Raw genomic sequence first — 43,794 nt, 5'->3', positions numbered from 1 at the left:
TCTGCCTGTTTCAATATGGCGATAATCTGGCTATCACTGAATCTCGATGTCTTCATGTAAAACTTCCTCAAAATCTCTATTAAGAAAATTCTACTTTTAAATGCGATTAATTTCTGGGAGGATTACCCAACCAATTTTAGCCAAAAAACGAGTGCTTGATTCACATCATATCCGTCGTCTGCACTTTTTCTTCTCCGATCGCGCTGAAGTACCAATGTTTCAAGTCCACGCACAATACGTCGTGCTGTCAAATATTCTCCAAAACTTTTATGGGTAAAAATAAATACTGCATCTTCACCAACATTCTCGCCATTTCTTCGAAAGAAAAACGCAGCAAGTAATTTTGTAACTCCAGCAGATGCACCTTCTGTAAAACTAGTCAACAGTTCAGTTAAACCACTTTGATTGCAATGATCCATAATATTTTTTACGGATGTTGATCGCCCATCACTGCCATGCCAAGCAGCCAAGCCAATTTCTTCAAGCACACGTACAAACTCTGCTTTAGTTAAATGTTTTATGGGTAGATATGTTCTAGAATTTTCGTAAGACCTTTCATGAACAGCTATGACCAAATCTTGGTATACACTATTTAAATTCAATTTTTCAGAAAATTCGAGATTACCACGTCGAAAACTTAATGCGACAAGATAATTCAAAAGCGGTTGAGCGGTTATTTCATCGATTTCCGGAAGCCTTAGGCTACTCGGTAGTCCGGTGTAATTCGTACCTACTAATTCTCCATACGTTCGCCACCAAAATTCTCGCAAATCAATTTTGAGAAGCCCCTTAGCATCAATATATATTTCCAAGTCATCCCTAACATAATATGGAAGTATTGTAAGTATCTGCTTTGGCTTTCTAAATTCCGTCTCATTTTGCTGAATAATCAGTTCTCTTCCGCTCAAAAGAACAAAAATCGGATGGCGCCCAAGATTTCGGCGCTCAATCATTTTCTCGACAGCTAGTACAAAATCCTTCACAACTTGATTGGCAGATTTTCCCATGCTAGCCAATTCGTCAAGACCATCGAAAACCAATAGTAAGCCTTCACCACATAATTCTGTATCAAGAGGGTTAAAGCCAAGCAATCCTTCATCTTTTATGAATTTCTCTACTTCAGTTGCAACATCTTTGGTCGGGTCAATCAAATGAAGAGGAATATAAATGGGTTTTGCTAAGCCGCTATTTGCAAGGTCACAGCAGAACATTTTAGTAAATGAAGATTTACCACTCCCCGGTCCTCCACTAATTACTCTAATAGCATCCGCTTTATCTTTATTTCGCAACCAAAATTTAAGCTCTTCTGCTAAATCCACACATACTCTTATATCGCCTTTTTTTAGATCTATGTGTTTCCCTTTTGTTTTCTCTCTGGCTTCAGTGAAATAGGCATTTAAAGGAATGTATATTTGTTTAAGTGAGAACGGTTCGTCAAAAACAGCTTCAGAAACCCTCTTTTCCAAAAACGAAAAATACAATCTCCAGCCAATAATATTTTCTTCAGCATTCTTAAATGGACTATTTTTATATTCCGCGAGTAGCTTGTAAGAAGCACTGTTTTTTCGCCACTCATTTGAAATGGCAAAAGTAAAATATTCGGGAAATCGGACTGAAATAGAACTAGCTTCTCTCGGCGACATGCCAACGTCACACAACCACTGATTAAAGATTTCTTGCATTTCAGCAACGAATGCATGTTGACCTGGCTTATTAAAAAAATCACCTGAAATTTCAATTTCTACATTGTCTAAACACTTTTCAACCGCATAAGAAAATCGCGTTGCAATATCATCTGTTTGAGGTAAATGAGATAAGTTATCGCGAGTTAGATCAAGCAACGCGCCATATATTCCTTGAGTTAACAACCCCCTTAAAAGCTCTTCGATGGGCGTATCAATACCTAAACTGCTTGCAAATTCAGTTAAGTCATTTCCCAGTTCCTCTGTTTTACCCGTAAGTGTGTGTGTTAGCCCCTTGGCAATTGACTTAATTAATGGTTTTACATCAAGAATTACTTCGCGGCTCCATATTGATTTTTTTTTTGAAGTAGTAACGGCAAGTGGTCCAGAAATACTACCTGTAGTTTTAGTTGTATTCATATGCGTACCGATGTCCTAAAAATTTTTTGATGCAAAAATAATATCTCATTATATTCGTTACAAGTAGTTACAAGCAATCCATAATGCATATTAATAAAACATTCAATTTTTTAATCGGCTATTTTTTAAATAATTACCAAACGCGAATTGCTATATCTGCCTGTTACGACATATTGCCTCTCAACAAGAGGCTGATTAAGAGAGTCTGCGTCGGTGAGAATAATCCAGTGGATTCGCGCGCATGATTTTAGGTGGTTATTGTTTTTTTCAATCTCGGCGTGCGACCACGTTTCACTAATATCACCTACGTCGGCTGATGGGGAACGGGTCAAGGGGTCAAGTCTAACATTCATACATTTTTCAATCCGACATGCGATTACGAGATTGCTAATCACCCCTTGCGCTAAATACCCCTGAAAAAAATAGCTTTCCTTGATACAGTTGCGATCCAGTACTTATCAAATGGCTGTAACAAGTCCAGGCGATTGAGCTTCTACATTTCAACCAGATTTTGCAGGGAGTGCCATGTCAGCAGTTTTAAACACCATTCTGATTTATGCGAAAAACCCGTCGGCCACGGCTGAGTTTTATCGCAAGTTCTTTGACTTTGAAACCACCGGCGAAATAGTTGAGGGTTTGATTGAGCTTAATTCTCCCGCCTCTGGTGCCAGTATCCTGATTCATCAAGCTGCCAGGACCGTTAAGCTTGGTCAAGTTGGTGTGAAGCTGATGTTTAGCGTCAAGGATGTAGATGGTTTTAAAGAACAATGCGCGCAACGTGGCCTGGTCTTTGGCAGCACGCATCAGGCCAACGGGTATTCTTTTGCGAATGTCAAAGACCCCGATGGGAATTCGGTGGCGATATCAAGTCGTGCTTATCGTGCTGCGGTCTGAGCGATCAGGGACGCGTGTTTGGCTGGGGATTAAGATGGTACCGGCCCCGTGTAGGTGCGAATAGATAACATTAATTTTTTTAATGGACTTTATGAACGATATTGACGGAAATATAGTTGAAGTCGGCGATTTAGTAAAAGTCTTGTCAATTGATCGTGGCTTCCTGCATTGCCTTGATGAGGATGAGCGGAATCATCATCTTGCAATGTTAAATTCCAACTTTTGTATAGATGAGATCGTTGAGAACGGAACAAAGGCCAGCGTGTCCATCCAATGGGGAAGCGACGACGGAATTTTGACTGGAGGGTTGTATATGCTCCCGAACGAATTCCGATTAGTCGAAAAGAGTCCGGGTAGGTGCGAATAGCCCGCGTATTCGCACGCATGACCTTGCAGTGACTAATAATTTTTTTCTGACTCTATGAGCGTGTGACTACGTTACAACTAATCGCACGCGCGCTGGATCAAGCTTGCGAGCTGCTACTGCACCCGTGTGGGCTGAGGGTCGTCATAGCCCTCAATCACAATGAGGTCAATCGTGCATACATCCTTCCGGAAAGAGATGGCGTGTTGGTAGCCTGGTGAATTCCAGCAGTCCAACGCGGCCTGATAGCTTGGAAATTCGATCACCGCATTGCGTGACCGGCTCATACCTTCCATGGCTTCAAAGGTGCCACCGCGCACAAGAAACCGTCCGCCGTAAAACGCCAGCGGTTCCGCGTTGGCGGCGATGTACTGTTGGTACTGTGCCGCGTTGCTGATATCGACACGGACAATCCAATAAGCTTTTGGCATAACGACTCCTGTTGTACTGACATGAATGAAAAGTAACTGTGGTGATCAATCTGGCTAATGCTGTCCGCAGTGTAGGTTTTCAGTATGTTTTCATAAAGTGAATTATTATGAACATTTAATTCTTGAAATGAGATCATGGATTTGATCGATTTGCGCTGCTTTCAGGCGGTTGTGCAGTACGGTGGCATTACACGGGCGGCCGAAGCTCTGCACCGGGTTCCCTCCAATATCTCTACCCGTATTCGCATGTTGGAAGAGAGCCTGCAGGCCAAGCTATTTGTGCGCGAAGGCAAGCGCATGCAACTTTCCCCGCAGGGCAAGGTATTGCTGGACTATGCCAACCGTCTGCTGCAATTGGCGCAAGAAGCGCGGGGCGCACTGCACGACGGTGCGCCTCGCGGCATCTTGCGATTGGGTGCAATGGAAAGCACAGCGGCTATTCGCCTACCGACTCTGCTGGCGCGTATGCACCGACAGTTTCCGGCACTCTCTGTCGAACTGAGCACGGGTGCTCCTCGACCATTGACGGCACGCGTGATCGCCGGCGAACTGGATGCGGCCCTTGTGTCAGAGCCCGTCTCCGACCCGCGCCTGTCTACTCAGTTAGCCTATGTGGAGGATCTGGTGATGATCGCCCCTTCAGGCCACCCAGCCGTGCGCAGCGCCCGCGATGTGCGATTAGACGCACTGCTGGTATTCGATCCGGACTGCCCCCACCGGCAACGCCTGGAGGCATGGTGTGCCAAGGGAAAAATTGCCCCGCATAGAGTGATCGAACTGGGCTCCTACCACGCCATACTGGGTTGTTGCGTCGCGGGCATGGGCGTTGCGCTGATTCCTGCGGCAGTGCTGGATACCTATACCGAGCGAAAACACCTCTCGGTATACCCGCTCACAGGTAACGCCCGCACGATGAAGATCATGCTCATATGGCGCAAAGACGTACCACAGCCAAAAATCCGTGCGCTGGCCCAACTGCTTGCAGATAAACCATGTCAGTCCACGTAGATGCGAATAACCCACGTATTCGCACACATGACCTTGCAATGACTAATAATATTTTTACAGACGCTATATCCGGATGATGAAGGCCCGCAGGACGTTGGAGAGTTAAAGCTGACGCCAGCTTTGCATCAACTTGTTACGTTTAACGTTTCGGCTCATTGATTGCGTCCACCGGCTTGGCCACGGCGGGACGAACATTACTGACGATGGGGATGGGAATAGTCGTGACAATCGAATTTGCTTTATTTTCCATTTCAACTGCCTTTTCTTGCTGGCCGGTCTTGCGGTAGAGGCGAGCGGAGTAGGTAAAAAGGTTCTGGTAATAAGTGCCCACCGTATTGGGGGCAAATTGGCTTATTCTGATCGCGCGCTCCAGAACTTTCGATGCCTGCTCCGTCTTGTCTTGTGCGAGGAAAGCTGCGCCCAATTCTCCAAGCGGCCCGACAAATTCCTGTGTGTTAGAGCTTAATTCACGCTCGACTACTGCGAGCGCCTGTGCTGCTAGTGTTTCGGCTTGCGCAGGATCACCTGCCAGGGTCAAAATTTCCGCAAGATGCGTCAAGCTAAACGCTCTGAATCGCGCGTCAGCTGAGGGTAATACCATGACAATATCGACGACTCGGCGAGAATATTTTTGTGCCACATCGAACTGGTTCAATTGTTGATACGCAAACCCCAACTGCGTGAGAATTCGCGCGAGCTTAAGCTGCGGAAAATCCGGATCGTGTTCAGCGAGCGTTAATGCGCGCTCGGCGAGTTCCCTTGCTTTGTCGTATTGTTTCGTTCCAGATGCTACACTGGCCTGAAAGACAAGCTGATCAATTGTGGAAGTTTCTGCCCCCGATACTTCATTAAAAACGAGTAGCAAGGCAATAAAGAAAGGAAGCGTTTTGTTCAGCATAATATGCAGCACTAATTAAAAGGAGGAATTTAACTCTTCACATGCAGAACGATGGACTGCGATTTTAAAGTTTATCATAGGTGCAGGTGCTGGGGTCAGCCCGCTTAGGTGCGAATAGCCCACGTAGGTGCGAATAGCCCGCGTATTCGCACGCATGACCTTGCAACGACTAATAATTTTTTTACAGAATCTACGTGCGTGCGACTACGTTACAATCCATCGCACGCAAGCTGATCAGCGTACAATTACGCTGCATCAGATCGAGGCTGCGCAGCCAGCATCGGTGCCCATAATGTTGCAGCAAAGCGTATTTTTAGCCTTATTGGAGTGTTTTCATGAACAGCAGTAGCCGCCAGATTGTCTTTATCGATGGCGTTGGCGGCAAACGCTACATGCGCGGCAAGTTTGTCCGCTATTTTGAACAGCGAGGGTACTCGGTTTCATGTTTTGATTATCGTGCATCATCTCTACCCCTTGATGAAATAAAAAAGAATCTGACCGAATTTTTATCCACGGTAGCGCGTGCGGGCGAGTACCATGCGGTAGCTTACTCTTTTGGTGGTGTACTGCTCAGAAGTGTCAGCACACAATTGAGCATGCGCCAGTCACAGCCCAAACGTGTCGTCCTGCTCGCGTCGCCAATACGCGCCATGAGACTTGCCCGCAGATTGCGAGAATGGAAAATCTACCGTGCACTGACAGGCGAATGCGGCCAGTTTGCCGCTGACGACGACCTGATGAACAGCATCCCCTTGCCAGATATGCCAACCGCGTACATCTATGGAATATGGCCGTGGCTGGGCGCTTTCGGTTTCTTCTTTGGAGTTGGTTTTCCGCACGACGGCATGGTCGCAGCGGATGAAGCAATACCATCGTCACAGACGCAAGCGACGCCAGTTCCGGCAAGCCATGCATTCATTCCATCGAATGATGATGCATTACGGGCCATAGAGCAGTGGTTCAGTGCAGTTAATTAGCCCGCGTAGGTGCGAATAGCCACGCGTATTCGCACGCATGATTTTTAGGTGGTTATTGATATTTACAGTCTCGGCGTGCGTGCGATTACGTTGCACTAATCGCACCTACACGGGCTGCATAAATCCTAATTAATCTCCCTACAAACAAAGACCGCCAGCACAGGCTGGCTGTCTTTGCTTTTGGCTTTGCATTGACTACTGTACATACCGCCAAAACTTAATTTGTTGCCGTGCTCGCATTGTGTTTTTTGATGCGGATTTTTCTGCTGGCACGGTTTTCTTCTTTTTCCAGCTTGGCGCGTTCTGCTCCGGTGACTACGCCGTCGGCTTTGGCGGCTTGTTTGTCGGCTTCAATTTTGGTTTCGCGCTTTTCCAGGTTGGTCGCTTCTTTTGCGGTCAGGGCGCCGCTTTCGATGCCTTTGGCAACGCGTTTTTGTTGCACTTCCTGGCGTTTATCGATATTCGGGGTATTGGTTTGTGCGAAGACAGAACCGGCGATCAGTGTGGTGAGCAGTGCGGCGGCGACTTGGATGGATTTCATGGTCTTTTCCCTTTGAAAAATTTCAGCGATTAGTTTTATTGTGGATGAGCAGGCTGCCCATGTGCCAATAACGATGCTGCGATTTTTTCTGATGACAAGGAAAATGTAATCAGTGTAAGCACTCGTAACCACACCATTTCCATCAGGTAATTTTAAAAGTCTGCCGGTATCAAATCTATTCTGTCGGTGCAAAACGCATCCACACCCCAGTGCAGGATTTCTGTTGCCCGTTCTGGCGTATTGACGGTATAGCAAAACACGCCGTAACCGGCATCCTTGATTTCTTTGGTTGTGTCTGGCGTCAGGTATTTATGGTTGGTGTGCAGGGCGCGGGCGGCCAGTTCTTGCAGCTTGGCTTTCCAGTCTGGGGTGACTTTATCCATCAAGAAACCACGCGGGATGGTGGGGGTGGCGTTTTTGGCGGCCATCAAAGCACTGAAAGAAAATGAAGAGAACAGCGGCAAATGTACCGCATCGATAACGGCCACATCGGCGAACAGGGCTTGTGTCTGTTCTGCCACGACTTTGCCAGTTTCTTCTTCTGCGCCTGGGGACGGTTTGATTTCGACATTCATCCAGATACCGTGCTGGCGGCAAAAGCGCACGACATCTGCATACAGGGGCACGGGTTCGCCTTTGTAGCTGTCGGCGAACCATTTGCCAGCATCCATAGTCTGTAAATCGGCAGCCGTTGTATCGGCCACGCGGCCAATGCCGGGCACGGTTCGACCAAATTCAGGGTCATGCATCAGCACAGGGACGCCATCCTTTGATAACATGACATCAAATTCCACGGCGGCAAAACCGTGTTCCCATCCGCAACGCATCGCTGCCAGGGTATTTTCTGGTGCAAGGATTCCGCCCCCACGGTGGGCGATGACTTTAGGATAGGGCCACATGATGCGCTCCAAATAAGCTGATAATTAAGCTGATAATTAAGCTGACAAATTAAGCTGACAAATTAAGCTAACAAATAATGTTAATAGGATAATCGAAGATGTCTACTTCGTCGCTACAAAAAACTGCCCTTGGCCATATCCGCGTGCTGGATTTAACGCGGGTGCTGGCTGGCCCCTGGTGTGCGCAGAACCTGGCTGACCTGGGGGCGGAAGTCATCAAGGTAGAAAAACCCGGCAGTGGCGACGATACCCGTAGCTGGGGGCCGCCTTACCTGCGCGATGCGGAAGGCAATAACACCACCGAGGCCGCCTACTACCTGGCGGCGAATCGTGGCAAACAGGCCATCACGGTGGATATAGCTACGCCTGAAGGCCAGCAAATTATTCGCGAATTGGCAGCCAAATCCGATGTGGTGCTGGAAAATTACAAGGTCGGCCAGTTGAAGAAATATGGCCTCGATTATGAATCACTGAAACTGATCAAGCCGGATCTGGTGTATTGCTCCATCACCGGCTTTGGCCAGGATGGCCCGTATGCCCACCGTGCTGGCTATGATTTTATCGTGCAAGGTATGGGCGGCTTCATGTCATTGACGGGCGAACGCGATGACTTGCCCGGCGGTGGCCCGCAAAAAGCGGGGGTGGCGATTGCCGACCTGATGACGGGCATGTATTCCATCATCGCTGTCATGGCGGCACTGACGCACAGGGATAGAACCGGTGAAGGCCAATACATAGACATGGCCTTGCTGGATGTGCAGGTTGCGATGCTGGCGAATATGAACATGAATTACCTGGCCAGCGGCAATGCACCCAAACGCTGGGGCAATGCCCACCCGAATATTGTGCCTTACCAGACCTTTGCCACGGCCGATGGCCATATCATTGTCGCAGCGGGGAATGATGGGCAGTATAAAAAGTTTGTGCAGGCTGGTGGTCAGCCCGAACTGGCAGATGACCCGCGCTTCAGCACCAACCCCAGCCGTGTCGCACACCGTGATGTACTGGTGCCTATGCTGGCAGAGATGGTCAGACGCAAGACCAAGCAGGAATGGATCAGCCTGCTGGAAGCAGCAGGCGTGCCTTGCGGCCCCATCAATACCCTGGATGAAGTGTTTGAAAACCCGCAGGTACTTGCACGCGAGATGCAATTCAATCTGCCCCACCCCACCGCTGGCGAAGTCAGGCTGGTGGCCAGCCCGATGAAATTGTCGGCAACGCCGGTCACTTACCCATCGGCACCGCCTTTGCTGGGGCAACATACCCAGACAATACTGACTGATCTGCTGGGCTATGACGAGCAACAACTGGCAGCACTTAAAACCAAAAACATTATATAAATGCAATTAGCATGTCACTGGCGCGTGTTTATTCGCGCCAGTTTGGCTGGCCTTTACGACAAAAAACACAGGCTTTGTCCTGTTTGCCTGTTGCGCAGGTGACAGGCAGGTTAAGCTGCAAGCACGAAGATACCCGGCACAAAATGAAATGAACAACCAATTTTTGCACCAGACCCAGACTTATTTGCAGTCAAAATTAAAGCCTGATCATTACCAAAGCCTGGTAGGTGTTATCGGCGACATGCCACGCCTGATGGCCATCAACCTGGCTTGCGGTTTTGCGGTTACCTTTGTCTTGCGTGGTGGCGGCAGTCTTCTTCAAAACATCCTGTTTTCGATGTTCATAGGCTGCTCTGCCTATGTCCTGATCAAATTGTTCAAGCGGCTTTTTTGGGGAGCAGGCACGCCGAACACCATCGTTTTTTATCTGATGTGTGTACTGGTGGCACCGCTTGCATTGATTGTTGGCATGTTTATCGCAGCCCTTACATTTAATTATCCTCTGCCGGATATCAGCAAATTCAGATGGTCTTATATGGGCAGTTTTGTGACGCTGACATGTATCGTCAGTCTGATCGCTGCATGGTCATTCTGGAACCGTAGCAAAATGGCCGACTTATTGGCTTCTGCCGAGACAGAAAAAGCCAAGAATGCCGCCATCGAAAAGCAGGCCGTGCAAGCCCAGTTGCAAATGTTGCAGGCACAGATAGAACCTCACATGCTGTTCAATACCCTGGCGAATCTGCAAGGGCTGATCGCTATTGACCCGCCACGCGCCCAGCACATGCTGGCACAACTGATAGTCTATCTGCGCAATACCCTGAGTTCATCCCGGGCAGAACAAACCACGCTGAAGCAGGAATTCACGCTGATGCAAGCCTATTTGGAATTACTGGCCATACGCATGGGCAAGCGCCTGCATTACACCCTCGATCTGCCAGATGATTTGCAACAGATCACCATCGCCCCCATGCTATTGCAGCCCCTGGTGGAAAACGCCATCAAGCATGGGCTGGAACCCAAGATGGAAGGTGGCAGCATCCACGTCATCGCCGAAAAACTGGGCACACAGCTGCATCTGAAAATCATCGATACCGGCCTGGGCCTGCCTTTTAATTATGATGACAACAAGAACGTCAGCAGCACAGACCAGCATGTCGGCAATGCCAATATCCGTGAGCGCCTACTAGCGCTGTATGGGCCACAAGCCAGCCTGAGCCTGCAAGCCAACCAACCAGAGGGGGCAATTGCCCATCTCACCATTCCTCTTTAACTGAATTAACTGATTTAACTGATTGAATGTGAGTACCTACCAATGACCACAACAGCCAAACGCGCCCTGATTGCCGAAGACGAACCGATACTGTCATTGACCCTGCAAAAGATGCTGGAAAAACTTTGGCCAGAGCTACAGCTATGTGCCGTGGTTGAAAACGGTGTACATGCAGTGCAGGAAGCCCTGGACAAACAGCCTGACATCCTGTTTCTGGATATTAAAATGCCAGGCAAGACTGGCCTGGAAGTAGCGCAAGAACTGGCAGAAGAATGGCCGGATGACAAGGCCTTCCCCCTGATCGTCTACGTCACTGCCTATGATGAATATGCGATCGAAGCGTTTGAACATTCAGCATCCGATTACGTGCTGAAACCGGCCAGTGAAGAACGTCTGGCAAAGACGGTACAAAGATTGCAGGCCAGGCTGGACGATGGGGCGCAAAGGCCAAATGAACTGGACCGCGTACTGGAGCAATTGCGCCATCTGGTACCAGGCCAGGCGCTGTCAGTTGGTACTAACACTGGCAACCAGGCAACACCAGAACGCCTGCGCATTATCCGCGCGGCAGTCGGTAACCAGATACGCATGATACCGGTCGATGAAGTACTGTATTTTGAAGCGACGGACAAATACATCAATGTCGTCACCAAGGAACATTCATCGCTGATACGCAGCAGCCTGCGTGAACTGTTGCCGCAACTGGACAGCAGCATCTTCTGGCAAATCCACCGCAGCACCGTGGTCAATACCTTGCACATACAGATCGCCAACAAGGATGAGACGGGCAAGATCAGTATAAAACTCAAAGGCAGCGAAGACAAATTACAGGTGAGCAGGGTCTATGCACATCTGTTCCGTCAGATGTAAGCTAGTGGCTTTTAAAGCAAACCAGACAAAATATTGATGAATACGATTAAAAACTTAAACGATTTACAATGGCAATGCGTCAGCTTTGCAGAATTAAGCAATCTACAATTGCATGCCATTTACCAGGCCCGTGCTGCCGTGTTTATCATTGAACAAAACTGCGTCTATCAGGATGTGGATGGCAAAGATCCGCTGTCGCATCACCTTACTGCCTGGACGCCAGAAGACGAAGTGGCTGCTTACCTGCGTATCGTACCCGCCGGCATCAGCTTTACCGAAGCCTCGCTGGGCCGCGTCATCAGTACCAAAGACTGGCGCGGCACCGGCGTTGGCAAAGCTTTAATTGCGAATGGCATCAAGGCCCTGCATACGCTCTACCCTGCTGCCGATATCCGCATAGGTGCCCAGGCTTACCTGGAAAAATTCTATGGCAGCTTTGGTTTTGAGACGGTTTCTGACATCTATCTGGAAGATGATATTCCCCATATCGAGATGCTGTGGACCGCAAAAGCCTGATTAAATCGCTTATAATGCTGCCAAATCAATGACTTACTGAATTTCATCATGCCCGCTGTAATACAAACACCCGATAAACCCTACGTCAATATTTCTGCCTACAAGTTCATCACTTTCAATGACACCGCTGAAAAACGCCAGGTGTTTCTGGATAAATGCAAGGAACTCAATCTGAAAGGCACGGTACTGCTGACGCCGGAAGGCATCAATATGTTTCTGGCCGGCTTGCGCCATGAAATTGATGCGTATATGAACTGGCTGCACCAGGACCCGCGCTTTGCAGACGTAGTTGCCAAGGAAAGTTTTTCTGACCATCAGCCGTTTACCAAGATACTGGTCAAGCTGAAGGCAGAAATCATCACCATGCGCATGCCGCTGATCAAGCCCGAAGAAGGCCGCGCCCCCGCAGTGGATGCTCACACACTGAAGCGCTGGCTGGACCAGGGCCATGATGACAATGGCAAACCCGTGGTCATGGTCGATACCCGCAATGATTTTGAAGTCGATGTTGGCAGCTTTGACAATACCATCGATTACCGCATTGCCAAGTTTACCGAATTCCCGGCTGTTATCGAAGCTAACCGCGATGCTTTGAATGACAAGACCGTGGTGACTTTCTGCACCGGCGGCATACGCTGCGAAAAAGCCGCTATCCATATGCAGAACGTTGGCTTTGACAGCGTCTATCAGCTCGAAGGCGGTATCCTCAAGTATTTTGAAGAAGTTGGCGGCGATCATTATCATGGCGACTGTTTTGTGTTTGACTACCGCACAGCGCTGAATCCACAACTGGAAGCCACCGACACCAAACAGTGCTTTGCCTGCCGCGCCGTTGTCACGCCGCGTGAACAATTGTCGCCCTGGTATATATCCGGCAAATCTTGCCCGCATTGCAAGAAAGAATCAACCGGTGCCAGTGAACCGGCAGCTTCGGCAGAAGCCACTGCCGGATAATCCCGCCAGCACTCTGCAATTAAAAAGCGCATTTCTGATGATGTCAGAAATGCGCTTTTTGCTTTCTATGTAAATTGGAACTAAGGTTCTGGTAACGGGTCAAAGGCCTGTTGCCGGCGATAGCCTGCTGCCCAGTCCAAACAAAAAATAATCAGGGAATAATATGAAACGCTTACTTCTGAGCACTCTCACACTCGCCTTGCTGGCACCAGTCTGCCAGGCCGCTGATTCAACGCCAGGTAGCGCGGCAGTCAAGACTGCCGCCCTCGGCTCTGGCATCAAGCCAGAAAACATGGACAAGGCGACGCGCGCGCAGGATGATTTTTACCGCTATGCACAAGGTGGCTGGTTGAAGGCGAATGAAATCCCGTCCGACAAATCAGACTGGGGCACCTTCATGCAGGCCCGTGAAGATGTACAGCAGCAATTGCGCAGCATTGTAGAAGGTGCAGCAAAAGATGGCAATAAAGTGGCAGGAACTGATAATCAGAAAATTGGTGACTTGTATAACAGTTTCATGGATGAGAAAAAACTGAATGCACTCGGCATACAGTCGCTAAAAACCGAATTGAGCAGCATCGCCGCATTGTCAGACAAAAAGGCCATACCGGCACTGATTGCCCATTTCCATCAAATCGGTGTGACGACCCCGCTGCGCGTTGGTATTCATCAGGACAATAAAAATTCCAGCCAGTATGTGGTGGGTGTTTCCCAGAGTGGACTGGGCTTGCCCAACCGTGATTATTACCTGAAACTGGATGATCCAAAGATGACGGATATCCGCAACAAATACCAGGCACATATAGAAAAAATGCTGGCACTGGCGGGTGAACAGAATGCGGCCGAGCAGGCCAAACGCGTCGTTGCGCTGGAAACTGAAATTGCCAAAGTGCAGTGGACGGCAGTAGAAAACCGTGACCCAGTCAAAAGCTACAACAAGTTTGCCATCAATGACTTGCCAGCACTGACGCCCGCCTACGACTGGCAGGCCTATCTGCAAGCAGCCGGTATGGCAGGGAAAATCAATGAACTGATCATCCAGCAACCCAGTTATATCAAAGGCCTCAATGAAAGCTTGAGCACAAACTCGCTCGACACCTGGAAATCGTATTTCACCTGGCATCTGATCAACGTGTATGCGCCTTTCCTGTCATCCGATTTTGTGAATGCAGATTTTGCCTTCAAAGGCGCACTGATTGCCGGTATCCAGGAAAACCGTACCCGTGACAAACGCGGCGTCGCGCTGGTCGACCAGGTGCTGGGTGAAGCAGTGGGCAAGGCCTATGTAGAAAAATACTCTTCTCCTGAAGTCAAACAGCGTACTGAAAAAATGGTGCGCTATTTCCTGGCTGCGTTCAAGCAAAGTATAGGTACGCTGGACTGGATGAGTGAAGAAACCAAAAAGCAGGCGCAGATCAAATTATCCAAGATCAGTGTCAAGATCGGCTACCCGGACAAATGGCTGGACTATTCAAAACTGACGATACGCAGCGATGATCTGGTTGGCAACCTGATGCGTGCCCGTGCCTTCGCACAAGAAAGGGAAGTCGCCAAGCTGGGCAAACCGATCGACCGCGAAGAATGGCATATGACGCCACAAACAGTGAATGCCTATTACAGTCCGGAGATGAATGAAATCGTCTTTCCGGCGGCACGCCTGCAATCACCGCTGTTTGATGTGAATGCCGAAGATGCCTTCAACTATGGTGCACTGGGTATTTCGATAGGCCATGAAATCAGCCATGCCTTTGATGACCAGGGAGCGCAATACGATGGCGATGGCAACCTGCGCAACTGGTGGACTGCCGAAGACAAGGAGAAATTCAAGAGCAAAACCAAGGTGCTGGTCGAACAATACAATGGCTACAGCCCGGTACCTGGCCACTTCCTCAATGGCGAGCTGACGCTGGGTGAAAACATTGCCGACAATGCAGGTATCGTCATGGCCCTGCGTGCCTACAAACTGTCGCTGGAAGGAAAACCGGCACCGGTGATTGATGGCTGGACGGCAGAGCAACGCCTGTTCATGGGTCTGGCCCAGGCCAGACGCAGCAAATCACGCGAGCAGCGTGCGATTACCCTGGTCAAGACAGACCCGCATTCACCTGGCGAATTCCGCGTCAATGGCAGCATGGTCAATCACCCGGATTTCTATAAGTCCTTTGACGTGAAGCCGGGCGACAAGATGTACCTGGCTCCAGAAAAGCGCGTCGCCATCTGGTAAGTCAACCCGCGTCATCATGAAACAGCTAAAGGGCCGGAACATTTCCGGCCTTTTTGCATTTACACATCAGTGTCAGGACCAACCCCGTCAAGATCAAGGCCAAGGCATCATATTCTGCTACCTTTTCTGTAACTATTTGCTACTAATGACAAATTGCTTGTGCTTTTGTGGTCTCATCATAAAGTGAGGTCTTACATCAACGAAGGAGACACCGTGTCAACACGATTGCAAAGATTTACCCGCACCACCATTCTGATTAGTACTCTGATGGCTTCCAGCCTGTTTGCTGTCCAGGCACAGGCCGGTGATTGCCTGTCTTGTGGTCCATCGAATGGTTCCGAAGCGCTGTCTGCGGGTGTCGGCATTGTCATGCTGGGTAGCATGTCGATGGTGGTGGGTTCTGGTCAGGTCGTGGTTGACAGCGTCAAAACAGCCGCCGATGGCGTCACCGTGGTATTGAAAGGTTCAACCGAAGCAGCCAGCGCGACCGTCAAGCTGTCTGGCAAGGGTATAGAAAAAGCTGCCCTGGTCAGTGGCGCCGTGATAGAAGTCAGCGCCACCACTACCGGCTATCTGCTGGTCAGTGCCGGCAAGGCACTGGCATTCATACCGAATGAAGTCGGCAGTGCACTCATGCATCACACCAGGGTGCAATGATGAAGCGCACGGCATTCGGACTGGCAAGGGCAGACGTTAGCAGCTGGATCAGGTATTGCCTGCTGCTGGCCTGCCTGGCATTCAGCCTGCCGTCCTTTGCCGGGCGTCCTTGTGAAGACAGTGCGCTAGACCCCAGAAAGGCCATGAAGGCACTGGAACTGGCACAAAAGACCAAACTCAGGCTAGATGACAGCAAGGCAGAAATCGCCATCATCGCCCGGGTTGGTCAGGATTTGTCCAAATACAAACTGCGCTATTCCCATCTGGGGCTGATACAGCATATGCCTGATGGCACCTGGTCAGTCATGCATGAACTGAACCAGTGTGGCACCGCCAATTCCGACCTGTTTCGTGAAGGTCTGGGCAATTTCTTCCTGGACGACATGTTCGCCTTTGAAACCCTGATCCTCATCCCCAGCCCTGAATTGCAGCAAAACCTGAAACTGGTCATGGCCGATGGTCGTGCCAAAAGCCTGCATGCGGCCCGTTACAACATGCTGTCATATCCGTTTTCAACGACCTACCAGAATTCCAATCAATGGGCGCTGGAAGTCATTGCCGCAGCCCAGGCTAGCGATCTGAAGATAGAAACCCGTGGCCAGGCCCAGGCCTGGTTGAAAGCAGCAGCCTACCAGCCTGACACCTTGCAGATTTCCGCCGCCACCCGCCTGGGGGCACGCATGTTCAGAGCCAACGTGAGTTTTGATGATCATCCCTTCGATCGCCGCATGGCAGGCCAGATCGATACTGTGACAGTGGAATCCATTGTCAGGTTCATGATGACCAAAGACCCTAAAACAGAAAAACTGGTATTGGGTCTGTAGCCGTCTTTCCACAAGAACAGGAACAGAGGCGTGTCAGATGACATGCCCCATCCCGATAGTGCTACACTTCTGCGCATCCGGACGAGTGCGCGCAATTATCTGAACTATCAGCATGTTCATCAGATGCCTCGGTCTGGCTTGACACCCACAGCCATGGATGATCCTTGTGATGACTGCAGGCAGCAATCTCAAGCACGACCAGTTCAAACAAAACGTTCAGGATATATACAAGAGCGATAGCCGACGTGTCTTCGCGACGCTGGTGCATTTGCTGGGCGATTTCGACCTGGCGGAAGAAGCCTTGCATGAAGCCTTCAAGGCTGCGCTGGAACAATGGCCAGAAAAAGGTATGCCTGATCATCCGCACACCTGGCTGGTATCGGCAGGACGCTACAAGGCCATCGACAGCATACGCAGGCAAAGACGTTTTGATCCGCTGGACCAGCATATCGATGCGGTAGAAGCACTGGCAGATGAAAGCGCCCTGCCCGGTGAAACCGAGTTTATGGAAGACGACAGGCTGCGCCTGATCTTTACCTGCTGTCACCCGGCGCTGGCAGCAGATGCCCAGGTCGCCCTGACCCTGCGCGAAGTCTGTGGCCTGACCACCGAAGAAATCGCCCATGCCTTCCTGACCCCTGCCCCCACGCTGGCACAACGCATCGTACGTGCCAAGGCCAAAATCCGTGATGCGAATATCCCCTACCAGGTACCCGAAAAAGCAGACCTGCCTGCCCGCCTGCATAGCGTATTACGAGTCATTTACCTGGTTTTTAATGAAGCTTATTCCAGCTCAGCCGGGGCATCAGCCCTGCGCCTGGATCTGGGGGCCGAAGCCATACGCCTGGCACGGCTGCTGAGAGAGCTATTGCCGGAACCAGAAGTCAGCGGCTTGCTGGCATTGATGCTACTGCATGAATCTCGCCGCCCTGCCCGCATTGATGCCCAGGGTGAGTTGATCGCGCTGGAACAGCAAGACCGGCAATTGTGGAATCCGGTGCTGATCGCCGAAGGGTCAGCGCTGGTGGAACAGGCTTTGCGCTCAGGCCGCTTTGGCGCTTACAGCTTGCAGGCCGCCATTTCTGCCGTGCATGCTGAGGCAGCAAACTATACCGATACCGACTGGCAACAGATAGTCGGCTTATATGATGCCCTGCTGCGTGTCGAAGCCAGCCCCATCATCGAATTGAACCGCGCCATTGCCCTTGCCATGTGCAGCGGCGGATTAAAAACAGGCTTGCAACTGGTAGAAAGCCTGTTGCAGAATGATGAGATGCAGAACTACCATCTGGCGCACGCCGCCAGGGCAGACCTGCAAAGACGCAGCGGTAATTTACAGCAGGCAAGATTATCTTATGAGCAAGCCCTGACCCTGTGCAGACAGGAACCGGAACGTCGTTTTTTACAAAAGAAGCTGGCTGAAATAAAAAAATAAAATAAATTTTGGATTGATGTCGATTTGTCGTCTCACCAATCGACTATCTGATGTGGAGACGCTTTCACGCCCATTTTGAAAACTGACAAACAAGGAATTGATCATGCCACATCCCATCGCTTACCTGAGTTTCAACGGCAACTGCAAAGAAGCCATGTATTTTTACGAACAAACCCTGGGCGGTAAAATCACCATCATGATGAGTGGTGCCGAATCGCCTATGGCGGCCATGATACCGCCAGAGTCTGCGCACCGTATCTTGCATGCACGGCTTGAATTGCCGGATGGTGGAATGCTGTACGCTGGCGACTGCCCGCAGCACATACCCTATGAAGGTATCAAGGGTGTGTCGTTCACTCTTAATTATGATACGACCGAAGAAGCCACCAGGGTCTTCAACGCACTGGCAGAAGGTGGCACGATCACCATGCCTGTGCAACCCGCATTCTGGGCAAAGTCCTGGGGCATGTTGATGGATAAGTTTGGCACTCCCTGGAATATCAACGGCGTTCTGCTGCCTATCTGATTTTCTTTCATTCTTGCCGGAGCCACTATGAAATACCTATGCCTGGTGTATCTCGACAATGAACACTGGAATGCCTGCCCCGATGAAAAATGTGCGATGTATGCACAGGGCCTGATGGACAGTGGCCACATGCTGGCCGCTGAACCTCTGCATCCGGTACATACAGCAACCACGGTCAGAGTCAGGAACGGGCAATTGTCCGTGACGGATGGCCCGTTTGCCGAGACCAAGGAAATGCTGGCCGGCTTTTATCTCATCGATGCCAGGGATCTGAATGAAGCCATACAACTGGCATCAAAAATCCCACCGGCCCAGCATGGCAGCATAGAAGTGCGTCCAGTGCGTGCGCTGGATTTGCCTGCGGCAATAACAAGTTAAGGTATAAAATGCATAAGCGAATTTTTGTTAATCTGCCTGTCAAAGACCTGTCGCGTTCCAGGGAATTCTGGAGCAGCCTCGGTTATAGCTTTGACTCCAAATTCTCCAGTGACAAAGCCGCCTGCGTCATCTTTGGTGAAAGCATCCTGGTCATGCTGCTGGAGGAAGATCTCTTTGCCAGCTTTGCCCACAAACCCGTTTGCGATGCGCATGAACGGGTAGAAGTTTTACATGCAGTCTCTTGTGACAGCCGCGAGCATGTCGATACCCTGATCGCAAAAGCCAGAGCTGCCGGTGCCACCGTGCCTGACGAAGCAGAAGACCATGGCTTCATGTATGCGCAGGGCTTTTATGATCTTGACGGCCATGGCTGGAATTGCTGCGCATGGGCAACTGAAACTGCATGCCAATAAAGCAGTTCAACTTACTGGGCCTGCCCCTACCCGTACAACACTACAGAAAATGAGAGCAAAACAAAATGCATAAGCAAATCTTTGTAAATCTGTCTGTCAAAGACCTGCCCCGTTCCAAGGAATTCTGGAGCAGCCTGGGTTATAGCTTTGAGCCCAAATTCACGAATGACCAGGGTGCCTGCATGATAATGGGAGAAAACCTGTTCGTCATGTTGCTGGTCGAAGAATTTTTTGCCGGCTTTACCAACAAACCCATCAGCGATGCGCGTGAACGCACCGAAGTGTTGAACTGCCTGTCTTGCGAGAGCCGCGAGCAGGTCGATAGCCTGGTCGCCAAGGCAAAGGCGGCTGGTGCCACCATACCTAAAGAGCCGGTGGACCATGGTTTCATGTACGGACATGGCTTCCATGATATCGACGGGCATGGCTGGGAATTGGTGCACATGGTAGCTGAAGGCGAGTGCAAATAAATCTGTACAAAATTAGAACTCATTTCATAAATAGGGATGAGTTCTAATTTGAACCATCAGGCCGCCTGTTTTACAGGCGGCTTTTTTATGGGTGCCTTAAGTTATTATCGGAATCCACATAAAAAAGATCCGCCAAGTCTGTAACTAGGCGGATCTTTTACTTCATTCCGGTTTCAGCTTACTTAAACTTCGTGGCCACTTCCGCTATGCGCTTGCCAAACAGTTTCGCTGTTTCCAGGTCACCTGGCAATGGACCTTCTTCTGGTGTGGAATCAGATGGGGATTGCGTCATCAAACCACTGAAGCTGGCCACATAATTGATGTCATTGCGTTGTGCAGCCTTGCTGTTGGATGGCATCAGGCCGGTACCGACCCAGATCATGGAATGTTGCTGTGACAGCGTAAACAGGTAATGCAGGGTCGACAGTTTGTCACCATTCATCGATGCAGAATTGGTAAAGCCTGCCGCGATCTTGTCTTTCCAGACCTGGCTGTACCATGGCTTGGAAGACGCATCTGCAAATTTCTTGAACTGCCAGGATACGGTACCCATGTAGGTAGGTGAGCCAAACACGATGGCATTTGCTGCCGCCAGGCTTTCCCATTGTGCGTCAGTGATATTACCTTCTGCATCAATCTTGATCAGTTCGACATCGGCACCGGCTGCGGCAGCACCTGCGTGTACAGCTTCGGCTGCCTTGGTGGTATGGCCATAACCTGAATGATAAACAATAGCAACTTTAGTCATGTTCTTACTCCGTATGTTGGTTAAAATTTTGGTTCGAATATTGGTTCGAATGTTGGTTCGAAAATAGTTAGTTCGGAAATCATCAACAGACACAGGCACTACTTTTGACGTAGCGCCTGTGTCCGATTCACTGCTTAAGCTTCACTGTGTCCGCCTGAGCTTCAATCAGTGAGGTAAATCAAATACCAGTACTTCTGCCTGCTTGCCCTGCTCCAGGATGAGTTTTTCTTCATTCTGGATTTTTACGGCGTCGCCTTCCTTCAGGCTCAAGCCGTTGACTGTCAACTCGCCGCGTGCCACATGCACATAAGTCAGGCGGTCTGCTGCCAGTGCTACTTCCTGCCTTTGCTCTGCATCGAACAAACCTATCTGCAAGCGTGCATTCTGACGAATCTTGATGGAACCATCAGCACCATCACCAGATACGACCAGACGCAGGCGTCCCTGTTTTTCTTCACGGCTGAATTCTTTTTCGCCGTACAGCGGTTCACCGCCCAGTTGATCTGGCTGTATCCAGATTTGCAGCAAACGCGTATGTTCGGTATTGGCCGGATTGAATTCCGAATGACGTACGCCAGTGCCTGCACTCATGTACTGTACATTGCCGGGACGTATCGTGCTGCCATTGCCCATGCTGTCTTTATGCGCAATCGCGCCTTCCAGCACATAGGTAATGATTTCCATGTTCTGGTGTGGATGGGTACCAAAACCCATCGCTGGAGCGATCCAGTCATCATTGATGACGCGCAGCGGGCCAAAACCCATATGCTGTGGGTCATAATATTCAGCAAATGAAAAACTGTGATGCGATTTGAGCCAACCGTGCTCGGCATGGCCGCGTTCTTGTGACGATCTAAGCGTAATCATATAAGTCCTTTCAAAATTCCTGAATATTGTTTTCAGGCGATGAACGTACTATATACAAGCAAAATCATTCAGATAAGGGTAGAATTTTCTATATCTCATTCAAATTTTTTGAATAACCGTGAATATCACTCTCGAAGCCCTGCAAATCCTTGATGCGATAGACCGCAAAGGCAGCTTTGCTGCTGCTGCGGCGGCGCTGGACAAGGTGCCATCAGCCATCACCTATAGTATACGCAAACTGGAAGAAGACCTTGACGTCCTGCTCTATGACAGGCGCGGTCACCGCGCGAAACTGACCATTGCAGGGGAAGAACTGTTATTCCAGGGAAGAAACCTGCTGATCGCTGCCCAGGAACTGGAAAACCGCGTAAAACGCGCCGCCAGTGGCTGGGAAGCAGAATTGCGCATCGTCATTGATGGCATCATACAGTTCGATGACATGATCCCCTTGATCAAGGAATTTGAACAACAAAGCTGCGGCACGCGCATCCGTATCAGCCAGGAGATTTTGTCGGGCGTCTGGGAAACCATGGTGTCGGGTCGCGCCGACCTGGCCATCGGTGCAGCTTATTACGGGCCGGATGCCATACGCATGCGGGGTGAATTTCAAACCCGCCTGCTGGGCAGTGTGGAATGGGTATTTGCGGTTGCCCCGCAACACCCGCTGGCGCAGGCCGAAGGATTGCTGACACCCGCCATCTTACAGGCACACAGGGCAATTGCTATTGGTGACACCGGGCTAACCCTGCCTTCCATGACGGCAGGTTTGTTAAGCGGGCAAGATACGCTGACCGTCCCCACCATGCAGGCCAAACTGGTGGCCCAGCTGGCGGGGCTGGGCTGCGGTCACTTGCCGCGCAGGTTGGCTTTACCCTATTTGCGCAGCGGTGCATTGGTAGAAAAAAAGACGGATGCGACCCGCCCGCCAGAAGATAATCGCCTGGTCTGGCGCAGTGCCAACAAAGGCAAGGCCCTGATGTGGTTTTTACAGAAGTTGCAAGACCCTGTCGTGCAACGCATGCTGATAGGTAATTGAAGAACATTCATGCAAGCAAAACAAGTTTATACAGGACGATTTGCACCTTCACCAACCGGCCCCTTGCATATGGGTTCCCTGGTTGCCGCCATGGCCAGCTACCTGGATGCCAGAGCGCATGATGGACAGTGGCTGCTGCGCATGGAAGACCTGGATTTTGACCGCAACGTCAAAGGTACCGATCAGCATATCATCACATCACTGCAACGTAGCGGCATGCAATGGGATGGTGAAATCACCTGGCAAAGTCAGCGTCAGCCGCTGTATGAAGCGGCCTTGCAGCAACTGGGCGATGCTTTATACCCGTGCTCATGTTCACGCAAAGAAATCGCGGATTCACGCCTGCGTCTGGGTGAAACTGCCAGCCAGATTTACCCCGGCACTTGCCGTAACGGTCTGGTTGCAGGAAAAACGGCACGCGCCTGGCGACTGCGCGTGCCGGATCAGGTGTTTGCATTTGAAGACAGACTGGCAGGAACGCAAAAGCAAAACCTGGCGACTGAAGTTGGGGATTTTGTGTTGAAACGGGCTGACGGCTTCTGGGCCTATCAATTGGCGGTGGTGGTGGATGATGCGGCGCAAGGCATCACCCATGTGGTGCGCGGTGCCGACCTGATCGATTCAACTGCCCGGCAAATTTACTTACAGCAGTTGTTGGGCTTGCCCACCCCTACTTATCTGCATGTGCCGGTAGTCACCAATGCAGAAGGTGAAAAACTGTCGAAACAAACTGGTGCACTGGCATTTGACCGCGGTGACAATGATGTCTTGCACGAAGCACTGTTACCGGCGGCGCAGTTTCTGGGTTTGAAAATGGCATCAGCCGTTGAGGATATTCCCACCTTCTGGCGTGCGGCAATACAGGCCTGGAAAGAGAAAATAGTGTTGAAATAGATTCTGGCTGCCCTTTGTGCCCTTGATAATAGCTATCAAAAACAGCCGGCAGCAATGACTGGAACTCATTTCATAAATTGAGTGAGTTCTAAAAGCAAGGGCCGCAATGCGGCCCTTGTTGTTACTTGAGTTATCAGCGCTTAATCCCTGTCATGTCCACGACCGTGTTCGTTGCCACGTCCGTGATCGTCACCACGTCTGTCACCACGGCGGTCATCGCCGCGCCTGTCGTCACCACGTCTTTCGTCACGCCTGTAATCGCCATGCCTGTCATCACGTCTGTCATCGTATCCACGGTAATAGCCGTCACGGTAACGCGGCACTACTTGCGTGTTGTACCAGTTTTCCTGCACGAAATAGACCTGGCGATCACAGGCATTGTAGCGATAGCAGTTCCTGTCCCATCTGCTTCTGTGGCCGGGCGGCACGACCAGGTATAGCGGTGGCTGCACAACGGAGACCCTTTGCACTATGCGGGGTTCACGATAATACACTTGTGGTTGAGGGAAATTACCGATATCAACATGACCGTAAAACCCGGGCTGTCCAAATTGCACGGACACGCCAACGTTTTGCGCCTGAGAATGGCTGCTCATCAATAATGCGGCACTTGCAGCAGCATAAAACAGCGCCTTTTTTATTGAAGTATTTTTCATGATGTATTCCATTTCGTCACACTGCACAAGTTTGCTAAATTCGCCAAATCCAAAGCAGCATCAAGGCAAACCAACTTGTTGATGCCCTACATGTCTATAACGTTTGAAGTCAACATCTGTTGACAGCACTACGCATTGCATTGAATGTAAGCAAGAGAGTGCACGGAATGAGTTTGCCGGTCTGTACGCCAACCCACAAATGAATTATCTTGTTTCAAGAGTATTTATTTCGCCGCAAAATCCGCAGCCCATTGCTGCCCTTTGGCATCCAGCACGGCACGACGGCCTGCGGGTAATTTAACGCCCAGTTGTGCCATCGTTGTACGATGCATGGGGCAAGCATATTGTGGGTCACGATTGGCAAATTTTCGCTTCATCACACATTCGAGCTGATTGGCACCACTGACATCTTCATAGGCGGTTTCTACACGTTCTGGCAAGGCCGTCACATAACGCAGCACCAGTTGTGCCGACATGCCGCGATACGCCGGGTCTTTCCTGCCTGCCTGATGCATATAGCTGACTGCATCCCTGAGTGCCGCATAGGCATCGTCATATTTTTTGATATCGGCAATACCAGTATTCGATCTGGTTTCACTGCCGCCATCCTTGCCGGTGACCGTCATCGACCACTGTGAATTATCGGTCAGTAAGTCTTCGAAACAGGCAAGGCGGTTATTCGCTTCGGCAGCCAGCATTTTCAATGCGTCGGCATTGCCACCAGATGCCTGTTTACGGCTCTTGTCCAACCAATCCTGAAAGTCGGCACGCAGGGGTTTGGCGGTCAACAGGCCGCAATCATCCAGATCAATTTGTTCGGCATGCGCCTGGTTGCACAGCGCCAGGAAAAGTGGAAGGAAGACTTTGCACAACGTGTACAGCGCGGGGATTTTTTTCATTTTAACTGGGCAGATGGATATATCCGGAAAATGATAAAGCCGGGGCTGACGGCTTTATCATTCTTTTACTTCTCGTCACAAATCAAACAGAAAAAAACATGACCATAATGACTTCAATGGTCTGAACAGATTCAATGCCCGCCATGACCTTGCGGCTTTCTGACCTGTACTTCCACTTCTGGTGTAGCAGGGGCAGCATGCTTCATCCCGGCATGTGCATCTGCCGGTTGACGCGGTGCATCTGCAACGGGGTCGGTATATTCATAGGCCACCGTGCCTTTGGGATGCTGGTACCAGCCCGGGTCTTTATAATCACCTGGCTTCTGGTCCTTGCGTACTTTGACGACACTGAACATGCCGCCCATTTCCAGCCCACCAAATGGCCCCTCGCCGGTCATCATGGGAATGGTGTTATCCGGTAGTGGCATTTCCATCGCCCCCATGTCCGCCATGCCCTTGTCACCCATGGTCATGTATGCCGGGATGAGTTTGTTGATCTTTTCAGCCACGTCTTTGTGATCGACACCTATCATCGACGGCACATTGTGTCCCATGGCGTTCATGGTGTGATGGCTCTTGTGGCAATGGAAGGACCAGTCGCCTTCTTCATCTGCAATAAATTCCAACTGGCGCATCTGGCCTACGGCAATATCCGTCGTCACTTCTGGCCAGCGTGCTGTCCTGGGTACCGGGCCGCCATCGGTGCCCGTCACCGTAAATTCATGGCCGTGAATATGGATGGGGTGATTGGTCATGGTCAGGTTACCTACGCGTATTCTGACCCTGTCATTCTTGCGCACATTCAGGGTATCAATACCGGGGAAGATGCGGCTATTCCATGACCATAAATTGAAATCGGTCATGGTCATGATATTCGGTTTGAAGGCGCCGGGTTCTATGTCATAGGCATTCAACAAAAAGATGAAGTCACGGTCTACCTCATCAATCTGTGGATGTTTATTTTTGGGATGGGTGACCCATGAACCCATCATACCCATGGCCATTTGCGTCATTTCATCGGCATGCGGGTGATACATGAAAGTGCCGGGGCGACGCGCCACAAATTCATACACAAAGGTCTTGCCTGGCTGTATTGATGGCTGGGTCAGACCGGATACGCCATCCATGCCGTTCGGCAGACGCTGGCCGTGCCAATGCATGCTGGTATGTTCTGGCAGGCGGTTGGTGACAAAAATGCGTACGCGATCGCCTTCCACCACTTCGATCGTAGGGCCGGGGCTTTGGCCGTTATACCCCCACAGATGGGCTTTCATGCCGGGTGCCATTTCACGTACCACGGGTTCGGCCACCAGATGAAATTCCTTGACGCCGTTATTCATGCGCCATGGCAGGGTCCAGCCATTCAATGTCACCACGGGATTATAGGGACGGCCATTTTTGGGTTGCAGTGGCGGCATGGTGTCCGGGCTGCTTTGACTGACGGCTTCTGGCAAGGCTGCCAGTGCCACCTTGCTGACGGCTGTCGCGGCCAATGCGCCACCGGCAATACCGGCGAATTTGAAAAAATCTCTTCTTGAATTCATTTTATTTCCTTCTCGCCAGGGCTTCAATGCGCAGCGTCTGCCGGGGCAGATGATGATATGGGGTTCATTGTGGCTGTTGATGAGCTGGGGCGGCCCAGCAGTTCTGCCTGCAAGGCGGCATCGGCCAGCCAGAATTGTTGTTCAGCATTGATGGCAGCCAGCACACTATTGATTTGTTCGCGCGTATCGGCCAGTAATTCAAACACACTGATGAACATGCCGTTGTAACGCAGCTGATTTTCTGCCGAGATACGCTTGCGCAGCGGCAGTATGTCGTCCCGGTATTGCCTGGCGATGTCGTACATGCTGCGATAGGCGGAATAACTGACGCGCAAATGCGAGCCTGCATTATTGACCGTGTCTTGCAGGCGATAACTGGCTGCCAGGGTATTCGCATTCATGGCAGTTCTTTGTGCATCACCCCAATCAAATATTGGCAGGCTGAGGCTGATTTCGACACCGCGTTTGATCTCGCTATGTCCGCTTGCATCAAAGATGGTATTGCGCCGTACACCCAGTTCTATGTCAGTAAAACTGCTGACCAGGCTCAGACCCTGGCGGGCTGCGGCGGCAGCCAGTTGCTGCTTTGCCAGTTGGATGTCGAGACGGTTTTTTGTGGCTTGTGGCCCTATCGTTTCTGCTGCCACGGGTGTGACTGGCAAATCTGGCAAACGCTCTGGCAGTTTGAGAGATTTTTCCTGCGCGTCATGCAAACCCAGCAGACGCACCAGTTCTTCACGTGTTGCCAGGCCGTTATGGCGGGCAAAGCTGAACTGGGCCACGGCATCTGCCTGAAACGCCTGCTGACGTGCTGCCTGCAAGGTATTGAAATTGCCCGCCTTGTGCATGCGCCCCGCCAGTTCGGCACTGGCATCGGCGGCATCGACCACCTGTTTGGCATAGTCCAGACTCTGTTGTGCTGCCACAGCCTTGACCCAGGCCACGCGCACCTGGCTGACACGGTCTATCACATCCAGGCTTAACTGGGTCTGCGCTTGCGCCAGACTGTGTTGCGCCATGGTCTGTCTTTGCGGCAGGCTGAGCAGATCAAGCAGGCCGACACTGAGCATGCGGCCAATTTCCAGCTCCCCCCCCTGGCGGCTGCGTTCAAAGTTAAACACAGGGTTGGCAATACGTGCGCTCTGTACTGCATTTGCTGCATTGGCCTGATGCTGGGCCAACAGGGCTTGCAGGGCCGGACTATTGAGCAATGCAATTTGCACGGCAGCGTCTTGTGACAGCGGATCACGCAAGAAAGCGTCCGCCTTGTTTTGCCGGTCTTTTTGCTGTTCCGGCTTGCTGGCCAGCGCCAACTGCCCCTGGGTATAAGCAGGATAGCGCTGGTTGATTTGCTGGGTACTTTGGTCGATATCAAAACTGGCGCAGCCACCAAGCAGCAGGATGGCCGGGATCAGCGCCGGAATAAGATAGCGATAATGAATATGAGACATGAAGTCCTCGTAGAAAACGTGTTTTACCCTTAGGGACGGGTTGAATGAGATGGCATAGATAGCACTGGTGGACGAAGGCATGCAAATACATACCTGTCAGCCAGGTTCAGATCAGATCAACCTGGGAGGACGTTCCAGCATGGCTGGCGATACGGAAGCAGGCAGGGATACCGGCAGCGATTGTGCATCGCTATGGAAGGGAATAAAAACCATGCCCTGCAATGCTGGCATCAAGGCAATGCCCATGCAGCAAGGTGCGGATGATTTGCAATTGCCGTGGGCTGAGGTGGTCTTGCCTACGCCATCATGGACAGATTTGGCATCTGTCTGTTTGGACATTGCAGGCTGGCAGTGTTCATTGTCCACCGCACTTGCCACTGCCTGGCTGACCGGCATATCCATGGCGCAGCCCATCCTGCTGGCGACAGCAAACCCTTGCAGGGGCAGCAAGACCAGCAACAGGCAAGCAATCAGATAACGCCAGGTGGATTTCATGCGCAGAAGTTATCACAAATCCTGCGGTTCAACAAACAACTGGCGCAATAACCATGCAGTTTACTCTCAAGCCAGGGCCAGATTCGCTGCCAGCAAGAGCATGACCACACCGATCAAGGTATCCATCACGCGCCAGGCTACAGGGCGGGCAAACAGCGGTGCCAGCAAGCGTGCACCAAAGCCCAGGGCAGCAAACCAGATCGTGGCATTCAGGACGGCACCCAGGGCAAACCAGTATTTACCGTCACCGGGCTGTTGCCCACCGATAGCACCCAGCAGCACCACGGTGTCGAGGTAGGTATGCGGATTGAGCAAGGTTGCCCCCAGTACCGCCAAAACTGCCTTGCCTGCGGTCAGATTCAGGTCACCAGCAGCTGTCACCAGACTTTGCTGCTGGAATGCTGCACGCAGGGAGCGCAAGCCATACCATAGCAGAAACGCTGCCCCGCCCCAGCGCGCCAGCGCCAGCAAGAAAGGCTGGCTATTGATCGCGCCGCCGACACCCGCCACGCCCGCCAGTATCAGCAGTATTTCACAGGCGATACAAATCACCACCGTCAGCCCCACATGCTGACGCCGCAGCCCCATGCGCAGTACGTGCGCATTCTGTGAACCAATCGCCATGATCAGCCCGGCACTCATGCCCATGCCCTTGAGTATAAAAGTCAACATTCTCTTGCTCCAGTTTGTTTCATGTTTGTTCCATACTGGAATTCTGGGCAAGAAAGGCATTAAAATGAAGTTAATTTAAAATATTTACGAATTCATTAAAATTTCTTAATTTCAATGAAAAACTTTATTTGAAATTCCTTGAATAAAATGACCGTATTGACATCGAATACGATAACTTTCTTTTCTCTTGTCTGTACCTCTGTGTCTCTGTGTTGAGAGGTCTTCACCCAAATCACGACAACACCATAAACAAAAACCAATGCAACCCCGATTAGACAGCCGCCAGTGCGAAGCCTTCCTCAGTGTAATTGATCACGGCAGCCTGGAGCAGGCGGCGCAAGCGCTGAACCTGACCAGTTCGGCCATTTCACAGCGCATCAAGGCACTGGAAATGGAATTGGGAAATACCCTGCTGATACGCAGCCGCCCCTGTCGTGCCACCCACGCCGGGCAAAAGTTGGTGCAGCACTTGCGCCGCGTGGCCGAGCTTGAACAGGATTTGCAGACTGAATTTGCTGGCCAGCAAAGCGCCGCCATCCGCATTGCGATTGCCGTCAATGCCGATAGCCTGGACAGCTGGTTTCTGCCCGCCATGTCAGAATTTCTGATCACAGAGAACATCCTGCTCGAAGTATTGATCGATGATCAGGACCATACCCATGATCTGCTGGAAAGTGGCATGGTGCTTGGTTGTATTTCAGCCGAGGCGCAGGCTATGCGCGGCTGCCAGGCGACACCGCTGGGTATCATGCGTTACCTGCCGGTTGCCAGCCAGGCCTATTGTGAACGCTGGTTTCCACAAGGGATGACGCGTGAAGCCGTGCGCCATGCACCGGTGCTGACATTCAATCGCAAGGACAAATTGCAGTCGCAAATATTGCTGGAACATTTCGGCTTGCAGGAAAATGCCTGCCCCACGCATTTTGTACCGGCCACCACGCCCTATAACCGCAGCATCGTCTTGGGATTGGGCTGGGGTGTCATCCCCGATATCATGCTGCGTGCCATGCCGGGAAAGGAAAGCCTGGTCAGGCTGATGCCCGCGTACCCGGTAGATGTCAATCTGTACTGGCATAGCTGGAAGGTGCAGACGCCCAGGCTGACGCGCATGTCTGAACTGTTGATACGGCGGGCAAGAACGGTGCTGTTACAGCCTGCTTAGGGTGGCAGGTTTACTCTCTGGAACGACGTGCTGGTCATCTTTGGGCTGGACCTGGTTGCGGCCATGCGTTTTGGAAAAATACAGCCACTGATCGGCACGGTGAACCAGGGTTTCAACGGTGTCGCCGGCGCGCAATTCTGCGACACCAAAGCTGGCAGTGATGCGCAGGCCATAGCCATCGGACAAGGCAATCGTCAATAACTCTACCTGTTCACGAATGCGGGTAGCAACTTCGATGGCGGCTTGCAAGCCGGTTTCTGGCAGTATGATCATGAATTCTTCACCGCCATAACGGACTACCCAGTCCACCTCGGCACGTAATTCTGCCTTAAGACTTTGCGCAAAGGTCACCAGCACCTTGTCGCCGACGGCATGGCCATACTGGTCATTCACATTCTTGAAAAAATCGATGTCGCAAAATACCACGCACACATCACGGCCATACCGCACGGCCCTTTGTATTTCTGCCGGCATGCGTTCATTGAACAGCAGGCGGTTATAGCAATCTGTCAGGCCATCGGTAATCGACAATTGCTTGAGCGTTTGCATGGCGGTTTCCAGTTGCCTGGTGCGCTCTAACACCAGCGCATCCTGGTTGGCTATATGCTTTTCTATACGGGCCTGCATGGTGCGAAAGCCATCTACCACCAGGTCAATTTCATTATAGATATGGCCGGGTTCAAGCTGCAATTCCAGCCTGGTAGAAATTTTATTCGCCTGTAGGTTTTTGACAAAATCAGCCAGTTGCCGCATGGGGCGTTCCAGGTCGCGCCGCAAAATCGCCACTACCGCCACGAAAATAAATATCGACAAGACCAGCACGCCCAGCACGACAATGATCAGGCTGCGCCACAACTCATTTTTCAGCATGGTTCTGTCGACGACAAACTCGGCGGTACCTACCGGTTTTTGCGCATCCGTCGGTGCCGGAATTTCAAAAATAATGTGCTGACCACCAGCCATGCGATTGGCATCGCCACCAACAAATTCCTGGCCGGTGCTGGCACGTATTACTACATATGCGATCGTGGTATTTTTCAATATCAGTTTGATCTGTTTTTGTATGGTATGCGGTTCAATATCCCATATCGCCACTGACAGCAACGGCAAGTGGGCATGCGCCACATCGTTCACCGACATGTTGAAATTGTCTTCTATCGCCCTATAGTTCATCCATGCCTGCAAGCCGCTGATGGCGATCACGCACAGGATCACCCATGCGAAGACGCGGCGTATCAGCAAACTGGCGATGGATTGTAAGGGTGCGGTATTCATAGGTACATCTGTAGCGATCACATTTTTGCCAACAACTGGCGAAAACTGAAGTTATATTTTTTTACAGCCGGATTGAAAACCTTGCTGAATTTTCTGAAATCAACACGGGAAAAATTCATGTCGCCGAACCTGCTCTGGAAAAGGCGGGCCTCTTCTGGCGTAAATAAGATAAACATGGAACGTTCCAGCTCCAGACCTTCGTTAATAAAATCCTTGCCATGGTGGTAGTCATACAGCATCACCAGGCTAAATGCCCCAGCGATGAAGTGGCCGCCAGACAAGGCTGTCAGCGATCCAGATTCCAGCGCAGTAAATGCCTCGGATGAGGTATTGATGGTGCTAAAACTGGCATCACGCCCTGGATTGCCACCACGCACACGCCAGCTTTCGATTGCACCGAATGCCATCAGGTCATTGGCGGTCCAGATCAGCCGCGTCTGCGGATAGCGCTGGTATAGCCACATGCTTTGTTCCTGTGCCTTGGCACGACTCCATTCGCCGTAGACTATCTGATCCAGTACAACGTCCCTGGTTTCGGCTACGGCACGGCGCATGCCTTCGGTGCGTTTAAAGGAAGTGGTGGTAGAACGGTCCCCGGCAATCGCCAGCAAATGCAGCTTGCCGTCAGTCGCCGTCCATTTTTCAGCACGACCACGTTCTATCAGCTTGCGGGCGGTAATATAACCTGCGTCTTCTGCCCTGGGTTCGAGACTGCCCAGCCAGTTCTTGTAGATCTGGCGCGGACGACCGACTATGGCGCGTTCACTTTGTTCAGTAATGCCGCTGTAGGCAAAGAAAGTCTTGATATTTGCCGCATCCAGCGTGCGCAATACTTCTGGCCCAACCGCATAATCATTTGGCAGCACCACATAATCAGGGCGCGCTGCTGCCGGACGGGCAGCAATCTGTCTGGCAAATTCCAGGGGTTTCAGGTGATCGCGCTCGGCATACAAGACTTCCAGCCTGATACCAAGGCTGCTGGCAGCTGCGGCCATACTGTTGGCCGCAGTCACCCAATAGATTTCATCTGATTTTCCGGGGTTCAGAAAAGTGACCGACATGGCCAATGCCGAAGCAGGCAAACCCACGCCGATAACACAGCAGAACGCTGCACACAACCTTACCCACCACATTTGAAGCCTCCGCGCGCCCGGTCTGCCAGGCTTATTCAGCCAAACGGCTCGTTTGCCGCACAGGCATCAAGCATTTGCACCGGTGTTAGTTATTCAGGCGATTTGCCCGCCACATGCACTGGCAGCTCAAACACTTCGCTTAATTTATAGGCAGTATTTTCGATGATTTAGCGCAACAAAAACGATCAAGTCACAAAAACTCACATTTACCATACGGCAACATTTTTATTGATGACGCGGAAATCATTGCTTTAAGTATATTAAAAATCATGGTTTTGACATCATAAACGCATGATTTTTAAGGAAATTTTAATTTAGTCCATTTTTCTGTCTTGAAAAGCATAGAGCTCGCCCATATACTTAGCACTCGTTGGGAGAGAGTGCTAACAAGTCTTTCCCCAGCTTAATTGAATTCCAATAGTAATTACTCGCAAATTTAAAGGAGCTTGTATGAACCTTCGTCCCCTGCACGATCGCCTGATCGTGAAACGCCTGGATCAAGAAACAAAGACTGCATCCGGTATCGTTCTGCCTGATGCTGCTGCTGAAAAGCCAGATCAAGGTGAAGTACTGGCTGTTGGTCCTGGCAAATTGCTGGACAACGGTACTGTGCGCGCCCTGGACGTTAAAGTTGGCGACCGCGTTTTGTTCGGCAAATATTCTGGTCAGGCTGTCAAGGTTGACGGCAACGAAGTTCTGGTGATGCGTGAAGAAGATATCTTCGCGGTCGTACAGAAGTAATCGGCATCCACGATATCAATTAAAGAATTCGGAGAATTAATATGGCAGCTAAACAAGTAATTTTTGGCGATGACGCACGTGCGAAGATCGTTAATGGCGTCAACATCCTGGCGAACGCAGTTAAAGTCACCCTGGGCCCTAAAGGCCGTAACGTTGTTCTGGAACGCTCTTTCGGCGCACCTACAGTCACTAAAGACGGCGTCTCGGTTGCTAAAGAAATCGAACTGAAAGACAAGCTGGAAAACATGGGTGCACAACTGGTGAAAGAAGTGGCTTCCCGCACTTCTGACAATGCTGGTGACGGTACAACCACAGCGACCGTTCTGGCACAAGCCATCGTTCGCGAAGGTTTCAAATATGTAGCAGCTGGCTTCAACCCAACTGACTTGAAACGCGGTATCGACAAAGCGGTGACAGCCATCGTTGCTGAAATCAAAACTTTGTCCAAGCCAACAACAACCAACAAAGAAATCGCTCAAGTTGGTTCCATCTCTGCCAACTCCGATGCAAACATCGGCGACATCATTGCAAAAGCAATGGACAAAGTCGGCAAAGAAGGCGTGATCACTGTTGAAGACGGCAAATCCCTGGACAACGAACTCGACATCGTTGAAGGTATGCAGTTTGACCGTGGCTACCTGTCACCATACTTCATCAACAATCCAGAAAAACAATCCGTTATCCTGGAAAACCCGTTCATCCTGTTGTTCGACAAAAAAATCTCGAACATCCGTGACCTGCTGCCAGTACTGGAACAAGTTGCAAAATCCGGCCGTCCACTGCTGATCATCGCTGAAGATGTTGATGGCGAAGCGCTGGCAACTCTGGTTGTGAACAACATCCGTGGCATCCTGAAAACTGCAGCTGTCAAGGCTCCAGGCTTCGGTGACCGTCGCAAAGCCATGCTGGAAGACATCGCTATCCTGACCGGTGGTCAAGTGATTGCTGAAGAAGTTGGCCTGACACTGGAAAAAGCTACTCTGGCTGATCTGGGCCAAGCTAAACGCATCGAAATCGGTAAAGAAAACACCACCGTGATCGATGGCGCTGGCCAGGCTGTAGGTATCGAAGCACGCGTTAAACAAATCCGCGCGCAAATCGAAGAAGCAACTTCTGACTACGACCGTGAAAAACTGCAAGAACGCGTTGCCAAACTGGCAGGCGGCGTTGCTGTGATCAAAGTTGGTGCTGCAACTGAAGTTGAAATGAAAGAGAAAAAAGCACGCGTTGAAGATGCTCTGCACGCAACTCGCGCTGCCGTAGAAGAAGGCGTTGTTCCTGGCGGTGGCGTTGCCCTGCTGCGCGCACGTCAAGCTGCTGGCGACATCAAAGGCGACAATCCAGATCAAGAAGCAGGTATCAAACTGGTTCTGAAAGCAATCGAAGCACCTCTGCGTGAAATCGTTGCTAACGCCGGTGGCGAACCTAGCGTTGTTGTGAACGCCATCATCAATGGCAAAGGCAACTACGGCTTCAATGCTGCCAATGACACATACGGCGACATGATAGAAATGGGTATTCTGGACCCAGCTAAAGTAACTCGCTCTGCATTGCAAAATGCAGCATCTGTTGCTGGCCTGATCCTGACTACTGACGCTCTGGTTGCTGAATTGTCTGAAGACAAAGCAGGCGGCATGGGTGGTGGTGATATGGGTGGCATGGGCGGTATGGGTGGTATGGGCGGCATGATGTAATAGCTGCACTTCGCTACTCACACAGAGTCGCATTGCTCAAAGCCCCGCAACGCAAGTTGCGGGGCTTTTTGTTGTCTGTGCATCCCCCTGCATACTCGCTATCCTCATTTCAACATGCAATTTTCGCTATAAATCATATAGAACAACACCAGAAAACCAATTTTTCCATCGCCTGCTTGACAGAAAACATCTGTGGCTTGGATACTGCCGCACTTGAAAGAAAATTTTCATATTGAAGGGCTGGCGTTTCAAATTTGCAATGATCTTGCAGAAAAATAGCGCTTGCCCATGGCCGATATTCCGGCACATCAATTCCGACAAACCGTTTTGGAGACAATATGGCGCTGCAACAATTAAGCGACGAGCAGATCCGGACCTGGACTCGCGCCCAAAAGGACGAGTGGTGGTTCACCAATATTTACCGTGGCGATATGGCACAACTGACCATACGCTCGGCATTCACCGGTTTTCTGCTGGGCGGCATCCTGTCTGCCACCGCTTTATACATCGGTGCCAAAACCGGTATTACCATAGGCGTGGGCCTGACATCCGTCATCCTGGCCTTTGCGATTTTCAAGATACTTGCCAATCTGGGTATCGCCAAGGATTTCACCATCCTTGAAAACAACTGCACCCAATCCATCGCGACAGCCGCCGGTTACATGACCATGCCGCTCAACACCGTGCTGTCAGCCTATATGCTGATCAGCGGCACCGTGGTCACCTGGTGGCACCTGGTGGTGTGGATGAGCGTCTGCTCCATATTGGGGGTGCTGGTTGCCTTTCCCATGAAGCGCCGCTTCATCAATGAAGACCAGTTGCCCTTCCCCGAAGGTCGCGCATGCGGCGTGGTGCTGGATGCGGTGTACACTGGCGAAGCCGCCAGCGGCATGTACAAGGCACGCCTGATGGCGTTTACCGCCATGTGGACTGCGATTTACCAGATGATCACCAGCGATGGCTGGATGAAGCTGATACAGTTCAAAATCCTGCGCATGGATAAATGGACCAGCATGACAGAAGCCTGGCATTTCCAGGAACGCGTCGATCATTACTATTACACCGCTGCCGTCAAATACGATTTACTGATCCCCAAGATCCTCGGCACCGATTTCCGTGCACTGGGCCTGCGTTTCACCCTCGATGCGGCCATGCTGGGCGTCGGCGGTCTGATGGGCATACGTGTTGCCAGCAGCGTCTTGCTGGGTGCCATCATCAACTTCGTCTTTCTGGCACCGTGGATGATACAGCGCGGTGACATTATCGAACGCATCGCTCCTAGCGGCAAGATCGTACCTATCTCGCGCACCGAGATCGTCAATCAGTGGGGTCTGTGGTGGGCGGTATCCATGATGGTGGTGGCGTCCTTCATCAGCCTGGCTGCCAAGCCCGAACTGTTCACCAGTATCTTCAAGAAGGCAGACAAGAATAAGGTTGCAGACAAGGGCAGCAATATTCTGGATCATATTGAAGTGCCGCTGATCATTTCCTACATCGGCATCCCTATCTTCAGCATACTGGCCGCCTGGACCACGCATGCCTTCTTTGGTGTGCCATGGATCATGTCCATCATCACCCTGCCGCTGGTATTTATCCTGACCATCATCTGCGCCAATGCAATGGCACTGACCTCTTGGACACCTACCAGCACCCTGTCAAAAATCACGCAGTTCAGCATGGGGGCGATTGATAGTGCCAATCCGGCCAACAACCTCATCCCTGCCGGCATGACTGCCGAAGTGGCGTCGAATGCATCCAACCTGCTGTCCGACATCAAGCCTGGCTATATGCTGGGTGCCAAGCCAAGACAGCAGGCGATAGGCCATATCATCGGCATCTTCTCCGGTGCACTGGCGTGCGTACCGTTGTACTTCCTGCTGTTCTTGCCGCCTGATGCCAATGGTGTACGTTCCACCGCCACCATCGTGTCCGACAAGTTTGCCTTTCCCGGCGCGATGCAATGGAAAGGCGTGGCAGAACTGATCGCCAAAGGCTTCAGCAGCCTGCCATCCTCCGCCATTACCGCCATTATCGTGGCAGCAGTCGCCGCCAGCCTGATCGAAGGTGCACGCATCTTCACCAAGGGCCGCTTCCCGTTGTCCGCCGTCTCCATCGGCCTGGGCGTCATCCTGCCGCCAGAATCGTGCCTGGCGATGTGGATAGGTGCAGCGATATTCTGGTGGATGGGCAAGCGCAACAGCACACCTGGCAGCAAAGGCTATGATTTCTGGGTAGAAGGTTGCGAACCTATTTGCGCCGGTTTGATCTCTGGTGCGGCATTGATAGGTATAGGTAACGCGATTATCAATGTACTGATCTGATCAGAAGCTGACTTTCCAAGCCCCGCTTTTGCGGGGCTTTTTTTTACACGAAAATATCCGCCAACAAGCTGTCGGGCAAAAAAAAATTATCAAATGTCAGGAACAAACGCAGATATCCCAGGTCAAGTTAAAGTGACGCCATTCATTCAGGTAGCAGCAGGCAAGACAATTCCCCCGTATCAAGCGACAAACGTTCGAGATTTCATTTCAGATTTCAAATCAGTTTTCTCAAATATAGGAACCAAAGACTATGCCCATTTCTGCATTTCTTGCCACTGCCCTGGTTGCCAGTCCGGCCGCCAACGTCGATGCGGCAACCCTGGCCGCCATCGAAGCGACTTGCTATGACTATATTGATGGCCAACTGGAAGCAGACCCCAAACGCGTAGCCCGGTCACTGCATCCAGACCTGGCCAAGCGTTCAGTGATTGGCGACACGCCGGATGAACGCCTGGGCTTGCGGCGCATGTCGAAAGAAGAACTGGTCGGCCTGACCAAAGCAGGTGCCCTTAAAACACCCCGTGCAGAATGGAGCCGCACCTGCACCGTCCTCGACGTAACCGACACAGCAGCATCAGTACGTCTGGAAACACCGTGGTTTGTCGATTATTTCCACATGGGCAAATATGAAAACCGCTGGATTATTGTGAATGCGCTTTGGTATAGCAAACCGAAGAAAAGCAGTTAAACGATCTTGGAATAAGATCCTGGCTAGCACGTTTCCCTCCTGAAATTAACGCATTTCGATTTCGTCACGTTAGAAACAGAAAGCTATTCAATTCAAGTGATAACCGATCAACAAGTTGTCATTGGAGGCGATGCGCCAAGCTCGTTCATCACCGCGGCAATGAAACTCTTTAACTTAGGTGTTTGTCGGCGATCAGGATGGTAGATAAGATGCACAGACCGCGATGGTGTTTCATACTCAGGCAGGACTTTAATGAGACGCCCTGAGCGTAAATCTTCTCGCGCAAGATCCTCCGCGATGTAGGCTATTCCTGCGCCATTCAGGGCGGCAACCAACAATGCCTTTGCGTCATTAAGTTGCAAGCGATGCCTGACCTGTGCCTGGTATTTTTCTTCGCCTCGCATAAAACGCCATTCACTGGCTGTTGCCCCAGTGCTGGACGCATAAGCCAGGCATTCGTGTTTTTCCAGATCATCCGGCGTCTCGGGCACACCCTTTTTTGATAGATAGTCAGGCGACGCACAAGCAACCAATCGAAATGGTGCAAGCTGGCGCGCGATAAAGCTCGAGTCGCTCAAACGCCCTATACGGAACACAGCCTCAAACTCCTCCTCCACCAGATCGACATAGCGATCACTCAGCACAAGATCAATCTCTACTTGCGGATATTCCGTCAAGTAGCGGGCGATGACTGGTGTCAGCGCATGCGTGCCAAACGACACAGGTGCATTGATACGCAAACGCCCTTTCGGCGCTCCCCTTACCTCGTCGGCAAGCGAATCAGCCCAGTCGACATCCGCCAGCACCATCTTGCACCGGTCGTAATAGAGCTTACCTATATCCGTCAGGCTCTGCCTCCGGGTTGTCCGGTTGATCAAGCGTGTACCCAGGCGGCTTTCCAGCCAAGCGACATGCTTGGCAATCATCTGGGGCGACATATCCAGCGCAATGGCAGCGGCGGCAAAAGACCCGATTTCCACCGTTTTGACAAAGGCAGCCATACTTGCGAGCCTGTCCATTCCACACTCCTGGTTGTTACACACATACTCAGATCGATATTTATGCGTGATTTCGATAGGAATAATATCATCGTCTCAGCTCCAGATGGGCTTTACAAAAGGAATGAAATCATGAGTAAAATCGGAATTATAGGTTCTGGCAATATAGGCGGCACACTGACGCGCCTGTTCACCAAGGCGGGGCACGAAGTGGCAGTAGCCAACTCACGTGGCCCAACTTCGCTGCAAGATTTGGCAAATGAAACAGGTGCCCGTCCAGCGACCATCACACAAGCAGTACAAGATAGTGAAATAGTGGTAGTCACGATTCCCATGATAGCCGTCGCCGGTCTTCCCAAAAGCCTGTTCCGCAATGCGTCTACAGACTTGATTGTCATCGACACCAGTAACTATTATCCTCAGCACCGTGATGGTTTGATCGTTGAAGTTGAGGCGGGAATGACAGAAAGCGCCTGGGTTGAGCAACAGCTTGGACGTCCAGTTATCAAAGTATTTAACAGCATACTTGCCGACCACCTGCTCAACAAGGGTAAGCCTGATACGCATACCGACCGCGTAGCGCTGGCAGTCGCTGGCGATGATATGAAAGCTAAAGCAATCGTCATGCAACTTGTCGAAGAAATAGGTTTTGAAGCAGTTGACGCAGGCTCAATAGCCCAATCATGGCGCCAGCAACCGGGCTCACCGGGATACCTGAAGGACTACAACGCATCCGGGGTTCGCAAGGCACTAGCAGAAGCAAGTCAGGAACGGACACCCGAATGGCGAGCGACCGTGAATAGTCCTGGCACTTACGAATCACCAGCCTGATCCCTGACCGCGCCGCCTTGATTATATTTATGACTCTTAGCCAGGAATTATTAAGCACGAGTGGACTGTAACTGTAACTATTACAGTCCACGAGTAATACGAAACCCAATCTGCTGTCCGACAAACCCATCAAACGCCTGCAACAGCGCCTGATATTTTTCTTCTTCCTGCTCCAGCTGCATCAATGCATAACAAGTAGCCTCCAGCGTCGATAACTGATCCGGCGCATGCGCCTTGCGTATGCGGTAGTGTGAGGCTGGCATGTCTTGCAGGCTCAGGCGCGGCAGTTGTTGCAGCAGCGGGTTCAGGTACAGCATCTTGCGACTTTTGCGCCAGGTGGCGTCGAGTATCACCAGCCGCAGATTGGCCAAGGTATGCCCATCCATTAAAAATTCTGGCGCTTCATATTGCAAGTCATCAGCATCATTTTGTGTGGTGGATGGGTAGAGCAGGACGGGCTGTCTATCACCTGCATGCAGCAGGGAGCGCAAATGTGTTTCTTCAAACTGTTCCCCTTCAAGCAGACTGGATGTCTGTAGACAAAGGTGCAGCAGACGTGCGCTGCCTTTGGCGTTGTTCACTTCCAGCGTATGCTGCAAGATCAACACGTCCGGCATATTGGCAATACTTGTTACCCATTGGCAAATACAGGCAATGACGGGCCGACGGCAATGCGGGCAAAGGCTACGTTTGGTTGAGGGATTCAGCATGTCAACATTGTGAAGGATTGTTATTTTATCGGCAAGCTAAACACGGTTTAAGCCCAGCCGCGATGGCTTCGACTATCATGAGCAGATACTCTGACGCACTCTGCCTTCTTTTATGAAAATTCCTTATTTGCTGGCCACCGGCCTGTTGCTTGTTATCAGTGCCTGCGGCGGTGGCGGTGGTGGTGGTTCTGCGGCAGCGACTACAGGTACAACGACCGGAACAACTACAGGCACAACGACGGGCACGACTTCTGGTACTACTACCGGAACAGGCACGACAACAGGCACCACTGTCGTCACGCTGGAGAAAAAAGCAGCAGCCCTGGCTGTCAAGCTGGGCAAGCCTTCACGCTTCCTGGTGGGCCTGGGTACGACAGAGCTGGCTGATATTCAAAAACAGGCCATTACCCCCGACATTTATGACCAATATCTGGTGGGCGTGGGCGATGGTTCCTGGCCAACCTGGAACAGCCCTTCCGGTGCCTATGTGCAGATCGTCGCCAAAAACGCCGATACCATGGGTGCAGTGCCCATGTTCACGCTCTACCAGATGGCCAGCAATGGTGACGGTAACCTGAGCGGACTGAGCAACACCACCTTCATGAAAAATTACTGGAACAATGTTCGCCTGCTGTTCCAGCAACTGAAAACCTATGGCAAACCTGCGCTAGTGAATTTTGAGCCTGACTTTTGGGGTTACACCCAAAGGGCATCCAATAATGCTGACCCATCGACCGTATTTGCGCTGGTCAATATTGATGCTGATTGCAGTACCCTGCAAAACAGCGTGACCGGAATTGCCCAGTGCCTGATGCAGATCGCCAGAAAATATGCACCGAATGCCTATGTCGGTTTCCCGCCTGCGCTGTTTGGTGATCTGCATACCACGGCCTTGTCCTATATGCAGAAGCTGGGTGCAGATAAAGCGGATTTCATCGTCATGCAAACCCTGGACCGGGATGCCGGCTGTTTTGAAAACACGCCACAAGTTTCGTATTGCACCCGTCTGGACACGCCCTGGTACTGGGATGAAGCGAATATCACTTCGCCCAATTTCAAGGAACATTTCGCGCTTGCCAAAACCTATTACCAGGGCTTGCAATTGCCGGTATTGTGGTGGCAAACACCGCTGGGCGTGCCATCCAGCCAGTTTGGTTCTGCCTTGAAGTGGCGCGACAACCGCGTGCGCTACTTCCTGACGCATACCAGTGAAATGGTGGCGGTGGGTGCAATAGGTGCAGTATTCAGCGCCGGTGAAGTCAACCAGACCAATATCAATACTGATGGTGGTCAGTTCAAGACCTATTCATCGAGCTATCTGGCAAAACCAACTGCTCTGCCCTGATTAACCATGCAGGAGTCAGGGCACCGGTGTTGCTCTCTCCTGCATCATTTGGCGTATGGATTGAACCGTTGTAGCAAATACTTCTGCGACCTCCGGCAGTCCCTTGTCCGACAATAATCTCGTAGCGGGAACAAGCCCAAAAATCACCAAGGGTGCGTCGGCCGTGACCAATACCAGTGTTCGACGATCGTCATCGTCGATGGTTGCCCATCCCAAGCCCGTTTCCTGTACCAGTGCGTCAGCAAAGACAATTTCCAGCGCATCCTGTTCTTGCTGTGGCCGCGCCGCAAGTGGTTTCTGACGCAATATCGCGTCGATGATGTGCAGCTTGCCAGTAGCAGTATCAAATTTATGTTGGGCATCGGGTAGATAATGTTCTTTCACCCACGACCTTTGCGCTTCAATGTTTAAAATATCTGCTGACGACAGATAGACCAGATTCTGTTTGCCGGATAATCTGGTGGGGTCTGCCACTTGTGCGATGTTTGTGACATCGGTAAATCTGGTTTCAAGATAAGCCCAGACCACCCCGACCAAAAGGCCCGCCAGATGCGCCCAATTGGCAATAGGCCCCAATAATCCTGTCCAGCATAAAACCAGCCAGGCCAGCATCATGTGCACGGTTTCTTTGCGCATGCCGGTATTAAAGTTTTTATCGAGTCGCCCACGTATCCACAGGTAACCAAACAAGCCATACACGACACCGGACATACCACCAAAAAATGGGCTTTGCGAAACAACATACTGCGCAAGATTGGACACCACTGCGCTAACAACTACAAAGCCTATATAAAATCTTGCACCCTTTTCCCTGTCAATCCGGCGCCCCAGATCCCATACCCAGAGCATATTGAAAATAATATGCATAAAATTGAAGTGGATAAATATGGGAGTAATCAAGCGCCAAATTTGTCCTGACAACACGTCAGACAAACCGGGATGATCAGGGTCGGCAATAAACAGCGTGCGCAAAAACTCTTCAGATTCCCCCAGCCTGGACAACAAGGCAACAACGATACAAATACCGATAAGCGCGATTGAGGTGATGGAATACGGTTTTAATTTTTGCATCGTCTATTTTCAAAAAACAGCAACCGCTCTTGAATGAAATTACTATTCGCTGAAAGCAAACCTGAAGAAAGGCTTGCTTCGCTTGCTTAACTTGCCTAGCGCAGCTCTTCAATAATCCTCAACTTTTCATCAAAATTCCAGATACGGCGAATTTCTATGACGTCGTAGCGAGCCGCGATGTTGGGTGGGAAGGCGGCGTATTTGGCGTTGAGGCGAATGATTCTGCGGGCGGCCTCGTCGATATCAGCCCGTCCACTTGAGCGGTTGATGGTGATGTCTTCTATGCTGCCGTCGCTACGTATGGAAACCGTCACGACCGGGTCGCCACGGGCACGGTCTTTGGCTAATTGCGAATAATTCAGATTGCCGTTGCGCTCGATTTTCTGTTTCCAGCTATCGATATACATCTGCACCGGCACATCTTTATCCATGCTGCCAAAGACACTGCGGCGGCGTGGTTTGTCTTCGGCATTGTTGCTGGCTGCGGGTGGCGATCCACGTAACAGATCCAGACCACGTGCCTGTTCGCGTGCACGGTTGGCCAGGTCACTGCCCAACAAACTCTTAGG

Annotated in this window: 44 protein-coding genes (1 of these 44 cut by a window edge); 25 read left to right on the top strand and 19 right to left on the bottom strand. The window is 51.0% G+C overall.

What is annotated here, in order from left to right; genetic code table 11:
- Positions 1 to 122: 122 nt before the first annotated feature.
- The gene (locus ACO0LK_RS23735; protein ID WP_422979482.1) at positions 123 to 2,102 is read right to left on the bottom strand and encodes a hypothetical protein; all 1,980 of its coding nucleotides are present in this window, start codon (positions 2,100 to 2,102) and stop codon (positions 123 to 125) included.
- Positions 2,103 to 2,627: 525 nt separating this feature from the next.
- Between ACO0LK_RS23735 and ACO0LK_RS23730 the strand changes: the two genes are divergently transcribed.
- Positions 2,628 to 2,996, top strand: a complete 369-nt coding sequence (locus tag ACO0LK_RS23730; RefSeq protein ID WP_422979480.1) for a VOC family protein — start codon at positions 2,628 to 2,630, stop codon at positions 2,994 to 2,996.
- Positions 2,997 to 3,476: 480 nt separating this feature from the next.
- On the opposite strand, the gene ACO0LK_RS23725 is transcribed toward ACO0LK_RS23730, so the two are convergent.
- Positions 3,477 to 3,791: a DUF1330 domain-containing protein gene (locus tag ACO0LK_RS23725; RefSeq protein WP_422979478.1), complete on the bottom strand. Its 315-nt coding sequence runs from the start codon at positions 3,789 to 3,791 to the stop codon at positions 3,477 to 3,479.
- A 135-nt stretch (positions 3,792 to 3,926) separates the two neighbouring features.
- Between ACO0LK_RS23725 and ACO0LK_RS23720 the strand changes: the two genes are divergently transcribed.
- The gene (locus ACO0LK_RS23720) at positions 3,927 to 4,799 is read left to right on the top strand and encodes a LysR substrate-binding domain-containing protein (RefSeq protein WP_422979476.1); all 873 of its coding nucleotides are present in this window, start codon (positions 3,927 to 3,929) and stop codon (positions 4,797 to 4,799) included.
- Between the two features lie 139 nt (positions 4,800 to 4,938).
- Here ACO0LK_RS23720 and ACO0LK_RS23715 read toward each other — a convergent pair whose 3' ends face one another.
- A complete protein-coding gene (locus ACO0LK_RS23715; RefSeq protein WP_422979474.1) occupies positions 4,939 to 5,697 on the bottom strand; it encodes a tetratricopeptide repeat protein in 759 nt (252 codons plus the stop codon).
- 335 nt (positions 5,698 to 6,032) lie between these two features.
- Between ACO0LK_RS23715 and ACO0LK_RS23710 the strand changes: the two genes are divergently transcribed.
- Positions 6,033 to 6,674, top strand: coding sequence for a hypothetical protein (locus tag ACO0LK_RS23710; RefSeq protein WP_422979472.1), 642 nt, complete (start codon positions 6,033 to 6,035; stop codon positions 6,672 to 6,674).
- Positions 6,675 to 6,891: 217 nt separating this feature from the next.
- Here ACO0LK_RS23710 and ACO0LK_RS23705 read toward each other — a convergent pair whose 3' ends face one another.
- The gene (locus ACO0LK_RS23705) at positions 6,892 to 7,215 is read right to left on the bottom strand and encodes a hypothetical protein (RefSeq protein WP_222619330.1); all 324 of its coding nucleotides are present in this window, start codon (positions 7,213 to 7,215) and stop codon (positions 6,892 to 6,894) included.
- Between the two features lie 152 nt (positions 7,216 to 7,367).
- Positions 7,368 to 8,114 (bottom strand): glycerophosphodiester phosphodiesterase, encoded by a 747-nt coding sequence (gene ugpQ, locus ACO0LK_RS23700; protein WP_422979470.1) that lies wholly within the window; start codon positions 8,112 to 8,114, stop codon positions 7,368 to 7,370.
- A gap of 98 nt (positions 8,115 to 8,212) precedes the next feature.
- Here ugpQ and ACO0LK_RS23695 point away from each other — a divergent pair, with 98 nt between their 5' ends.
- From ACO0LK_RS23695 to ACO0LK_RS23635, 13 genes are all read left to right on the top strand, one after another.
- Positions 8,213 to 9,454, top strand: coding sequence for a CaiB/BaiF CoA transferase family protein (locus tag ACO0LK_RS23695; RefSeq protein ID WP_422979468.1), 1,242 nt, complete (start codon positions 8,213 to 8,215; stop codon positions 9,452 to 9,454).
- A 148-nt stretch (positions 9,455 to 9,602) separates the two neighbouring features.
- The gene (locus ACO0LK_RS23690; protein ID WP_422979466.1) at positions 9,603 to 10,727 is read left to right on the top strand and encodes a sensor histidine kinase; all 1,125 of its coding nucleotides are present in this window, start codon (positions 9,603 to 9,605) and stop codon (positions 10,725 to 10,727) included.
- 42 nt (positions 10,728 to 10,769) lie between these two features.
- Positions 10,770 to 11,597, top strand: coding sequence for a LytR/AlgR family response regulator transcription factor (locus ACO0LK_RS23685; RefSeq protein WP_422979464.1), 828 nt, complete (start codon positions 10,770 to 10,772; stop codon positions 11,595 to 11,597).
- Positions 11,598 to 11,633: 36 nt separating this feature from the next.
- Positions 11,634 to 12,113 (top strand): GNAT family N-acetyltransferase, encoded by a 480-nt coding sequence (locus ACO0LK_RS23680; RefSeq protein WP_422979462.1) that lies wholly within the window; start codon positions 11,634 to 11,636, stop codon positions 12,111 to 12,113.
- A gap of 48 nt (positions 12,114 to 12,161) precedes the next feature.
- Positions 12,162 to 13,067 carry a sulfurtransferase gene (locus ACO0LK_RS23675; RefSeq protein WP_422979460.1) on the top strand — a complete coding sequence of 302 codons (906 nt, stop codon included), beginning with the start codon at positions 12,162 to 12,164 and terminating at the stop codon, positions 13,065 to 13,067.
- Positions 13,068 to 13,230: 163 nt separating this feature from the next.
- Positions 13,231 to 15,291, top strand: a complete 2,061-nt coding sequence (locus ACO0LK_RS23670) for a M13 family metallopeptidase (RefSeq protein ID WP_422979458.1) — start codon at positions 13,231 to 13,233, stop codon at positions 15,289 to 15,291.
- 213 nt (positions 15,292 to 15,504) lie between these two features.
- Positions 15,505 to 15,948: a hypothetical protein gene (locus ACO0LK_RS23665; RefSeq protein WP_186947467.1), complete on the top strand. Its 444-nt coding sequence runs from the start codon at positions 15,505 to 15,507 to the stop codon at positions 15,946 to 15,948.
- Positions 15,948 to 16,772: a DUF2145 domain-containing protein gene (locus ACO0LK_RS23660; protein WP_422979456.1), complete on the top strand. Its 825-nt coding sequence runs from the start codon at positions 15,948 to 15,950 to the stop codon at positions 16,770 to 16,772. Before ACO0LK_RS23665 ends, ACO0LK_RS23660 begins: the two co-directional genes overlap by 1 nt.
- Before the next feature lie 169 nt (positions 16,773 to 16,941).
- Entirely contained in the window at positions 16,942 to 18,207 is a 1,266-nt protein-coding gene (locus tag ACO0LK_RS23655; RefSeq protein WP_422979454.1) for an RNA polymerase sigma factor, read from the top strand.
- 103 nt (positions 18,208 to 18,310) lie between these two features.
- Positions 18,311 to 18,733 (top strand): VOC family protein, encoded by a 423-nt coding sequence (locus ACO0LK_RS23650; RefSeq protein ID WP_422979452.1) that lies wholly within the window; start codon positions 18,311 to 18,313, stop codon positions 18,731 to 18,733.
- A gap of 27 nt (positions 18,734 to 18,760) precedes the next feature.
- Complete coding sequence (locus tag ACO0LK_RS23645; RefSeq protein WP_422979450.1) at positions 18,761 to 19,111, top strand: YciI family protein; 351 nt, start codon at positions 18,761 to 18,763, stop codon at positions 19,109 to 19,111.
- Positions 19,112 to 19,119: 8 nt separating this feature from the next.
- On the top strand, positions 19,120 to 19,524 hold the full coding sequence (locus ACO0LK_RS23640; protein WP_422979448.1) for a VOC family protein: 405 nt from the start codon (positions 19,120 to 19,122) through the stop codon (positions 19,522 to 19,524).
- A gap of 65 nt (positions 19,525 to 19,589) precedes the next feature.
- Positions 19,590 to 19,994 carry a VOC family protein gene (locus tag ACO0LK_RS23635; protein ID WP_422979446.1) on the top strand — a complete coding sequence of 135 codons (405 nt, stop codon included), beginning with the start codon at positions 19,590 to 19,592 and terminating at the stop codon, positions 19,992 to 19,994.
- Between the two features lie 178 nt (positions 19,995 to 20,172).
- Here ACO0LK_RS23635 and ACO0LK_RS23630 read toward each other — a convergent pair whose 3' ends face one another.
- Together ACO0LK_RS23630 and ACO0LK_RS23625 are read right to left on the bottom strand one after the other, a co-directional pair.
- Complete coding sequence (locus ACO0LK_RS23630) at positions 20,173 to 20,742, bottom strand: NAD(P)H-dependent oxidoreductase (RefSeq protein ID WP_422979444.1); 570 nt, start codon at positions 20,740 to 20,742, stop codon at positions 20,173 to 20,175.
- A gap of 165 nt (positions 20,743 to 20,907) precedes the next feature.
- Positions 20,908 to 21,609 (bottom strand): pirin family protein, encoded by a 702-nt coding sequence (locus tag ACO0LK_RS23625; RefSeq protein WP_422979442.1) that lies wholly within the window; start codon positions 21,607 to 21,609, stop codon positions 20,908 to 20,910.
- Positions 21,610 to 21,727: 118 nt separating this feature from the next.
- Here ACO0LK_RS23625 and ACO0LK_RS23620 point away from each other — a divergent pair, with 118 nt between their 5' ends.
- Complete coding sequence (locus ACO0LK_RS23620; RefSeq protein WP_422979440.1) at positions 21,728 to 22,645, top strand: LysR family transcriptional regulator; 918 nt, start codon at positions 21,728 to 21,730, stop codon at positions 22,643 to 22,645.
- Between the two features lie 9 nt (positions 22,646 to 22,654).
- Positions 22,655 to 23,539, top strand: coding sequence for a tRNA glutamyl-Q(34) synthetase GluQRS (gluQRS, locus tag ACO0LK_RS23615; protein WP_422979438.1), 885 nt, complete (start codon positions 22,655 to 22,657; stop codon positions 23,537 to 23,539).
- Positions 23,540 to 23,679: 140 nt separating this feature from the next.
- On the opposite strand, the gene ACO0LK_RS23610 is transcribed toward gluQRS, so the two are convergent.
- From ACO0LK_RS23610 to ACO0LK_RS23585, 6 genes are all read right to left on the bottom strand, one after another.
- On the bottom strand, positions 23,680 to 24,195 hold the full coding sequence (locus ACO0LK_RS23610; protein WP_422979436.1) for a hypothetical protein: 516 nt from the start codon (positions 24,193 to 24,195) through the stop codon (positions 23,680 to 23,682).
- Positions 24,196 to 24,419: 224 nt separating this feature from the next.
- On the bottom strand, positions 24,420 to 25,094 hold the full coding sequence (locus ACO0LK_RS23605) for a hypothetical protein (RefSeq protein ID WP_422979434.1): 675 nt from the start codon (positions 25,092 to 25,094) through the stop codon (positions 24,420 to 24,422).
- A 131-nt stretch (positions 25,095 to 25,225) separates the two neighbouring features.
- Positions 25,226 to 26,638: a multicopper oxidase family protein gene (locus ACO0LK_RS23600; protein ID WP_422979432.1), complete on the bottom strand. Its 1,413-nt coding sequence runs from the start codon at positions 26,636 to 26,638 to the stop codon at positions 25,226 to 25,228.
- Between the two features lie 23 nt (positions 26,639 to 26,661).
- Positions 26,662 to 28,089: a TolC family protein gene (locus ACO0LK_RS23595; RefSeq protein WP_422979430.1), complete on the bottom strand. Its 1,428-nt coding sequence runs from the start codon at positions 28,087 to 28,089 to the stop codon at positions 26,662 to 26,664.
- 111 nt (positions 28,090 to 28,200) lie between these two features.
- Positions 28,201 to 28,584, bottom strand: coding sequence for a hypothetical protein (locus tag ACO0LK_RS23590; RefSeq protein ID WP_422979428.1), 384 nt, complete (start codon positions 28,582 to 28,584; stop codon positions 28,201 to 28,203).
- A gap of 66 nt (positions 28,585 to 28,650) precedes the next feature.
- Positions 28,651 to 29,256 carry a LysE/ArgO family amino acid transporter gene (locus ACO0LK_RS23585; protein ID WP_422979426.1) on the bottom strand — a complete coding sequence of 202 codons (606 nt, stop codon included), beginning with the start codon at positions 29,254 to 29,256 and terminating at the stop codon, positions 28,651 to 28,653.
- A gap of 259 nt (positions 29,257 to 29,515) precedes the next feature.
- Here ACO0LK_RS23585 and argP point away from each other — a divergent pair, with 259 nt between their 5' ends.
- A complete protein-coding gene (gene argP / locus ACO0LK_RS23580; protein WP_422979424.1) occupies positions 29,516 to 30,418 on the top strand; it encodes an HTH-type transcriptional regulator ArgP in 903 nt (300 codons plus the stop codon).
- Here argP and ACO0LK_RS23575 read toward each other — a convergent pair.
- Both ACO0LK_RS23575 and ACO0LK_RS23570 read right to left on the bottom strand, forming a co-directional pair.
- Positions 30,404 to 31,693 (bottom strand): diguanylate cyclase, encoded by a 1,290-nt coding sequence (locus ACO0LK_RS23575; RefSeq protein WP_422979422.1) that lies wholly within the window; start codon positions 31,691 to 31,693, stop codon positions 30,404 to 30,406. The genes argP and ACO0LK_RS23575 overlap by 15 nt on opposite strands.
- A 17-nt stretch (positions 31,694 to 31,710) precedes the next feature.
- Positions 31,711 to 32,826 carry an ABC transporter substrate-binding protein gene (locus ACO0LK_RS23570; protein ID WP_422979420.1) on the bottom strand — a complete coding sequence of 372 codons (1,116 nt, stop codon included), beginning with the start codon at positions 32,824 to 32,826 and terminating at the stop codon, positions 31,711 to 31,713.
- A gap of 450 nt (positions 32,827 to 33,276) precedes the next feature.
- On the opposite strand from ACO0LK_RS23570, the gene groES reads away from it, so the two are divergent.
- The 4 genes from groES to ACO0LK_RS23550 all read left to right on the top strand — a co-directional run bounded on the left by groES (position 33,277) and on the right by ACO0LK_RS23550 (position 38,270).
- Positions 33,277 to 33,567 carry a co-chaperone GroES gene (gene groES, locus ACO0LK_RS23565; RefSeq protein WP_110257032.1) on the top strand — a complete coding sequence of 97 codons (291 nt, stop codon included), beginning with the start codon at positions 33,277 to 33,279 and terminating at the stop codon, positions 33,565 to 33,567.
- A 41-nt stretch (positions 33,568 to 33,608) separates the two neighbouring features.
- Complete coding sequence (gene groL, locus ACO0LK_RS23560) at positions 33,609 to 35,261, top strand: chaperonin GroEL (protein ID WP_186947447.1); 1,653 nt, start codon at positions 33,609 to 33,611, stop codon at positions 35,259 to 35,261.
- Positions 35,262 to 35,599: 338 nt separating this feature from the next.
- Positions 35,600 to 37,582, top strand: coding sequence for an OPT family oligopeptide transporter (locus ACO0LK_RS23555; protein WP_186947446.1), 1,983 nt, complete (start codon positions 35,600 to 35,602; stop codon positions 37,580 to 37,582).
- Positions 37,583 to 37,832: 250 nt separating this feature from the next.
- Entirely contained in the window at positions 37,833 to 38,270 is a 438-nt protein-coding gene (locus ACO0LK_RS23550) for a nuclear transport factor 2 family protein (protein WP_422979417.1), read from the top strand.
- 107 nt (positions 38,271 to 38,377) lie between these two features.
- Here the strand turns inward: ACO0LK_RS23550 and ACO0LK_RS23545 are convergent, their stop codons facing one another.
- Positions 38,378 to 39,289 (bottom strand): LysR family transcriptional regulator, encoded by a 912-nt coding sequence (locus ACO0LK_RS23545; protein WP_422979415.1) that lies wholly within the window; start codon positions 39,287 to 39,289, stop codon positions 38,378 to 38,380.
- A 111-nt stretch (positions 39,290 to 39,400) separates the two neighbouring features.
- Here ACO0LK_RS23545 and ACO0LK_RS23540 point away from each other — a divergent pair, with 111 nt between their 5' ends.
- The gene (locus ACO0LK_RS23540) at positions 39,401 to 40,099 is read left to right on the top strand and encodes an NADPH-dependent F420 reductase (protein WP_422979413.1); all 699 of its coding nucleotides are present in this window, start codon (positions 39,401 to 39,403) and stop codon (positions 40,097 to 40,099) included.
- A gap of 80 nt (positions 40,100 to 40,179) precedes the next feature.
- Here the strand turns inward: ACO0LK_RS23540 and ACO0LK_RS23535 are convergent, their stop codons facing one another.
- Complete coding sequence (locus ACO0LK_RS23535) at positions 40,180 to 40,809, bottom strand: tRNA-uridine aminocarboxypropyltransferase (protein WP_422979411.1); 630 nt, start codon at positions 40,807 to 40,809, stop codon at positions 40,180 to 40,182.
- A 112-nt stretch (positions 40,810 to 40,921) separates the two neighbouring features.
- On the opposite strand from ACO0LK_RS23535, the gene ACO0LK_RS23530 reads away from it, so the two are divergent.
- On the top strand, positions 40,922 to 42,154 hold the full coding sequence (locus ACO0LK_RS23530) for a hypothetical protein (RefSeq protein ID WP_422979409.1): 1,233 nt from the start codon (positions 40,922 to 40,924) through the stop codon (positions 42,152 to 42,154).
- A 15-nt stretch (positions 42,155 to 42,169) separates the two neighbouring features.
- Here the strand turns inward: ACO0LK_RS23530 and ACO0LK_RS23525 are convergent, their stop codons facing one another.
- Together ACO0LK_RS23525 and ACO0LK_RS23520 are read right to left on the bottom strand one after the other, a co-directional pair.
- The gene (locus ACO0LK_RS23525) at positions 42,170 to 43,225 is read right to left on the bottom strand and encodes a rhomboid family intramembrane serine protease (protein ID WP_422979407.1); all 1,056 of its coding nucleotides are present in this window, start codon (positions 43,223 to 43,225) and stop codon (positions 42,170 to 42,172) included.
- Positions 43,226 to 43,320: 95 nt separating this feature from the next.
- Positions 43,321 to 43,794 carry the 3' portion of a TonB family protein gene (locus ACO0LK_RS23520; RefSeq protein WP_422979405.1) on the bottom strand. It continues 1,491 nt past the right edge of the window, so 474 of the gene's 1,965 nt are visible here — the last part of the coding sequence; its start codon lies beyond the right edge, outside the window; it ends in the stop codon at positions 43,321 to 43,323.

Source organism: Undibacterium sp. Ji49W (genome assembly GCF_049340205.1).
GTDB lineage: Bacteria > Pseudomonadota > Gammaproteobacteria > Burkholderiales > Burkholderiaceae_D > Undibacterium.
Note: the sequence above shows the minus strand (reverse complement) of the source record. Positions and strands in the feature narration are given on the sequence as shown.

Excerpts from the sequence above, each read along its gene's own strand:
- ACO0LK_RS23530 (WP_422979409.1), top strand. The coding sequence starts at position 40,922 with ATGAAAATTCCTTATTTGCTGGCCACCGGCCTGTTGCTTGTTATCAGT.
- ACO0LK_RS23650 (WP_422979452.1), top strand. The coding sequence starts at position 18,311 with ATGCCACATCCCATCGCTTACCTGAGTTTCAACGGCAACTGCAAAGAA.
- ACO0LK_RS23545 (WP_422979415.1), bottom strand. The coding sequence starts at position 39,289 with ATGGACAGGCTCGCAAGTATGGCTGCCTTTGTCAAAACGGTGGAAATC.
- gluQRS (WP_422979438.1), top strand. The coding sequence starts at position 22,655 with ATGCAAGCAAAACAAGTTTATACAGGACGATTTGCACCTTCACCAACC.
- ACO0LK_RS23735 (WP_422979482.1), bottom strand. The coding sequence starts at position 2,102 with ATGAATACAACTAAAACTACAGGTAGTATTTCTGGACCACTTGCCGTT.
- ACO0LK_RS23630 (WP_422979444.1), bottom strand. The coding sequence starts at position 20,742 with ATGACTAAAGTTGCTATTGTTTATCATTCAGGTTATGGCCATACCACC.
- ACO0LK_RS23525 (WP_422979407.1), bottom strand. The coding sequence starts at position 43,225 with ATGCAAAAATTAAAACCGTATTCCATCACCTCAATCGCGCTTATCGGT.
- ACO0LK_RS23725 (WP_422979478.1), bottom strand. The coding sequence starts at position 3,791 with ATGCCAAAAGCTTATTGGATTGTCCGTGTCGATATCAGCAACGCGGCA.
- ACO0LK_RS23635 (WP_422979446.1), top strand. The coding sequence starts at position 19,590 with ATGCATAAGCAAATCTTTGTAAATCTGTCTGTCAAAGACCTGCCCCGT.
- ACO0LK_RS23655 (WP_422979454.1), top strand. The coding sequence starts at position 16,942 with ATGACTGCAGGCAGCAATCTCAAGCACGACCAGTTCAAACAAAACGTT.
- ACO0LK_RS23730 (WP_422979480.1), top strand. The coding sequence starts at position 2,628 with ATGTCAGCAGTTTTAAACACCATTCTGATTTATGCGAAAAACCCGTCG.
- ACO0LK_RS23590 (WP_422979428.1), bottom strand. The coding sequence starts at position 28,584 with ATGAAATCCACCTGGCGTTATCTGATTGCTTGCCTGTTGCTGGTCTTG.
- ACO0LK_RS23680 (WP_422979462.1), top strand. The coding sequence starts at position 11,634 with ATGAATACGATTAAAAACTTAAACGATTTACAATGGCAATGCGTCAGC.
- ACO0LK_RS23710 (WP_422979472.1), top strand. The coding sequence starts at position 6,033 with ATGAACAGCAGTAGCCGCCAGATTGTCTTTATCGATGGCGTTGGCGGC.
- ACO0LK_RS23645 (WP_422979450.1), top strand. The coding sequence starts at position 18,761 with ATGAAATACCTATGCCTGGTGTATCTCGACAATGAACACTGGAATGCC.
- ACO0LK_RS23670 (WP_422979458.1), top strand. The coding sequence starts at position 13,231 with ATGAAACGCTTACTTCTGAGCACTCTCACACTCGCCTTGCTGGCACCA.
- ACO0LK_RS23685 (WP_422979464.1), top strand. The coding sequence starts at position 10,770 with ATGACCACAACAGCCAAACGCGCCCTGATTGCCGAAGACGAACCGATA.
- ACO0LK_RS23705 (WP_222619330.1), bottom strand. The coding sequence starts at position 7,215 with ATGAAATCCATCCAAGTCGCCGCCGCACTGCTCACCACACTGATCGCC.
- ACO0LK_RS23550 (WP_422979417.1), top strand. The coding sequence starts at position 37,833 with ATGCCCATTTCTGCATTTCTTGCCACTGCCCTGGTTGCCAGTCCGGCC.
- ACO0LK_RS23600 (WP_422979432.1), bottom strand. The coding sequence starts at position 26,638 with ATGAATTCAAGAAGAGATTTTTTCAAATTCGCCGGTATTGCCGGTGGC.
- ACO0LK_RS23575 (WP_422979422.1), bottom strand. The coding sequence starts at position 31,693 with ATGAATACCGCACCCTTACAATCCATCGCCAGTTTGCTGATACGCCGC.
- argP (WP_422979424.1), top strand. The coding sequence starts at position 29,516 with ATGCAACCCCGATTAGACAGCCGCCAGTGCGAAGCCTTCCTCAGTGTA.
- ACO0LK_RS23640 (WP_422979448.1), top strand. The coding sequence starts at position 19,120 with ATGCATAAGCGAATTTTTGTTAATCTGCCTGTCAAAGACCTGTCGCGT.
- ACO0LK_RS23570 (WP_422979420.1), bottom strand. The coding sequence starts at position 32,826 with ATGTGGTGGGTAAGGTTGTGTGCAGCGTTCTGCTGTGTTATCGGCGTG.
- ugpQ (WP_422979470.1), bottom strand. The coding sequence starts at position 8,114 with ATGTGGCCCTATCCTAAAGTCATCGCCCACCGTGGGGGCGGAATCCTT.
- ACO0LK_RS23540 (WP_422979413.1), top strand. The coding sequence starts at position 39,401 with ATGAGTAAAATCGGAATTATAGGTTCTGGCAATATAGGCGGCACACTG.
- ACO0LK_RS23660 (WP_422979456.1), top strand. The coding sequence starts at position 15,948 with ATGAAGCGCACGGCATTCGGACTGGCAAGGGCAGACGTTAGCAGCTGG.
- ACO0LK_RS23720 (WP_422979476.1), top strand. The coding sequence starts at position 3,927 with ATGGATTTGATCGATTTGCGCTGCTTTCAGGCGGTTGTGCAGTACGGT.
- ACO0LK_RS23625 (WP_422979442.1), bottom strand. The coding sequence starts at position 21,609 with ATGATTACGCTTAGATCGTCACAAGAACGCGGCCATGCCGAGCACGGT.
- ACO0LK_RS23715 (WP_422979474.1), bottom strand. The coding sequence starts at position 5,697 with ATGCTGAACAAAACGCTTCCTTTCTTTATTGCCTTGCTACTCGTTTTT.
- ACO0LK_RS23555 (WP_186947446.1), top strand. The coding sequence starts at position 35,600 with ATGGCGCTGCAACAATTAAGCGACGAGCAGATCCGGACCTGGACTCGC.
- ACO0LK_RS23610 (WP_422979436.1), bottom strand. The coding sequence starts at position 24,195 with ATGAAAAATACTTCAATAAAAAAGGCGCTGTTTTATGCTGCTGCAAGT.
- ACO0LK_RS23675 (WP_422979460.1), top strand. The coding sequence starts at position 12,162 with ATGCCCGCTGTAATACAAACACCCGATAAACCCTACGTCAATATTTCT.
- ACO0LK_RS23605 (WP_422979434.1), bottom strand. The coding sequence starts at position 25,094 with ATGAAAAAAATCCCCGCGCTGTACACGTTGTGCAAAGTCTTCCTTCCA.
- ACO0LK_RS23535 (WP_422979411.1), bottom strand. The coding sequence starts at position 40,809 with ATGCTGAATCCCTCAACCAAACGTAGCCTTTGCCCGCATTGCCGTCGG.
- ACO0LK_RS23585 (WP_422979426.1), bottom strand. The coding sequence starts at position 29,256 with ATGTTGACTTTTATACTCAAGGGCATGGGCATGAGTGCCGGGCTGATC.
- groL (WP_186947447.1), top strand. The coding sequence starts at position 33,609 with ATGGCAGCTAAACAAGTAATTTTTGGCGATGACGCACGTGCGAAGATC.
- ACO0LK_RS23690 (WP_422979466.1), top strand. The coding sequence starts at position 9,603 with ATGAACAACCAATTTTTGCACCAGACCCAGACTTATTTGCAGTCAAAA.
- groES (WP_110257032.1), top strand. The coding sequence starts at position 33,277 with ATGAACCTTCGTCCCCTGCACGATCGCCTGATCGTGAAACGCCTGGAT.
- ACO0LK_RS23695 (WP_422979468.1), top strand. The coding sequence starts at position 8,213 with ATGTCTACTTCGTCGCTACAAAAAACTGCCCTTGGCCATATCCGCGTG.
- ACO0LK_RS23595 (WP_422979430.1), bottom strand. The coding sequence starts at position 28,089 with ATGTCTCATATTCATTATCGCTATCTTATTCCGGCGCTGATCCCGGCC.